Genomic DNA, 57,266 nt, shown 5'->3' on the forward strand with positions numbered 1-57,266 from the left:
CTTGGCAAGCAGTGTTCCAAGGCCCACGCCTAGAATGTCGGCTAGGAAATCTTCCCACTCTTGCGATCGGGTGGAGGTATACCCTTGCAGTATTTCAATAAGCCCACCGAGTGCAATCAGCACAAAGACCATCACCAACACCTGTCTTGGATAGGCGCGCAGCCCAACCAATGTAAGTACTAAAAAGGCGACGGTGTGAACAACTTTATCTGCCAGCGCAAAAAGCTGCGGTGAGGTTGATTGGGGTATGACAGCTCCCAAAGTGACGGCCAGGAAAAGTAACCAAAAGATGACTTTCGCAACGGGCTGGCTCAGAAGAGGCGCTTTCATCGATTAGCTTGCCAGTCGGCTTTGTTTTGACGCCAGACACGCACCTGAACATCGCTCAAGGAGCCGGGTAAATGAACGTATTCACTGGGCCGCGAGCCGAGGCGTGTGGCCAGCGTTTGCGAGGGGGTGTTGGCGTCCTCGATTAGGTGAGTCACCTCACTCCAGTCCAATTCATCAAAAGCAAAATCGATGCAGGCGGAGGCAGCTTCAAAGGCATAGCCCTGTCCCCAATAAGCCTTCCTTAACCCCCAGCCAACCTCCATGGTTGGCCAATGCAGTGGATGCCAAGGCCCAATTCGTCCAATCCACTCGCCGGATTCCTTTTCAATAACACCGAACATGGCGGCTTGGGTTAGCGACCAAAGACCAATCCATTGAGCCAGCGTTCGCCACGCATCAGCCTCCTGCTGATGTCCACCCAAGTGCCGCATCGTGTCCTCACACGTGAGGAAGTCGCGGACATGGGGCCAGTCATCCGCTTGAGTAGGTCGCAGAATAAGGCGTTGGGTTTCTAGCTGAATCACAGGAAGGTTAGACCCTAACTACAGTAGCTAGGACAATCGCAGGAGACCCACTTTTTTGTCAATTGTCGAAGTCTCAATCGGCCGTTATTTCTCGCATAGGCTACAAAGGTGTCATCTTTTACCGTCATAATCAGTCGGGAGATAGGTGGTCAATCGATGACCGCCTTGTGAGCAGAGGTGAGGGAAAAATGTCGGGTAGACAGGGACTAATTTGTATTCGATCCGCTGCTCTTATGATCGCCCGCTCAGTTGTCGCAGGTATCTGCATGTTGGCGTTAAAAGCCTGCGGCGGCGGTGGTGGTAGTTCCTCCGATTCAATCCCACCTAATACACCACCTTCCTTCGGCCAATCGCTTTACACACTCTCGGTTGTGGAAGGGGGCAGCGCTATCGGTGTTGTCGCAGCAACCGACGCTGAAGCTGACAATCTTGTTTACAGTGTGAGTGGAGAGGACGCTGAATCGCTTGTTATTTCTGGGACTGGCAGTCTGTCCTTTCAGACGCCAGCCGATTACGAGCGCCCCACTGACAGCGATGCGAATAATGAATACAGCGTCGTTGTGACTGCCTCTGATGGTGCGTTGAGTGCCACTGCGGACGTGATAATTACGGTCGAGAACGATCCGAGCGATGATGCCGCGGCGCCGCAAATATTATTTGGCTTCGAGGTGCTCATCGGCTCTGTAACAACTCCGGCCTATGACCGACCTTCGACGTGGGACGATGCCGATGGCGACTGCATTTCCGATCGTCATGAGATTCTCATCGCTCAGCATCGTGATGGGGACGGGGCTTATCCGCTCGTTATGTCCTCTGATGGCTGCTTTGTTCAAACGGGACGCTGGCTCGACCCATACGACAACATTTATTACTACGCTGCATCTGACGTGCAAATTGATCACGTTGTCGCACTATATGAGTCGTGGATCTCGGGGTTGGGCAATGTCGATGCGAGCGTGCAACGCCGTTACGCCAACACGGGCAGCGTGTCCGCAGGTGTGCTGCCTGAAACAAGCCATAACTTTCTTGCGGTTGGTGCGTCGTCTAATGGCGAGAAGGGCAGTAGCGACCCAACTGAGTGGATGCCGCGAAATGATGATTACCACTGTACATACTTGAAAAAATGGGTGCTCATTAAGTCGCTTAACGCACTCTTGCTCGACGACAGCGAGTTTGAATTCATTCGTGCACGTGAGCCCGGTTGCGGCAATGCATCACTGCCCGAACTCCCTGCAAATCCGTAAAGACTCGTCTGTGTTGAGAGTCGTTTATCGACTCATTAAGAACAAATGGGTTTGCACCTTGCTTCGCTATAAGAATGAAAAAAGGGGCGCTAAGGCCCCTTTGAAACACTTCTTCGCCTAGGCTACTGAGCCGCATCCCACGCCGCTTGTATTGCCGGTATCGCCTGCCCAATAAAGAAGCCGGGGGGGGCCCCTGAGTCGGCCGCATCGCCATACTCATCAATCGCCATGTAGCCGCCAATGCCGCGGTTAACGTCAATAAAGCTCACGGCACCAAAGGCCCCCGGATCGGTGAACACACCAGGTAGGTCTTCTCGGATCCACCAGCCCATGCCGTAGGGCGTAGCATTAGTGGTCACAACACCCCCGCGGTCAGTTTGCATACTGGCAATAGAGTCTTCGCTAAGCACTTGTGTATCGCCGCATAGACCACCGTTTAGGTGTACCTGAAGAAGCTTGGCGTAATCCGCCATGTTGGTAATCGCACCGCCTTCAACATTAGGGTTGCTCGTGCCTGCAAGCGTGTCGACAGACCCAGTAAAGGACGTGGGTGATTCCCATGGATTGCCAAAGGTGAAGACCTCCAGACCACAAGGCGTAACTAGATACTGATCTACCAACTGATTCCACGTCGCATTGGCCACCGTGCTTGCTGTAACGCCCGCGATTTGCCATTGGCTACCACCGTAGTCATAAACGCTCCCTGCTGGCTGTGTCGTAGGCAGTTCGTTTTGCACAAGGGTTTGGCCACAAGCCTCAAAGTTGAAGAAAGCCTGAGCACTGAATTGACAGAGATGATTGAAGTCTTCGATGGTGGGACCCGTCGACGATCCATAGCCCGCAAGGAGTCTAAGCCCGGGAATGCCTGACGTGTTGCTCACCATTTGCTCGACTGTCCGGTCAGCGTACGGCCCGTCATAGGCAAGATAGGTGCTGACAGGCTCACTCATTGAGAAGTCAACGTTAGCGTCTTCTTGCAGTGCCATCAGTGTCATCACCGCCGGGACTTTGCTGGTGGATGCCAAGAGAACCACCGTGTCGTCTGTGTGATCACCAAAGACTTCTTGGTGGATTATGCCGTCGGCGTCTACCAGCACATAACTAATCCCGTCGAAATCGGTTCGCTCATCGATGAAGGCTTGGAAGGAGGCATCGACCTCAGAAAAATCGGGTGCTGTTGGCGCTGGCGGCGACGGATCGACCACGACCGGTGCGGGCGTTGGACTGCTTCCACCGCCGCCTCCGCCACAGCTTACTAGGGCCGAAAAAGTTAAAGGTAGCAACCAAATAGAGATGCTACGGAGGTTAATGAATCCGCCGTTGCTCATATGAAATTCTCCGTTCTTGTTATCGTGCTTTATTGTTAACGTAACCGGGCAGAATTTGAAAGTTACTATTAGTCGGTTTATAAAATAAGTGTCGGAGGCAGCAGAGCGTGGCGATCACTATGAAGGGGTTTCTTTACTCGTTCGGGTTTACTTGGCTGATGAGTTTTTCAGGTCTCCTAGTGGCTCAGGCTGACACGACTAACGATAATAGGGTGCTCAATCAGGATTACGCACCGCTTGAGAAAAACCCGCCGGTTTACCCTTATGTGTCTCAGTTCAACGGTATTGAGGGTTACTGCATCGTCGAATATACAGTGACTCTCTCGGGCGCGGTGGAAGATGCCTTTCCAGCGGAATGCCAACCCATAGGATTATTTGAAGGTATCAGTGTTGAGGCTGCTAAGGCATTTATTTATCAGCCAAGAATTATCGATGGTGTTGCCACAGACGTGCCAGGCGTTCAAAACAAGTTTAGTTTTGCTTTGACAGGTGGCGGTAGTTCTCAGGGATGGGATGGTGAGCCAATTAAATGGAGCTTTATTAAAGAAACTGACACCCGCCGGATCAATAAAGCGCTAGAAAAGCAGGATTGGAAAAAGCTTAAAAAATACGCGCTGAAACGAGAGGGTGCTAACTATCGGATGCTTTACTTTGCCGGCTATGCTGAAATCATGATGGGCAATAAAGGCGCCGGCTATAAGTACATCGAGCAGTTCGTTTTTCATGAAGAAGAAGCGCTGCCTTTTGAGTTTGTTACCTTTAATGCCTTAAAGCTCCTGGTAACCCACTACTATCAGACCCAGCAATACGACGCCCTCATTGCTCTCGATAAGCACGCGGATATTTGGTGGTTTCGATTGCTCGATGAGACGACCACCAACCAAATGGCGCTTATGATCGCGGACGCCTATACCCGCGTTGGTGATAACGATGCGTCGGTCAAACGCTTGACTGAGATCGTGGATCGCGCCCAAACCGAAACGGCAAAGGAAGATCGATTTGTCGCGCTAGCACGCCGGGCGCTCGGGCAGTGAGACTCGATAACGAGTTTTGGAGAGGGGCACAATAACCCATGAGCCGTCTCTTTTCTTGCTTAATCCCCATGTGATGGGGGGCACTGGGTTTATTGACGTTGGGTTGCGTGGTGTTCGTCACTCTCCTCGCTGATCTGCTGCTACCGTTTTCTACCACCTCTGTCCTACCAAAATCGCATCAATGTATTGGCAGTCGGACTGCCGCTCGCTACTCTTAGGCTACAACTAACAACAATAGAGACCAACGCATGAACTTCGAGTTTTCTGAAGAACAGCAAATGCTGCGGGATCAGGCGCGCAACTACCTGTCCCAACATTGCCCTACAACACTGGTTCGCCGCGTGTTGAACAACCGCGAGACTCACGACGCCGACCTTTACAAAGGCATTGCAGAAATGGGCTGGACCGCAACCACGATTCCTGAGGAGTACGGTGGCCTGGGCATGTCGAGCTTGGAGCTCGTGGTCATTGCCGAGGAACTGGGTCGCGCTTGTGCACCGGTGCCTTTCAGTTCAACGGTCTACCTTGCTGCAGAGGCCATCATGGCGCTGGGTACGGAAGCGCAAAAAGAAGCGTGGCTACCCAAGTTTGCTGACGGTTCAGCCATTGGCTGTTTTGCTATGGGTGAGGCGGGAGGTGCCGTTACACCGGATCTAATGCGCACGACATTGTCTGACGGCGTAATCAACGGAACGAAGTTGCCCGTGGCCGACGGTGGCATCGCCGACGTTGCCATCGTTGTCTGCGCCGCCGACAAAGGTGATGGCGCAACGCTGGCATTGGTCGACTTAAGCCAGGACTGCATAGATAAAGACAATGTACAGATGATCGACTTCAGCCGCGGACACGCAGAACTCATATTCAACGGCGCTTGCGCTGAGGTGCTGGGTGAAGAAGGTGCAGGCTGGGCGGCGGTTGAATCACTCATGAACACAGCCGCCATTTTGTTTGCGTGGGAGCAGATCGGTATCGCCGATCGCGCACTAGAGCAGGCGCGTGAATACGCATTGGGTCGTTTCGCCTTTGGCCGCTCGATTGCGTCTTACCAGGCTATTAAGCACAAGTTGGCTAAGATGTACGTGAAAAACACCCTGGCGCGCAGCAACGCCTATTACGGTGCATGGGCATTGAATGCAGGCGCAAGTGACCTTGCGGTTGCGGCAGCGACAACACGTGTGGCGGCGATTCAAGCCTCGCTATTTGCAGCCGAAGAAAACATTCAGACCCACGGTGGTATGGGCTTTACCTGGGAATTTGATTGCCAGTTTTATTACCGACGCGCGAAACTTTTAAGCTTGGCAGTCGGTAGTGAGAAGCAGTGGCAAAGTCGCCTGGTCGATGGTCTGGCCGCTACGGCTTAAAGAATAAAACGAGACGAGAAGAAGAGAGACTAATCATGGATTTTAACGATACTCCCGAACAGGCAGCGTTTCGTGAAGCGGCAGCCGATTGGCTTGCGGCAAACGTTCCTTCTAAAGACGAAATCAAGGGCATGAACCGCCTGGAAGTGGCGAAGCTCTGGCAGAAGCGTAAGTACGATGCGGGCTGGGCCTGTATTGGCTGGGACCCGGCTTACGGTGGTCGCGGTGCGTCCGCCATTGAGCAAGTCATCTGGAAGCAGGAAGAGGCCAAGTACGACGTGCCCGCGGGCTTTTTTGTCATTGGTCAAGGCATGATGGCACCAACGCTCATGGCGTACGCGCAGCCGCAGCACCTCGAGCGCTACCTTCCAAAGCTTGCGAGCGGCGAAGAGATTTGGTGCCAGCTATTCTCGGAGCCCGCTGGTGGTTCTGACTTAGCGGCGCTGCGAACCAAAGCAGAGAAAGACGGCGATGAGTGGGTCATCAACGGCCAGAAAATCTGGACGTCGGGTGCGCACTATTCGGACTTTGGCTGCGTGGTTGTCCGAACCGACCCGAGTGTGCCGAAGCACAAAGGCTTGAGTTACTTCTTTATTGATATGAAGTCTCCAGGCATCGAGGTTAAACCCATCAAACAGCTCACGGGTGAGTCTGACTTTAATGAGGTTTACTTCACGGACGTGCGCGTCCCCGATTCGCAGCGCTTGGGTGAAGTCGGACAGGGTTGGCAGGTTTCGCTGACAACGCTGATGAACGAGCGCGCTGCAATTGGCGCCGGTAGTAGCGGCGTGAACGTCAAGCTGGCGATCCAATTGGCGAAGGAAGTCATGATCGACGGCAAGCCTGCAATCGAGGACAGTGCGGTTAAAGCGCGCCTTGCGAGTTTCTACGTCGAGGAGGCCGGGCTTAAATACACCAGCTACCGCACCCTCTCCGCGCTGTCGCGTGGCGACATTCCCGGGCCTGAGAACTCCATTGGTAAACTTGTGGGTGCTCCAAAAATGCAGCAGCTGGCGTCTTTTTGTATGGACCTTCTGGAGACATCCGGTGCTATTTGGGACACCAGCCGCTCGAAGCTTGCGGATAATATTATCGGGTCTTACATGGGTGCACCCGGTTTGCGTATTGCCGGCGGTACCGATGAGATTATGACGAATATCATCGCTGAGCGCGTTCTCGGGTTGCCACAAGAGCCTCGCATGGACAAAGGGATTCCGTTTACGGATGTTCCAACGGGTTAAGGCTGTTACCCCATAGAGAAAAATGAAAGGGCGCTTCGGCGCCCTTTTTCTTGGCTGCCACCAGTGACGCTTTCCTTAAACAGCCGCTTAAGAAGACGAGTGCATCACAAGCGGGTTAAGCTATGACCATGAAAACAAAAACAACGACGGCTCTTTCAAGCGAAGGCATTCAGCGGTACGTCAAATTACTCTTTCTCATGATGGCAGGCGGTGCAATCTACCCGCTGCTGTATTTACGGCAAAACTTCGAGCTGACGTTACTCGCGACCTTGGACATTAGCCTTGCACAACTCAACGTTGCGCACAGTGTGCTCGGTACGTCTTTTTTTCTCAGTTATGTTCCGAGCGGATGGTTGGCTGACCGATTTTCACCGCGGTCATTATTGACGTTTTCTGTTGCGATGACCGGCGTGATTGGTCTCTGGTACGGGTCACTCCCCGAGGCTACATGGATAACTGTGATATTTGGACTGTGGGGCATCACAACCGGGCTCACATTCTGGGCGGCACTTATAAAAGGCTGCTCTTTACTGGCTCCTCAGGATCAGCAAGCAAGATTTTTTGGTTTGTTGGAAGGTGGGCGTGGTTTGTTTGAGGCATTGCTTGCCACGATTGCTGTAGCCGGGTTTGCGTTTGCGGTCTCCTCCTTGGGTGCGGTCGATGAGACGGCAATGGTGCAAGTGATTTATTTTTATAGCGGTGTCTGCTTGGTCATCGGTGCGTTGCTCTGGTTTGTGTTGAAGGATACGGCATCGGACGCGGCGGGCGGCGAGGGATTGGGAGATCAGACCGCGAAGGCCACGCTGAGACAGACCTTAGACGATTTGATCGGACTTCTTTTAAATATCCGTGTGTGGCTAGTCGCCATCTGCATTCTTACGGGCTATCAGGTGTTCTGGGCAACCTACACGTACTCCGCATTTTTGCAGACGCAGTTCGGTCTTGACGCCATAGCGGTTGCGGCACTGACAACAGTTCGTCTGTGGATGCGACCGATAGGCGCTGTTCTCGCAGGGTTTATCGGTGATCGATTCCACCCAGTGAGGTCGCTCGGCATTGCTATTTTACTCGCGGGGTTCTCTCTGATCGCACTTTTGATTTTGCCCGCCGACTCGCCTTATACACTTCTGTATTTTGCGGTAGCGACATCCTCCGTCGTGATTTACGGTGTTCGTGGTATCTACTGGGCATCTTTCAACACCACGCGGGTAGAGCCGCGACGAGCGGGTTTAGCGATAGGGCTGGTTTCGATGATTGGTTACACCCCCGATATCTACATGCCGCTCATTAATACCTATCTGATTGACACTTACGGGAATGCGGTTGGTTATCAGCTGTATTTCGGTGGGGTTGGCCTCTCTGCCCTTTTGGGTGGGGCGGCTGCCTTTTATTTGTTGTCGTTGAGCAAATCAGACGTTTGATCATCTTTCACAGTACCGTCTGAATTCGCGACAAAACCTAGACAAATGCTCGGTGAGTGACGCTGTCGTCTAGTCTCAGGGCTAAGAAAATATAAATAAAAAGCAACGATTTCATTCTGGGGGAAGCATGCAACCTGGCGAAAAGACCAGGGCGCCGCTGCGTACAGGAGAGTCTGGTGAGGGGGTGGCTTCACGTCGACTTCGGTTGACGATGATCTTCCACCCCGATCGGGCACGCATTGGCGCTTCTCTAAATCTGGGGGTTATCGAACCCTCAGGTGCATTGCGTCTGGACGCAGCATTTATTGGGCGTGAAGCACCGCTATTCGAAGACGGCGTAGGACTCGGCGAGCCTCACGTCAGCCGGCGGGCGCTGAAGCTTAAGTACCATGCGCGTGGACTCGAGTTGCAATGCGTATCCGAGAGGTCCTACACCCACCTGGGTCCGCAAAAAACGTCCACAATGTCACTCACGTTTAAGGAGCTTCAACGGGGCCTTGCCCTTCGCTTTGGACACGGAGTTGTTTGTTGGCTTAGTCTTGGCGCTGACACGTCAGATCAATCCGCTAACGCCCACTCCACTTTCGTTGGCGCCTCCCCTCAGGCGGTGCACGTCAGGCGGTTAATCCATATCGCCGCAAACTCAGATCTCCCCGTGCTCCTTCGTGGCGAGTCGGGAGTGGGTAAGGAAGTGGTCGCCACCGCCATTCATACGGCAAGTGCTCGCTCAGCTAAATCGCTCGTTGTCCTGAACATGGCAGCACTGCCTGAAACGCTTGCGGAAGCTGAGTTATTTGGCAGTGCGCGGGGTGCTTTTACGGGCGCTGAAAAGCGAACAGGTTATTTTGCTCAAGCCAATAAAGGCACCTTATTTTTGGATGAGATTGGTGACCTACCTGTCTCGATACAACCTAAATTACTCAGAGCATTGCAAACGGGTGAGATTCAGGTGGTAGGTGGACGGCCCACGTCCGTCGATGCCCGCATCATCGCCGCCAGTGACGCTAATCTCGACGACACCCGCGGTTTTAAACATGCGTTATTACAGCGGCTTTCCGGGATTACGATTGAACTGCCTGCCTTGAGAGAGCGTCGGGAAGACGTGGGGATCCTACTGGCAACATCAGAGCAAACAAAGGGCCTCTTCCAAGACTTGAAGCGCTCTCCTCGTGAGACTGCAGCATGGGCCAACTTCCTTTATGACGCGCTTCACAGAGATTGGCCCGGTAATGTCCGTGAGCTTCTGCTCAGCGCACAGCGTTTTGCGCTATCGCTGCAGCACAACGCTGAAAGTCGCTTGGCGCCCCGTCATTTTGTCATTCACACTCGAAACAGGGATTCAACGCCCATGGACCCTGTCACCGACGCAGACATAACGACCGTGTACGAGCAGTCCGAGTTTGAAGTGGCTGAGACGGCACGCCGGTTAGGTCTGTCTCGCGCAGCCCTCTATCGACGCGTAGCGACCATACCTACCGTCCGCCTTGCCGCCGATTGCTCAGACACCGAAATTTTGACGGCCGTTGACGCTGTGGGTCGGAATCTTCAGGCATTGAGCCGAGAGCTCAGGATCTCCAAAGCGGCCATAGCCAGTCGACTTCGACTTATAGAGACGAGGCCAACATGAGACTTAAGTCATTTACGTCGCTCAAATTATTATCGAATGAGGCCGGTTCAGTGACTCGGCTGACACTGCTGGAGCGACTCGGTCTGGGTCCCCAAGCGGAGGTTTGGCTTGCCCGTGATCAACTACTTGGGCGTCTCGTTACCGTTAAGAAAGTCACGGCGTTTGAGGACGGTGAGGGCAATCAGGGGGACGAACGAATCAAAAGTTTACGGGCACGCGTTGAAGTTGATCACCCGGCGATCCCCACCTTATTCGGAGCGATTCCTCATGGCGACCAGTCTTGGTTGGTGAGCGAATACGTCGAAGGTATTGCCTTAAGTCAGCTAGTAGGTGAACTAAGCCCTGAAAGTATTTGCGCCATCGCGAAAGACTTACTGAGTGCCCTGCGGTGTCTGGAGTGCTTGAGTCTCGTCCACGGAGATCTATCGCCTAATAATGTGGTGATTGATTTAAACGGTCAGGTGCGACTGTTGGACTTCGAGTCTTGCAGCCGTGTTGGTGAAGCCCTCTCATCAAGCGCAACCATTGGCTTTAGTGCACCGGAGCGTCATGCAAAGAGAGCAGGGCTACCCACCGTTGATACCTGGTCAGTGGGCGCTATTCTCATTTGGTTGGTCACACAACGCACACCGGAAATTGTGGTGGACGATGCCAGACAACCCGTGTCAGTAAGCATTGGCACCGCGGCGCCTGCGGCAGACATACTCGGCGATGTGATCAATATTGCGGCTGCAGCAACGCGATTGGACCCAAGCTTAAGGCCTTGTGCGGCTGACTTAGAGGACCGGCTATCACGAAGTTATCGCTGGCTTGAGCCAGTCAATCGGTCAGTGCTATCGGCCCTCGTGAGCTCGAGATTAGCCTCGGACGGGGAGGAAGTTGCGGTCAGCTCTGAGCTCGACGTGGATAAGCCTGGCCGTACGAGGCGATTAAGAACCCTTTTGATCCTCCCTGCGCTGTGTTTGCTGTCCGCGCTTAGCTTGTTCAGTTTGAGTTGGGAGGAACGCGCGTACAGCTTACACGTCGATACAACACGCCTATCGCCGGCAACGCTACTGCCTGAGACCTTCAGCCCTCGATGGGTTGGGGCTGTTTTTTCTAAGGGGTTGCCCCCCCGGTGGACGTCAATAGAGAACGAGGGTGTCGCACCACAGGTTCCAAGCGACGGCGTGAGCGTGATAGCGGTTAATGTGAACTGCCAGCAAGGTGTCTGCGAATTGCTCACCGAGTACGCGAGAGGCAGTAAGCGTGCTTTGGGTCACACCGTTATTGTGGATACGAGTGACGAGCGAATTTGGAGAGCCGCCATTACGAATCTGGCTCAATCGATTGCAGCTGACTGAGCAGAGCGCGCAAGGTGGGTCGATCGTGGGTTGACTGAGTTAAGAGCCAGCCCAAAATGGAGTCTGCTTCTGTCCGTCTACCAGCAAGCACGTCGCTGAGCATTGACGAGGTGTTTTCCGCAGTGTCAGTCATTACGGCTCGAACCGTACTGTGAAGGCCAGATGCTAACTTGGTGTGGCCGAGCTCTTCGAGGATGGCCACCACCTCGGAAATGACCGAGTTGCTCTCTGCCTTAAACGCCTCGCTCAACAAGGCACCATTTTTGACCCGATGCACGGCGGTGAGGGGGTTGATACAGGCATTGATCGCAACCTTTTCAATGAGTCGCTCGTCGATATCGGTGCACCACTCAAGCGCCGGAACGCCGCGTTGCCAGGTCTCAAACCAGGTTGGGGCGGCGCTTCCAGTTGGATGGCCAATCAGCGTTTTTCCCGTGCCCGCAGCAATCCAGCGGTCTTTATCTCGATGACAGCCCGCGGTAGTTGAAGCAAGGAACAGTGGACACTCCGGCGCTACCGCACGGAGATCAGCAATGTGTTGCATCCCATTCATCATGGCCACGAGCGTCGTTTGGTGATTTATCCGATGACGCACCTTCTGCAACGCTAAACCAGCCGCCCAGCTTTTTGACGTGATCAGTAGATGCGAAATGTCACCCTCGTCCGCCACTGAGACGCAGTTAAACCTTATCGACTGGTCTGATTCAGGGGTCGTTAGTCGAATGGTTCGATTGGCCGAGGTGCGCGACCGAGCGAGGAGACGGACGGTTGCGCCACCGTGATGTAGGCGATGGGCAAACAGCCCGCCGATACTTCCGACACCTAAAATATGCCAGGTCTCACTCATGGGGTATCCAATTTTTAGCTAGGATCTCTTTGCTTTGCTCAATTTCAGCTCTTCCCAAAACGGCTAATGTCCACAAATGGTCCATAAGCCGCTCCACGCGGCAGGCAGCTTGCCACGTGGGTCGGTTAAACGAAACGCCTGCTGTCCTTTCAGCGAAGCGATCCCGCGCGGCGCTCTCCATATTTTGTGATGCAACGGCAATATCAAAATGGCGGCTACCACACGCCGCATACTCCCAATCGATGGCGAAATAGCGATTCTCCAAGCGTCCGATATTACTGGACGTGAGATCGTTGTGGCAAAAACACGGGGACTCGTTATCGAGTCGGCGTAAGTCCGCGCGGATAGCCTGGGCATTAAAGTCGATGGCGAGATGAGCGAGGCCTCTCGATCTGATGGCTGCGGTGTAGTGTTCTGCAGTTTGCTCTAAGGAGAGCCTCGGTGCTTCGAGCCCACTTTCATGGATGCGCATCAGCAGTTCGCTGTGCTCCTCCTCGTCGACGAGGTCAAAATGCAGTCTCGACGTGACGACAACGTCAGAGTTTTTGCTCGCCCAGGCGATCGGTGGCGCTAAGTCTAAGCGAGCTGCTTGTCGCCAAATTGCGAGCTCTCGATCCGGAGGGTTTAAGCTCATTGACCGCGCATTGTGGCGAGCGCGAAGAACGAAATTGGGGGCTCTTTGGAGCGAAAACACGGTGTTAGCAGAGCCTACCCCGAGGACTTCACCGACGTCAGGGCGCTCATTCTCTATGGGCGCCCCCTTACGCCAATTCGGCCAGGCATTAAGCGCCTCCCTAATTTGGGCTAAGGGTGGGCCATCGTGCGTCGCCACGATATGTATCCAATCACCGACAAAACGATGTAAAGCGCAAATAATCCAGAGGTTAAAGACAGGCCGCGATCCATGAAGAGCCAAACCGATACGGCGTTAATGACGATCCAATAAAGCCAGTTCTCAAGTATTTTCCGCGTCACCATCCACGTGCAAAGAATGGCTGAGACGGTCGTACCTGCGTCAATGAAGGGTCTTGCAGCATCCGTATAAGTTGTTAACAAAGCGCCTGACACCAGTGTGCAAAAACCGATAGTGACTAATGTCAGTAAGTGAAAACTCGCGGGTCGCGTCGAAACTGCCAAGGTCTCTGCGCTGTCGTTTTGACCCCAAAATACCCATCCGACGACAGCCATCACTGCATAGATGACTTGTAACCCAGCCTCCATGTACAGCTTTACGTCGGCGAAAATGACAAGATAGATAAGCGCACTCAAAAATGCGGCCACCCAACAGAACCGATTTTGTCGCATGGCGAGCAGTAAATAGGCGAGTGCTAAAACAACCGCTATGGTCTCCAGCTCGCCCATTAGGATTGAGGTGGCTCGATGTCGGTGTGATGCTCAGGAATAAACTTTGCGACTAAGACCTGACGACCAAATTGGGCATAACTGGCTTCGAGCGCGTCTCGGACGCAGTCGAAAACATCACGACTCTCGCCGGTGATTTGCGTGCTCATCGAATTCGTCGCCGCACTGCAGCGGTTAGCAGCAATAATATGCTCGATGAAGGCCCATACCGGACCCTCAATTTCGCCAGCGAGCGGATACAAGCTGAGCTCAGCGGTTACTCTCACAGTCTGTCTCCAAATTGATAACGCATCGTTGCGCCCACTGTACGCGGCTCACCAAATTGATAATAGGGCTCGAGGACGTACTCTTTTCTCGGGTCATTGCCAAACGTTCCGAATCCGCGGGTAACCGTTTTCTTATCTTGCAGATTTCGCCCCCAAACAGTGACCTCCCAAGCGCCGATTTGCCAAGCGATATTGGCATTGACCAGGCGAGCCGACGGCGACTGAATGTCGTGTCGATCGGAGAGAAAAAACGCATCCCGTCCCGTGACTTCTAGCGAGGCGGAAACGTTTTTAGCCATATCCCAAGTAGCGCTCAATCGATATTGATCAGCGGGTGCTTGCGGCTGATCTCGGCCTGACAGGTCAGTGCTGTCGATATTGACGTAGGTGTCAAACTGCGCATCGAGTCGGGCGATAAATGCTGAGACGCCCAGCGATGGTGCCACACGCCAGTCCAGTGTCGCTTCCAAACCGCGGTTCGTGCCACTTGCTGCATTATCTGTAAAGTCGGTAAAGGACGTGCTGCCGTCGCTGCGCGGTATGACGAGAGACCCTTTGACCTGCTGGTCACCCCTGTCCATATTGAATAGCGTGATGGATCCACTAACACGATTATCCGCGCTACTAAACCGGTACCCAAGCTCCGTATTGAGCAGGCGTTCCTCGTCAAAACGTGTGGCGTCGGCAAAAGCCGATACGTCAATCTCATCAACCAAGCTCAATAACGTCGAGGAGAGCGAGGGGTTAACACCCCCGGCACGAACGCCACGCGAGATCGTCGCAAACACCGACCCCGTTTCGGTTATCCGCCAGTTTACAGAGACGTTTCCTGTCCAATAATTGTCATTGAAGCTCTCTGTAACGCCGGCTGAGTCGCGATAGTTAACCTCGCGCTGCTCGAGTCTGGTTCCTAGCGTGAGCGTAATATCGTCGGTAAGTGAGTGAGATAACTGTCCGTAGAGTGCAAGCGTATCGGCCTTATTAAGGCTGCCAAATGCCGCGTCTAAGTAGGTGTAGTCGCGATTAAGAGACTCCTCGTCTTGCCGTGCGTAGACCCCGGCCACCCAGTCGGTCGCATCGCTATTGCTCGGGCTTAAACGCCATTCTAGCGTGCGACGCTTGAGGTCGCGGGCGTAAGAGTCAAAAGAGCTGTATTCCCAAAAGGGACGGATGCCCACATAACTCCAGTCCTCGTCGTAACTGTAAACTGTGTCCGCCGAGACATCGCTTACCTGAATCATCGACGTATAGTCCTCACCAAAACGATGCCAGCGGATGAGTGCAGACGTCATATCGAGGCTATCCTCGCCCGGCTGATCGCTCAGCGTTTCGCGTGTATTGTCGAGCGAGAAGGCGTCGTAACCATTTTGCACTTCGACCTTGTTTACCTTCATGTCCACACTATGTTGACCAGAAACATGACGCAGGGCGAAACGCGTTGTTTGCTCATCTCTGTTGTTGGTGTCATCGACCCCAAGGTACGTATTCTCGATCCAACCATCGGAGGCAAAGCGTTGATGAGCCAAGCGAGCGGAGAGGGTATTGGTAAGAGGCGCATTAGCGATGACTTCGAGCCGTCGCCCTGAGTAGTTCTCCATTCCCATTGCGACGCTGAGCTTTGCATCACTTGTGGGGGTCTGTGTTTCGGTGCTAATAAGCCCCGCCAATGCTCCCGCACCCATTATTGCGCCTTGGGGGCCTCTGAGTACGTCCACTTGCGAGGTATCGAAGGTGGTCAGTGCGCCGCCGAGACCGCTGATATCGACACCGTCTTGGAGCAAGATAACGGATGGGTTAATGGGCTCCACGAACTGGCTTCGTTCACCAATGCCTCGAATCTGGAAAAATCGCTGACGCGAAGCGCCGGCTGAGGCGGAGAGGTTTGGCACAAGGGTGAGCAGATCCTCAAAATGCGCAGCCCCTCGCGCACGGACATCGCTTTCGGTAACTGACGTGACACTGAGATGATTAATATCTGCTTTCATCAATGCCGCGGTGATAACGATCTCTTCAAGCTGTGCGGTACTGGCTTGGGACGCAACCGTCAGCTGGCCTAACAGGATCATCGCACTTGCGGTGAAACCTAGACGTTCTTTGGGTGGATAAGGGGGGGACATCATTGGCAAAGCGGTTTCCTCTACTCAGGTCGAACTTCGGTAATCGAAGCTCGATGGTCAAAGCGCTTGGGTCAGTGCACGACGAGAAACAACTGGAGGGCCCGTTGGGGCTTAGCGTCCTGTTCCTACGCCGGTACTAACCGGTTCAGGTTCAACGGGTTTGCTGTATCAGCATCTCAGGCAGTGCCACCCCGCAGGTGTGGGAAACCTTAACAGAAATGATCCGGGCAAGGGAGTGTGACGCTTCCTGGGTCCTCCTCTCTCCTACCTAGTGCAGAGATGTGGCGCACGCAATAAGAAAACGGCATTGCGTGGTCGGTGAGATGGTATTGAGGATCGCCCGCAGAAGCATCAACCGACATAGAGGCTCTGCAAAAACTGCGGCTTAGGAAAACCCATGCATTCGCTTTGACTTCCGATGGATTTGCTAGTGGAATGACCGGTAAAGCAGTCTTTATTTACGGTGTGTGCAAAAAGCAGCAGCGAGTAAGCAAAACCGTGTAGATTGGAGCACTAGAAACACCTTATTTAGCCGCATGGCACGAAAGCGGTGCCACAAGCAGAAACTGAATTTGTAGGTTGATCCCATGAGTAATGCCGACCAGGTTGCCGATTCCCAGTCACCGATATCCGTTGCGGAGTTCGCTCGTCGACAACTTGCCGTAGTTGAGCGACAGATGCTGTCGGCTACCGACCTCGCAGACCTTGTTGAGCTGTCAATAACGGGGATTCGACAACTTTCCGGTGGTTCTCAGGTCGAGCTCTGGTTGCACGACCCGGTGGGTGAGCTCGATCGACACTTAGATGCGATTGGTGTCCTATCCGGTGCGGTGCAATTGCTGGACGACAGCTATTCCTTCGTCTCGCTTTACAGCGAGGACCCTATGTGGAATAGAACGACCTCTGGCATGTTCAACGATACGGCGCTTTTCAAGTCGACTAGTACGATCGAACAGACACTGATGATTCCTGTATTGGACCATGAACTGCTTGTCGGTAGTGTGCACGTTGGTAATCCCCGTAGTGCCGTGATGATGGACGGCAGCCAGATGGCAATGCTGTCCGATTTCGTAGCAAAAATGCCACTCCTGATTAACCGATTGATAGAGATGAACCGCATTCGTGATTTTGTTCTTCTCGATCCCGCGAGCCACGTCGCCAACCGAGCTGGGTTACTGCGTGATCTTGAGCGTGAAATAAGTCGCGCCCGACGCAGCAATAAAGCGCCCTTGTTGGTGGCGCTCAAATTGGTGGGTTTAGAGAGTATGAGCAACCTCTCGCAGCGACACATTCAACACCGAATCTTGCGCTCGGTTGCGGCGAAAATTGCTGAAGGGTTGCGCGATACCGATTCGGTAGCGCGGATTTCCGAGGAGTGTTTTGGCGTTATGGTGGTGGATGCGCCACGTGAAGACGCAAGCAGTATTGTCGAGCGATGGGAAACTGAGCTTCAGGGGCAGCTTATCGATGACGGTGCTGGGGGCATGATTGAGCTCCGTACAGAAAGCAGTTTCCATCAGTGCGATTTGTCGACGCTTGAGGATAACGATGCCTCTCAGATAGCGCATTCGCTTATCAGTACCGTCGAACAATCCCTAGTACGTGACCCAAGTTAAGCGTCAGAACCGGTTTGGAGCGCGATAGCTGTCATTTTTTAGTCACCATTTTGTGCGCTAGCTCGGCTACACTGCGTGTTGCAGTTTAAAGGCACCAAACATGAACACCCCGACCGCTATTATGAACCAGCTGAACATCGATGCCCGCGTACGCAGCGCGTTGCGATGGCTGTCCGATTCAGAGCGGTTGCCTAAGTTACAGCGCGCTCTATTGCTTGTTCTGGTGCTCTGGGTAATTAACAGTGCCGCCAACGTCGTTATAGCCCTTATCCCGAGCGATCAGATGGCGCGACAAGAGCACGTATCAATTAACCCCGCACCCTCCACCTCAGGGGCATCTCTTAGTGCCGAGACAATCGATGTGTCGAGTATTCTCGGTGTGGACGTGTTTGGGCCGGTAGCGGTGAGTGAAGTTCAGGCGGCCATTGAGGAAGTGGCGTCGGTTAACCCCCGTGATGGCATCGAAGCAGGTGCTCAGGAGACGCGGTTGGCGCTGAAATTGACGGGCATTATTGCGTCCACATCAGACGGCCTTGGGAGTGCGATGATCGAAGCCAAAAAGCAGCAAGAGCTTTATGTCGTCGGTGATGCCTTGCCGGCCAATGGCAAAGTTACGCTCGCGAAAATTTTACCCAAGCAGGTGGTTATTGATAACAATGGCACCTACGAGCTGATAACGCTGTTTGGTGATGCCACTATCGCGGGCATTGTGGAGATGGCTGCAAAGCCTGCACAAACGCTTGCTGAGCCCGCCAATACAGAGACCACAGCGCCGTCTAGCGTCAACGTTAATCAACAGCGGCGTCTCGCCTCCCGCTACCGACAGCAGCTTTATAACGATCCCCAGTCTTTGTCGGGACTTTTGTCGATCAGCGCTGTACAGGGGCAGGGCGGTCTGAAGGGATACCGCGTTTCGCCCGGTCGGGATACTGCACAATTTACGGCACTCGGTTTTAAGTCGGGTGACATTGTCACCGCGGTAAACGGCTATGCGTTGAGTGACCCCACTAACACCGTGCGTCTCTATCAATTGATGCGAGACGCAACCGATGCGACATTTGAGATTGAAAGGGATGGCGCGCCTGTTTCTATCAGTGTCAGTCTGAGCACGATCCAGTAGGAGAATTTATTAACCATGCAGGCAAAGCTGGCTAAATTTAAAGCATTGATTCAATCGCTCGTCCTATTCATGGCGTTGTGCGTTCCGCATGCGGGTGCTCAGGATTTCACGGTCAATCTGAAAGACACGGATATTCAGGAATTCATCGAGTTTGTGGCTGACGTAACCGAAACGACGATCGTTGTTGACCCCTCTGTTAAAGGCAAGATTAAAGTTATATCAAGCAAGCCCGTATCTAAGGCAGAGTTGTACGATTTGTTTCTGTCCATTCTCGATGTGCACGGTTATACCGCAGTCAGGAGCGGCGCCGTGGTCCGCGTTATCCCCAACAAAAATGCTCGCTCTTCACCGGTGGATGTCATCTCGGGGACTTCGGACATCAACGCAGAATATGTCACTCAGGTAATACGTTTAGATAATGTCTCTGCGGCAAAGCTCATTCCGGTGCTCCGTCCATTAGTGCCCCAGCAAGCTCATATGGCGGCCTACGCACCGAGTAACGCGATCATCATTTCCGATATTCGCGCCAACATTGATCGAATGGAAAAAATCATTGCCAGCATGGATCAGTCTGCTGTTAAAGAAACGGAGATCATCAAGCTAAAGTATGGCGTCTCTACTGACGTGGTTGAAATGCTCAAGACGCTAGAAAAGTCGCGCGCAGGTGAAGGTGCGGACGCGAGTAAGGAGGCGACGCTTGTTGCCGATAAGCGAACCAACAGTGTCGTCGTGACTGCGGATGAGTTGAGTATCGAACGTATCAAGAGTCTGATCGACTACCTCGATATACCGCTTGAGCAAAGCGGTAATGTTCGGGTGATGTACCTTGAGTATGCCGACGCGACGGAGGTTGCCGAGGTCTTGACGCGGGTAATGCAAAATCTATCTCGACTCGATGATGAGGCGAGCGGCCGGAGTCGCGCCGCGAACGCCGCTAAATCAACGATCGAAGCCGATGCAGGGACAAACAGTCTCATCATCACGGCCGATACAGACGAGATGGCAGCGCTAGAGTCTGTTATCGCGCGCCTGGATATTCGCCGCGCTCAAGTGCTGGTAGAGGCCATTATCGTTGAGATGGAAATTGTCGAAGGGCGTGAGCTGGGCTTGCAGTGGCTGTTTGCCAACGACTCGGGACTTTATGGGAGCAACATCAGTAGTAGTAGCGCGCAACAGGCGCGAAACGCCACCATTGCACAGGCTATTATTCCCCAGGACTCCGAGTCTACGGACATTGGTATTCGCGATCTCGCAGGCGCCCTATCTCAAGTCCCCGGAACCACCTTCGGTTGGGGCGTAGTCGATGAAGGTCTGACAATGACCACCATCTTAAATGCGCTTGAGTCACAGGGTAACGCCAATATCTTATCAACGCCCAGCCTCCTGACCCTAGACAATGAGGAGGCCTTCATTACCGTGGGACAGCAGGTGCCTTTTGTTACCGGAAGCTATACCAATACGGGCGCAGCCAATGGCGTGGCAAACCCCTTCCAAACCATTCAGCGTGAAAATGTCGGCGTGACGCTCCAAGTGACCCCTCAGATAAATGAAGGTGACTCGGTGGTAATGGATATTGTGCAAGAGGTCTCTAGTATCTCTCAGCAAGTTCTCTCTGCCTCAGACGTCATCACGAATGAGCGCAAGATCGAGACAAAAGTGCTGGCTAAAGACGGCGATATTGTCGTGCTCGGCGGTTTGGTTAAAGACGACGTTCAGGACTCTCAACAAGGTGTCCCTTTGTTGTCGGATATCCCCGTTTTGGGGCGTCTTTTCCGAAGCGATGTGGTGTCAGTCACCAAGTCAAACTTACTCGTATTTATTCGTTCTACGATTATTCGCGACGACGCTGACCTTGCGGGTGCGACAGCTGAAAAGTATCGCTACATTCGTGATCAGCAGCGGGAGCGGCGCGCTCAAGGCTTACGGTTCCTTGATGACAGCGTGATGCCTGTCCTGCCCTCTTGGGAAGACCGTGTTAGGTCTTTACCTGAGGCCAATGAGGAGTCGATCGAGCAGTGAATACGGCCACTGACAAACTCGATGATGTCGCAGCAATTCCGCTTGAAACGACGGTTGAGCTGTCCGGTGAATCGGTCCGTGGGTTGTTGCCGTTCGGGTTCTCTAAGGCCCATCAAGTGGTGTTGGAACGTGGCGACGACGGTTTGGTGCTCAGTCATGTCGGACGGTTACAGACCGATACCTTGCTCGAAGTGCGAAGAGTAGCGGGTGAGAAGTTTCTACTGGAGAAAGTGGATGAAGCTACGTTTCAGCTACGTTTAAGTGGTGCGTACCAGCGAAGCCAAAACCAGGCGGCGCAAGTGGCTGAAGATTTATCGTCCGATGTTGATTTAGCGAAACTGGTCGATGAGATACCGGATTTAGGCGACCTCGCTGACGCGGAGGATGACGCGCCGATCATTCGGCTGATCAACGCTATTTTGTCTCAGGCGGTGAAAGAGCAAGCTTCAGACATTCACATTGAAACCTTTGAAGATCGATTATCGATTCGCTATCGAATCGATGGTGTGTTGGCGGAGGTACTATCACCCAAGCGAATGCTGGCACCTCTTTTAGTGTCGCGGCTGAAGGTGATGGCTAAGCTCGATATTGCGGAAAAGCGTATCCCACAGGATGGCCGTATTTCAGTGCGGATTGCAGGGCACGCGATCGATATTCGTATGTCGACAATGCCCTCGGCACACGGCGAGCGCGTGGTGTTGCGATTGTTGGATAAGCAGGCGGGACAACTTGAGCTTGGCCAGTTAAAGATGAATCAGCAGGTCGGCGAGGGATACCGGTCTTCACTGGCGCGTCCACACGGCATTATTTTGGTGACGGGGCCAACAGGCTCGGGTAAAACAACGACGCTGTACGCTGGTCTCTCGAGCATCAACCAAACTTCACGCAATATTTTGACCATCGAGGACCCTGTGGAGTACATGCTGCCAGGTGTCGGTCAAACGCAGGTCAATACAAAGGTGGATATGACCTTTGCGCGTGGCTTGAGAGCGATTCTTCGTCAGGATCCCGATGTGGTTATGGTGGGCGAAATTCGCGACCTTGAGACGGCGGAAATCGCGGTTCAAGCCTCGCTTACAGGGCACCTAGTGCTATCCACACTTCACACGAATACGGCCATTGGTGCTGTCACGCGCCTACAAGATATGGGTGTTGAGCCTTTTTTGCTGTCATCGAGTCTGGTGGCAGTCATGGCACAGCGCCTGGTTCGTCTGCTATGCACGGATTGTTGTGAGTCAGCGGACGCGACACCGGCCGAGCGTGAATTGCTGGGCCTGGAGGGTGATGCGCCCGTTCAGCTCCATCATGCAAAGGGTTGTCCAAAGTGCAACATGACGGGATATCGAGGTCGCACCGGTATCTACGAGCTAATTGAGGTCGATGAGACCCTTCGTACTGCCATTCATGAGGGTGTTGGTGAGCAGGCGATGCTTGAAATCGCCCGCATGAACTACCCGGGTATTCAGGCAGATGGCAAGCGCCGAATTCTGGCCGGTGAGACGACGCTGGAAGAGGTGTTGCGCGTTACCTCGGTGAAATAGTATGGCGGCCTTTAAATACAGAGCCCTCGACGCCTCAGGCAAAATTGTTAAAGGTGTTCTAGAAGGTGATTCTGAGCGGCAAATTCGTGTCCAATTACGTGCAAAGAATCTTCGTCCGCTCGAAGTCGGTCCTGCGAGCCGGAGAATTGCTGCCGGTGCAAGCGGCTCGTCAGGCGTGCGCCGCGGCTTATTTGCCCCGAGACTGAGCGGAAGCGATTTAGCGCTCATTACCCGGCAGTTGGCGACGCTTGTCGCGTCTGCCTTGCCGCTGGATGAGTGTTTGCAGGCCGCAGCGGAGCAAACAAGAAAGGCGTCAACGAAAGCCCTACTTCTGCAAGTGCGATCCAAGGTGGCAGAGGGACACACCCTTGCGCACGCAATGAATCAATTTCCGCAGACCTTTGGTGATATGTATCGCGCAATGGTGAACGCGGGTGAGCAGGCCGGCCAATTGGGCCCTGTTCTAGATCAGCTTGCCGATTACACAGAGAGCCGGCAGCACACCTCGCAAAAGCTTCAAATGGCGTTGATTTACCCCTTCGTATTGATCGGTGTAGCGATCGCGGTGGTAACCGCCTTGATGGTATTCGTGGTTCCTGAGATGGTGGGGATCTTCGCTCAGACCAAAACCGACTTGCCTCCACTTACGGTGGCACTGATTGCGACGAGTGATTTTTTAACCAACCATGGCTGGTTGCTCGCCGTTGCTCTGGTTGGGGCGGTCATAGCCGTTCAGCAGCTGCTCAAACGACCCGTTTATAAGCGTATGTCAGATGGGGTGCTTTTGCGTATTCCCGGAATTAGGCGCGTCATCATTGGCATGGATACAGCGCGTTTTTCCTCGACACTCAGCATTCTCATGGCCTCGGGTGTGCCGCTACTCGATGCGCTTAAGATTGCCGGAGCGGTCATGAATAACCTGGTACTGCGCACCTCGAGCCAACAGGTAGCAAGCAAGGTTCAGGAAGGGTCTAGTCTTAATCGCGCTTTATCGCAGGAAGATTTTTTCCCGCCGATGATGGTGCATATGGTCGCGTCGGGCGAGACCAGCGGCGAACTTGAGACAATGCTTGAACGATCCGCGACGAACCAAGAGCGCGAGCTCGAGGCAACACTTGGCACCATTATGGGGCTGTTTGAACCCATTATGGTGGTGGTGATGGGCGGCTTGGTACTAACAATAGTGATGGCGATTTTGTTGCCAATATTCGATTTGAACACGATGGTGAGGTAGTGAAGTGAAGAAGCAAAACGGTTTTAGTTTGATAGAAATCTTAGTGGTTCTAGTCATCATGGGGTTGCTCATTAGTGTCGTAGCGCCAACTGTCCTCAACAGCGCAGACGATGCCAGAGTGCAGAAAGTACAAGCGGACTTTAAATCGATAGAGACCGCATTGAAGATTTACCGGCTCGATAATTATGTGTACCCCAGTACGGAACAGGGGCTCGTTGCACTGGTTGAGCCGTCAACGCTGGAACCTGAGCCACGTAACTTCAAGCGAGGCGGCTATCTCCCAGAGGTGCCAATGGATCCATGGGGTCGCGAGTACCTCTACCTCTCACCGGGTGAATACGGCGAGGTGGATATTTACTCTCTTGGTGCAGACGGTTTGCCAGGAGGGGAAGACCAAAGTGCCGATATTGGCAACTGGGGTGAAGGCGACGACGCCTAATTTAACCATTACACGGTTCTACCTGGGAGCCTAACGCGTGAGTAAGGGACAGCGAGGATTCAGCCTCATTGAAATGTTGGCGGTTGTCTTCGTCGTCGTGCTGTTGACCTCGCTTGTGAGCCTGAATGTCGGTTCGGGTGGTGCCGATATCAGTCGTGAGAATAAGGTTCGCGATGTGGCTGCCATGCTGAGTTATGCACTGACAGAGGCCGAACTGAGCGGCACAGATCACGGGCTTTTTATCCACCGACTTGCCGAGGGTGAAACAGCCTATCAAGGGCTTTGGTTACGGCGTTACGATCAGGGCTGGGCACCGCCGATTTCGCGTAACGATGCCTTTGATGATCTCCAGTTTGAGCCCGGTATCGACTTAGAGTTGCGACTCGATGAGCAGCCGCTCGTTGACTTTGAGGTGCTCGGGGAAGAGGTCAACCCTCCGCCACAGATTATTCTCTTTGCGGGAGGCGAGGTGACCCCGGGCGAGCTAACGTGGATTGACGATCGCACGGGCGACTTGCTCTATACACTCCGCTGGGACCTATTTGGACGCATGGAATTCATGCCGAAGGGTTTAGAGCCCGATGATGCTCTACAGGAGACCTCATTTGATTAACCGCCGATCGATTCAGCAAGGCTTTACGCTGGTGGAGGTGATGGTCGCGCTCACTGTCGTTGCGGTGACGCTCCCCGCGCTACTCTTCTTACTCTCTCAACAAGTCGATGGCACCGCTTACTTGCGTGACCGGTCGGTTGCCCAGTGGGTGGCGGCAGATCGCGTAGCGGAAGTCCGTCTGACTGTTGCAAAGCAGCGCAGAGCGACTACCGGGGTGATCGCTGGCGAGTCTGAGCGTGCCGGGCGCACTTGGTATTGGCGCAGTGAAATTCAAGAGACACCGGTTCAGGGTTTCATGCGTCTGACTGTAACGGTGACGTCAGAGGAGTCTGAGGAAGACTCGGCGCTCTATACCCTCGACGCGTTTCTCAATGCGGAGGTGATTAATGCTTCCGGCTAACCTTGGACAGTCACACCAGGGGTTTACCCTCGTCGAGGTCTTGGTTGCAATGGCAATCACGGCCTTCGTGTCGTTACTCTCTTACCAGACACTGTCGACGGCCATCACAGGCATTGAATCGGCAAGAGAAGCCTCCGAGCGACTTCACGAAATCAATCGGGCTTTCACGGTCATGTCACGCGATATCCGCCAACTGACAAATCGTCCGGTTATTGATGAATTTGGTCAGCTCGCTTCAGCCGTATCCGGCGGACCATTGGCTCGCGACCCGCTTAGGCTCACTCGTTCAGGTTGGCACAACAGCACAGGCGCGCCCCGCAGCACACTCCAGCGTGTCGCTTACCGTCTCGAAGAAGGGCAGTTACTGCGACTGACTTACCCTGTTTTGGATAGAACAACGGCTATTGAGCCGCGAGAGACTGTCTTGCTGGAGAATGTCGATACCTTAGAGTTCCGGTTTTTACCCACGGTGAAGGACCTTGAAGTCGACCGCAATCAAGTGATTGATCGGCGCTCGTGGCAAGAAAATTGGCTAGCTGAGGTCGGTTTTACGAACCAGTTAATTGCACCGCCGGCGGCAATTGAACTGCGCATTACGCTGTTTGATTGGGGAGAGTTGGAGCGACTTTATGTCTTGCCTGCCTTCCAATAAGCGACATTTGGGTAACGACGCGCAAACGGGCGCGGCCTTGGTTATTGCCCTCTTAGTTTTCGCACTATCGGCTGCGCTGATGGTAGGCGTGCAGAGAGACTTCTCACTGCAATTGCAGCGCAGTACCAATACATTTTTTGCCGAGCAGGGCTGGTCTTTCTTGTTGGGCGCTGAGTCGCTCGCCGAATTGGCGCTGAGGCTCGATGCAGATGAAGATGGTCTCAGTGACGCGCCTGTTGATTCTCTTTTAGAAATTTGGGCACAACCGCAGGCGCCCTTTCCGTTAGATGGGATCGGCTTTTTAAGTGGTGATATCTCCGACCTCCAGGGACGGTTTAATCTCAATGGTTTGGTAGAGATTCCGCGTCAACCTGGTAGTCGAAACCCTGATGAGCAAGAACAAGACACAGCCCAAGTCGTTGATGGATCGAGTGATGAATCGAAGCGATTCAATGCGCAGCAGCGTGTTTTTCTGCGCTTATTGCTCTCCATTGAAGAGGCTGAACTGAACCGTGGTGAGGCTATTCGTATCGTGGAGCGGGTCTCTGATTTTATCGACGCAGATAGAAACCCGCGGTTGGACGGAGCGGAGTCGGAGGTTTACTTGACGTCGGCGTTTCCCTATCGGCCACCAAACAGACCGCTCGCGAGTGTGAGTGAGTTGAGGGCGGTCGATGGCATCACCCCAGAGCTTTACAGGCTCCTCGCGCCCTACCTCACGGTGTGGCCTGTTGAGGGAAGTAAGGTCAATATACTGACCGCCTCCCCACAATTACTCGGTGCTTTGAGCGGTGATGATGCGTTTGAACCGTTGGCGCCACAGGAGGTCGCGCGCGTCATCGAGTTGCGAGCCGAGGGAATGATCACGGACGTCGATACTTATCTCTCAGATGCGCTGTTTACGAATGCTACGACGACCGAATTACGCAACTTGATTGATGTTAAATCAGACTGGTTCTTGCTGGATGCGCGTGTCGAAATCGCAGGCAGAGAGCGGCGGCTCTCAAGTGTTTTGAATAGGCAGGGACGCGCTGTTTCTGTTATTCATCGCACTGAGGGCGAACTTTGATGCCGTATCAGATGGGAGTCTTGAATCGCGTTATCGCAACAGCGCTAACATCAAGACGATTAGATCGCTTACACTACGGGCGTTGTTGGCCCGGGGGCGGGCGACGATACTTAGAGGTCTCGTAAGTCGATGCATACCGAAAACCCTAGCGTTGTGATCTGGCAGGACGGAGCCCCCGTGCTATGGCGTGCCGGGTCGCTCGAAGCGGAACCGGTTTCTGACGAAACCCTCTTTCCTTCGGGTGTCATAATTGGCCTACCAAGCGATGATGTCAGGACAACGTTGCTTGAGGTCTCGGCCGATGAGCAAAAACACTTAGCATCCTCTTTGCCTTACATGATGGAAGAGCAGGTGGCGAATGATGTCGATGAGCTGCATTTCGTCTCCATGGCCGTTACCGACGAGCACCATTTGGTTGCCTTTACCCGCCAGGATCAGATGAGGGCATGGATTGATGCACTGCCGGGTTCTGACGAGCTCAAAACATTCAGTCCCGAGGCATTGTGCCTCCCCCTAAAGGACAATGAATGTTGTGTTGTCGTAAGCGGCGACAGTGCGGTGCTTCGATGGAGCGACGCTGAAGGTGCAAGGGTTGATCTGAGTTTGCTATCAGTGGTTCTGGATTCGCTCTCGAGCTTACCTGAGACAATCATCATTTACGGTACGGACCGCGATGCAGTGCTCGCCCAACTGAATGACGAACAAGCCTCACGCGTGGATTGGCGACAGGGAGGCTGGGGTGCGCTTTTGATGCTGTCGCAATCTAAACCCACCATCAATCTTCGTCAGGGGTCCTTCGCGCCGCGTCTTCCACTCGTAAGATGGTGGGGCATCTGGAAGACCATTGCGATTGCCGCAGCGCTCGCTGTTACGGTGCAATTTGTCGCCGATCTTGCTCAGTATCAAACGCAAAAGGCGTATAACCTCGAGCTGCGATCAGCAATCCAAGACACCTATCGTAAAGCCAATCCACGGGGTGCAGTAGTCGATGTCGAGAAGCAATTGGACCGGCAGATCGCTGAATACGCAGGCGGTGAGGGTATTGCGGCGTTCACACCAAAGTTGGTGGACGTTGTCACGGCGACACTGGCGCACGAGGGCCGTGTTACGTCAGTGAATTACAGCTCCGGCCAGTTACGACTTAATTTAACGGCCAATAATTTTGCCGCTGTTGAGCGAATCCGGCAGCAGCTAGAGCAAGCCGGATTGACCGCGACCTTGGAAACCTCAAACGCTCGGGGTGACGAGGTGCGGGCACGCTTGCGTGTGGAGGTGTCGTGATGCGAGAGTGGTTTAACGCACAAACACCCAGAGACCAAATTGCATTGATCGCTTTGGCGGCTGCCGTTGTCATCTATAGCGTCGTCGCATTTGCTTTGGTGCCCGCTAGTGAGGCGCGCAGCCAAATGATGGCAAATAACAAAGCGGCGACGGCACAGCTTGCACGTGTTGAGGCGAAGGTAAGTCAACTAGTGGATCTTCGCGCTAACGGAGAGTCCGGTCAGAATCAGAATTTGTCATCTACGCTGAGTGCGGCCGCTCAAAATGCCGGGCTTACGGTAAAGAGACTGCAGCCGAACAGCCGAGGCGAGGTGCAGGTAAGGTTTGAAAGTGTTGAATTCGATGCGCTTTTACAGTGGCTGCAAACGATCGAGGGTAATGAGGGGCTACGAATTATAGATGCCTCGGTGAGTGATGCTGGCCGCTCCGGCGGTGTGAATGCGACCCTCAGGGTTCGGGAACAGTAGTGAGTAATCGGCGGTTCTTCATCGCGCTGAGTACTGCCTTGTTTGCGGTTTTACTGCTTGCTCGGCTTCCCGCGTCCATCGCTACTCAGTTACTGCCGCCCTCTATCAGTGTGTCGACTTCTTCAGGCACCATTTGGGAAGGAAGCGCTGCGCATGTTCAGGTAAACCTGAACGGGAAATGGTTTGCCTTGGGGCGCGTTGATTGGGAGCTTCACCCCCTTGGCATCCTCGTCGGTGACGCGGTAACCATTCGTTCAAAATGGGGCAGCCAGCACATTGATGTGTCGGCAGGGGTTACTTTGAGTGGCGAGGTTCGTGTCTCTAATGCCACTATCCACACTGATATCGGCTGGGTAAAAACGCTACTGCCCTTATTTATTGCCGGAGATCTAAACGCAGATATTGATGAGTTGCGTGTTACAGCCTCCGGACTTCCCGCTGTCCTTACGGGTCGTATTGTCTGGGAAAATGCCGCTTGGCAGGCCGTTGGTGGCGACGTGTCACTGGGTACCTATGTCGTTGAAATCGCGACGGATGAATCGGGTATTTCGGGCCGCATCATGACCCTGAAAGGGGCACTTGAGTTAACCGGTGAGTTCGGACTCAAGGGCGACGCGTACTCCGTTGCGGCCGATCTTTCTGGGGCGGCTGCTCGAAACGAAGCGTTCCAACAGGCCATTGCCTTATTGGCGGTCCCGACAGAAAGTGGCTACCGCATCGATTTAAGCGGTACACTCTAAGCGAGTTGGGCTCTGGGGCCTGCCTACTAATAAAAAACAAAGTGAGATGCCTATGAAGTTCTGGCAGAGGCTTGTTGGCCTTCTCATAGCGGGAGGTGTTATGTCGACAGCAGCGAATGAATCCCCTGCGGTGATGGATGGATTCCCTCCGTCAGCAGAGTCGCAGGTAACGAAAAAAAATCAGCGCGATTGGCCCTACAGTCAATGGGCCTTTCAAAACTTTGGCGCCCCAAATAACACCGTGATGGTCCCCCGCGCTGGTGAGATCCACCACTTTCCTCGTGATGAGGGCCGCTTGAATGACTTTGTTATTGGCGGATCGTCACTGGCAGAGGTTTTTGAGGCTAATGCGGCAGACGCTTTAGTGGTTATTCAGGGCGATACGCTTGTGCATGAGTCCTACTGGAACCAGATGGATGCGCACCGGCAGCATATCTGGTACTCCATGACTAAATCTCTCGTGAGTAGCATTGCTGGGGTGTTAGTTGAAAGTGGGCAGCTCGCTGTGTCGAAAACCCCCTCAGATTATATTCCAGAGCTTAAAGGCAGCGCCTTTGATCGCGTGACGATTCAGCACGTGCTTGACCACGCGAGCGGCCTTGCGTTCGAGGAGAATTATGTCGATCCGAAGAGCGACTTCTTTTTGTATTACGCCCCCGCATTGAATCTTGGCTATTTGCCTGGTGCGGCTGACCTTCAGCCTGGTGAATCAGATATTTATGGCGTCTATGACTTCCTTGCGCGCTTTGTCCAGCCTGATCCCGATACGCCTCCAGGCTTCCGGTTTGACTACAACTCGGCAAACGCAGATGTCCTTGGTTGGTTGGTCTCGCGTCTCATGAACAAGCCGCTTAACGAGGTTATCCGAGACGAGGTGTGGTCTAAACTAGGTACTGAGCACGACGCCTTTATTGCGGTCGATCGGGCCTACGTCCCCGTTGCAACAGGTGGATTTAATGCAACAGCAAGGGACTCGGCGCGTTTTGGCGTAATGATTCGAGACAAGGGAGTGTTCCGTGGCGAACGCGTTTTGCCCGCTTCTTGGCTCGAGCACATGGTTGACGTCAAGAAAAGCGATACCCAGGCCATGGCTCGTAATCCGAATTACTCGCAGGCTGACTGGATTGCTTACCAGGACATGTGGTGGATCCTCGACGCGCAAGCGGAGGAGTTTTGTGCTGTTGGTATCCACGGGCAAGTGATTTACGTCAATCGAAAGACCGATACAGTGATGGTGTGGTTTTCGAGTCAACGTGACGCGGCATCGACGCTTGCCCCTGAATTTCCCATTAAACTTGACGCGGCGCGACGTGCTGCAATCTATCTAGCGGAGTAAGAAAAATGGCTGCAGGAACTCCCGTATGGTCTAGCCGATTCGCCTTCATCATGGCGAGTGTTGGCTTCGCTGTTGGCCTTGGCAATATTTGGCGCTTTCCCTACGTTACCGGTGAGAACGGTGGTGGGGCATTTGTTCTGGTTTACTTGTTGTTCGTTCTCGCAATCGGCGTGCCTTGTGTCATGGCTGAGCTCATGGTCGGCCGACGCGGGCAATCCAGTCCTTCGCAGTCCATGGCTAAAGTCGCCGAGGAGAGCGGGCTCAGTCGTTTTTGGGGCGGTGTCGGAGGGCTGGGTGTGTTTACCGCCTATACGATCTCGATTACTTACGCAGTTGTTGTTGGTTGGGTGCTTTGGTATTTGATTCAAGCCGTTATGACAGGCTTTGCTGGCTACGATGCGGCAGCAGCGACGAGTTCGTTTAATAGCCTGCTCGCCGATGGCTCCACCATGCTGGTCATGACGATTCTGGGCAACCTGATTGTCGGTAGCATCATCTATGCAGGCGTGACCGGTGGTATTGAGCGCGCTGTGACTTTCATGATGCCGCTGCTTTTCGCGCTTCTAATAGGCCTTGGTATTTACAATATGTTTGCGGGCGGTTTTGGCGAAACCGTACGTTGGTTGTTCACGCCAGATTTTAGCAAGATCGATGGCTCCGTATTGTTGGCGGCCCTTGGGCAAGCGTTTTTCTCTATCGGTGTCGGAATGGGGGGAATGATGGCGTACGGCTCTTATTTGCCCGCTAATTTCTCGATTACCCGCGGCGCCATGGTCATCGTTCTCGCTGATACCTTGGTGGCTTTGCTCGCAGGCTTTGTCGTGTTCCCCATGGTGTTCAATTACGGACTCGATATGGGAGGGGGTGCTGGGCTCATTTTCCAGACCTTACCGGTGGCCTTCGCTCAGATGCCTGGCGGGCACATCTTCGCTGTGCTGTTCTTTGTCATGCTCTCGGTGGCGGGTGTCACCTCAATGGTGGGTTTGCTCGAGGCAGTAACGAGCTGGACCGATCAAAGAACCACACTGGGACGTGAGATGAGTGCTGTGGTGGTTGTCGGGTCGGTCACGTTCTGCAGTATTGCTTCGGTCTTTTCCTACAATGTCTGGCAGGACTACACCCTCTTTGGCATGAACTTTAACGCGGCTTCCGAGGGGCTGTATGACAAGATCACGCTGCCGCTGGGCGGACTGCTCATTGCATTGTTTGTAGGTTGGTTTATGAAGCGTGAGTTTGCGTTTTCTGAGTTGGCGACAAGTGAGCAAACCTTTGGGGTTTGGCAGTTACTACTGAAGTTTGTCGTCGTACCTGCGATTGCAATCATTCTCATCACAGGATTGATTTAATAGATGTTAGCAACAGTTACAGATTGGTTATGGTCATACGTGCTCATTGTGGCGTTACTCGCAGTGGGTATTCGCTTAAGTGTTACGGCGCGTTTCGTGCAGATTCGCCTGTTCAAGGAAATGTTCAGGGACCTGCTAGGTGGGTTTTCAGCGACCGATAAGGGGCTTTCGAGCTTTCAGTCATTGGTGGTGAGCGTTGCCGGCCGGGTGGGTGGCGGTAACATCGCCGGTGTCGCCGTCGCAATTACACTGGGTGGCCCAGGCGCCTTGTTCTGGATGTGGTTGATCGCGCTGATCGGCATGGCAACGAGTTTGTTTGAGTGCGCGCTTGCTCAGCTTTACAAGCAGAGCGATGGTTCTGAAACCTATCGCGGTGGTCCAGCTTATTTCATGCACTTCGGTCTTGGCTGGCGCGTTATGCCTGTCATTTACTCAGGTCTATTACTGATTACCGTTGGCTTTGGCTTTGGCTTTAATGCCGTTCAAACGTACTCGGTCACGAACTCTATTGAGTCGGCGTTTGCCATCCCTACCTGGCAAAGTGGCATTGTTCTGACCGCGGTAATGGCCATTATTTTGTTCGGCGGTATTCGTCGTCTGGCGGCCGTCTCGCAGGTCATTGTGCCTATTATGGTTGCTGGCTACTTTGCGCTCGCCGTAGGCATTTTGGTTGCCAATATTAGCGAGGTGCCCGGGGCACTGGCGCTTATCTTCAAGTCAGCCTTCGGTCTTGAGCAAATGGTTGGCGGTGGCGTTGCCGCTGCGATTATGCAGGGCGCAAGACGCGGACTCTTTTCGAATGAAGCAGGTCTCGGCACCATTCCTAATGTGGCCGCAACAGCCGATGTCCAACATCCGATATCACAAGGTCTGGTGCAAAGTTTGAGCGTCTTTATCGATACCATTGTGCTGTGCACCTGTACTGCGCTCATCATCTTACTGTCCTCCGCGTACCAACCTGATGCAATCAATCCACAGGGCGTTGTACTGACCCAATTGGCGGTCGCTGAACAACTCGGTGGGTGGGGGGAGTCACTGGTGAGTGTCTTCTTGGTACTCTTCGCTACCACGACCATTGCCTACAACTGCTATTTGGGCGAGAACAGTATTGCCTACTTTTCAAATCGACCCGCTTGGGCAATACCCGCTTTCAGAATTTCAGTCTTGGTGATGATTGCATGGGCTTCGGTGCAAGACTTGGGCACTGTGTTTAGCTCCTCCGACCTCACTATGGCACTGTTGGCGATAACAAACTTACTGGCGTTGTGGTACCTGGCCCCTGTTGGTATGAAGCTTCTTCGGGACTACGAGTCACAGCTTCGCAGCGGCGTATCGCCGGTGTTCAAGCGTGAGACGATGCCGGATGAGAACATTGACAAGGGCAGTTGGTCTTGAGCGCTGTTGACCTGACAGTCTCAGCTTTAGCCTCGAGATCACCGGATGCTTCGCGGATCAAGAGCCCTGGTCTAGAAGCTAATAATATGCGCCGCAATGATCACTCACGAACGAATGGGGGATGTGTGCGTTGAGTGCGTTACCAAAGCACATTGTTATTACGGGGCCTACAGCGGGCATAGGGCGCGCGGCCGCATTGAGTCTTGCGGAGCAGGGTTCACAGCTCACGCTTTTATGCCGAAATCTCGATAAAGGCGCAGACGTCTCTGAGGCCATTGTGAATGCAGGAGGTCTTGCGCCTCATCTTGTTCAAATGGATATGGCCAGTCTTGACAGTGTTCGTCGTGCGGCAACCTCAGTTCTGGAACTTGGGCTTCCCATTGATGTGCTGCTAAACAATGCAGGCCTAATAAACTCTCACCGCAGGGAGACATCGGATGGTTTTGAGGAGACGCTTGCGGTCAATCATTTCGCCCCTTTTCTCCTCACGGGCATGTTGTTGCCCGCTATTCTCAAGGCCGCGCCAGGTGCGCGGATCGTCAATGTGGCCTCAGGCGCACACAGTTTTGTGAAAAACATGGGGTTTGACGACATTCAGCTTGAGCACAGCTATAAGACATTCGAGGCCTATGGTCGATCCAAATTGGCCAATATATTGTTTACGCGAACACTGTCGCAGCGGCTTGCTGGGAAAGGCGTCACAGTGAACTGCCTGCACCCGGGTGCAGTCGCAACCGACATAGGTAAACAGCACGGCGAACTCATTGCAAAAGTCATTCCCATTCTGTTGAAACCGTTTTTCCGAGGCCCTCAAAAAGGCGCAGAAACATCAATTTATCTATGTGCTGACGAAAGGGTGGCAGGTCAAACCGGCGGTTATTGGTATAACTGCAAGCTGACGAAAGTGAAGCCCTGGGCGGAAGACGATGTCGAGGCGCGCAGGCTTTGGGATTACACGCAGGACACGATTGGCTTTGAGTACCCCTCTTTTTAGACGTCGCCCACTTGGCGACATCTAGTGTCGTAGGCCCAATAGAGGCCGGGCTCGTGGTTTACGAAATGTAATGCGACTGGGCCCCTAACTACTGTCTTTTAGTCAGCTCATTGCGTTTCGGTTAGCTCAACGTTAAAGCGTAAGGTCTTGTTATCTCTGAGGGTCTCGATGGTCACAATGTCGCCGACTCGATGCTTTTCCATTGCAGACAGGAAGTCTTCGTTGGTCTTGATGTCTTGTCCGTCAACCGACGTGATAATGTCTCCCAGTACGATGTCATTTCGGCCTACCCTACGCGCGCCAATCATCCCCGCATCATCCGCTGGGAAGCCTCGATAGGTCCGCACAATGGGTACGCCATCGATTCGGTTGCGCTTAATCCATTGATCAGAAGCGCGTTCGATACCGAGCACAGGCCGAAGAATTTTCCCGTAGGCAATCAGTTGAGGAACGACCTCTTTCACCGTGCTGACTGGGATCGCGAATCCAATGCCTGCGCTGGCACCGCTAGGCGAGTAGATGGCGGTGTTTACGCCGACTAGCTGGCCAAGGGAGTTGAGCAGAGGGCCACCCGAATTACCGGGATTAATAGCTGCATCGGTCTGAATTACTCCGCGGATTTTGCGGCCACTGGGGGACTGAATCTCCCTGCCGAGCGCACTCACCACACCAACTGTCAGTGTGGTGTCGAGTCCAAAAGGGTTACCAATGGCAAGTACTTTGCGTCCAACCGATAACTCAGATGAATCGCCCAGCGGTAACTCAATGAGACCCTCTGGCGGATCAATCAGACGGAGCACGGCGAGATCGCGCTCGGGCGCCAGTCCAACCACGGTCGCGTCGAACTCGCGTTGATCGCTGAGCGTGACCGTTAACTTATTGGCCCGTGCGACAACATGATAGTTCGTTACGATGAGTCCCGAGTTATCCCAGACAAAGCCAGATCCCGCACCTTGAGGGATTTCCATCACATTGAGGCTGAACATCTGGCGACGTAATGCAGTGGATGTCACGTATACGACCGAAGGGCTCGCGTTACTGAAGACCTCGGTGGTGTTTGCTTCGTCATTCGTTGAGAAACTTAGGTAGTCCACGGCTGCAGCTGCCGTGGGTGCCATTGTTAGCGCGGGCATTACGAGCGCAAAAACAGGGGTGAGAAGCAGGGCAAATCCGGCGATGAGGTTTGAGATCAGGCGCTTGAAAAAAGACGCCAATAACGGACGTTTCATCGGTTTTGCAAGGCCTCTATCCGCTTGTCCAGCGGTGGGTGAGATGAGAACAGTTGGCGGATATTTGAGCTTTTACCGGAGCGTATTCCAAACGCGGTAAGTTCACCGGGCAAGTCCGACGGCGAATCCATCTCTGCTTGTAGCCGCCGCAATGCCGCCGTCATATGGTGCTTACCGGCCAGGTCCGCGCCCGCTGCGTCTGCGCGGTATTCACGGTAACGCGAGAACCACATGACGATCATGCTAGCGAGTATGCTCAATAAAATTTCAGCCACAATAGTACCGACCCAGTAACCAATGCCCAGGCCCCGCTCATTCTTAAAGACGACTCGATCAATGGTGTGACCGATGATGCGTGCGAAGAACATAACGAAGGTATTCACTACGCCTTGTACGAGGGTCAACGTCACCATGTCGCCATTGGCTACGTGACCAATCTCATGGGCCATCACGGCCCGAACCTCTTCGGGCTTGAATCGCTGGAGCATGCCTGAGCTGACCGCGACCAGCGCATTGTTTCGATTCCACCCGGTGGCGAAGGCGTTGGGTGCCTCGGACGGGAATATGCCTACCTCTGGCATGCCAATGCCCGCTTGATCGGCAAGTTGACGCACCGTGTTTACGAGCCATTCCTCATCCCGGTTACTGGGCGTCTCAATAATGCGGGTGCGCGTCCCGCGCTTGGCCATCCATTTCGAAATGAAAAGCGAAAACAGTGAGCCACCCATGCCGAACAAACCACAGAAAACGAGCAATGCATTGAAATCAAGCCCCACACCATTGGCCTCAAGGAAGCTTTCAAAGCCGAGCAGGCGCCAGACGACACCCACAACAATCACGACCGCCATGTTGGTTAACAGAAAGAGTAAAATGCGCATGCGTTATCTCCGCAAAAACAATGATGTCAGGTATACGTAGTGACGTTAGACCGGGTTTTCAACCGGGGGTTCCGAATTTCGCGAACGTCATGCAGGGTTTTTATGGCCTAGGAGCTACTTTCGGTACCGTCTTCTTCGCTGCTTTCTTCGCTGCTTTCTTCGCTGCTTTCTTCGCTGCTTTCTTCGCTGCTTTCTTCGCTGCTTTCTTCGCTGCTTTCTTCGCTGCTTTCTTCGCTGCTTTCTTCGCTGTTTTCTTCGCTCTCGTCGAGGCCGGGCAACGCAATTTGACTGATGGTCAATTTAGGGAGTTTCCCTTTATTGAGTGTCATCTCGAGGATGTCCGCACGAAGTCCAAAATCTTTAGAGCTCAGTTCGAAGACGGTATTACTCGCTTCATCACGGTGTTTATAGAGTGCCACGCGTGAGCGATCAGCGCCGTCGACCCATTCCTTACTGCGTCCCCAGTAATGGCCGTCTTGATTTTTAAGGATGAAGCTGCGGTCCACGGTAAGGTGTTTCCTCATTAATTCTTGTTGAGCAAGATATCTTTTGCTTGATTGATTTTTGCGGCAAGAAAATCATTGCCGCCACGATCTGGGTGTAACTTTTGAATCAAACTCCGGTGCGCCGCAACCACCTCGTCCTCCGTCGAACCCTCATCAAGACCTAATATGGCAAGGGCTTCTGCTCGTGCGCTCTGGTCAGATGCTGCCCGATTAGCGCTTCGCTGCTGCTCTGAATTTTGATCAGCTTGCTGACGCCGCTGGTCAATGTAGGCCTCTAGCAGTTCAGCGGACTCTTCATCTTCGGTCTGGTAATGCGCTAACAGATCTTCCAATTGCGTTATTGAGAGCTCGGATAACAGCCAGCCTTTGTGCGGCCCCTCGATTATTTCCCCGTCGATATAACCTGAACCGTGATCAAGCGTTGCCGACAGATGATTCGTTTGAATCGATGACTGACCCGACTGTGCGTTCTGCGCGCGTAGTTTGTTTAGAAAGGGCAGTGCGCGAATTACCCAGGGAAGGATTTGACGGAGAAACACAAAGGCACCTGTGATCGCCGCACCGACCCAATGCATACGCCCGGTAAGGGTGAGCACAACCACGAGGGCAATCATAAGCCCCAGCAAGAACTTGATATAGCCAGATCGCTGCTTGTGCGGTGGCATATTGCGAACACGCCACAGGTAGTAAATAGCGATGGCCGCGGCGGCAATGGCTAGTAGCGCTCTGATCACATTGAGATCCTCTTTGGGTAGCTCATATTTCGATTTGGGGTTTTAGGTTTGGGCTTAGTGTAGGACGTTGTCGTCTCACACGTCTGTTCGCCACGACCGAAGTTTATCACTTTCTTTGAGCCCGAGACCTTCGATTACTCAACGACCGGTTTTGGAGCTTGTGAGCTGCGCATTTTGACCTGGAAGCGGTTGTTGATGGCGGTTTTGGTCTTTAAAGGAGGGTTTACCGCACCGCGCGTGAAGGCTAGGCAGGCGCTCGTTAAGGGAGAGCTACGAGCCCCTGTGCCGCAAGTTCGGGGAGGTAATGCTTGCGCTGTTGTAATTCCAGAATGGCCGACTGAATGTCACGCTCATTTTTGGTAACCGCAATATCTGTCGCGATGTCGAGTAACTTGCGACTAGATAACCGACTCGCAGCCGTCTTTTTGTTCAAACTTTCAGGTAGCGTGATTGTAATAGGCATATCGTGCCTCCTTCTCCCTCGACCCATCACGGTTTTTGGTCGATGCAATATTTGTCTATGTTGAAAACGTTAGACCCTCTTTGTTACAAAAGTTCAGCGGTATACTTTCAGTGGGATGAATTTTTTGTGTCTGGGGACTTCTAATGGATGTCATGGATATTCGACGTAAACACGCTCTACCTTCAGCAGACGAGGCGATCCCCGGACGCTCCGAGCGCATGGAGGTAACGCACGCCCACACGGTTTTAGGCACACCGCTGGAAGGGCCCTTTGACGCATCTTTGGAAATGGCGATGTTTGGGCTCGGTTGCTTTTGGGGTGCGGAGCGCTTGTTTTGGAAGGTGCCCGGGGTGTATACGACCGCAGTTGGGTATGCGGCGGGGCACACTCCTAACCCGACTTACCGCGAGGTTTGTTCAGGGCAGACGGGGCACAATGAGGTCGTACTCGTGGTTTTTGACCCAGCTAAAGTGAGCTACGGGGCGTTGTTAAGCGTTTTCTGGGAGAGTCATGACCCTACGCAGGGTATGCGCCAGGGAAACGACTGGGGGACGCAATACCGTTCAGGTATTTACACTTATTCCGAAGCTCAATCTGCTGCTGCATTGGCGAGTCTCAAGACCTATAACGAGCGCTTAGTGGCCGCAGGGTATAACGCGATCACAACGGAAGTTCTCAGTGCCACCGAGTTTTATTACGCGGAGGCGTATCACCAGCAGTACTTGGATAAGAATCCCGCGGGCTATTGTGGTATCGGCGGTACTGGCGTGGCCTGTGGAATTGGGACGGGCGTCAGCGCTTAAGAAAGCTCGCGTGAGAGCGCTGCACAGACTGCCGTATCGACACTGAGAATCCGAGCGCCCAATGACACCTTCTGAGCCCCTACCGCTTCAGCAAGATTCACTTCGAAGTCAATAAAACCACCTTCAGGGCCTATGAGTAAGGTCGTTGGCCGTTGAGTATCAGCCTCAAAGGGCGCGCTGTTTCCCGGATGCGCAATGAGCAAGGTTGTTTCTGCGCTGATGGCGGGTAATACATCTTCCATGAAGGGCTTGAAGCGCTTGTGTTGGATCACACGGGGTAAGACGGTGTCGCCAGAGCGTTCAAGGCCCTGAGTAAGTGCCATCTCCACTTTATCTTCGTTGAGATGGGGGGTTTGCCAATAGCTTTTTTCAACACGATACGAATGAATCAAATGAAGCTCGGCCACCCCAAATTCTGCCACGCTTCGAAATACTCGCCGCAGCATTTTGGGTCGAGGTAGGGCGAGTACCAGCTGCGTGGGATGACGGTGCAAAGGCGCATCAGATAGCGCCACCTCGAGCTCAACACCCTCGCCACTAACTTGAGTAACCGTGCCCAGGCCACGATCACCATTAATGAGGCCCACTCTCAATGTTTGATTTGCAACGACTTTCAGCACCGTAATTAGGTGTCGCGCCCGATGGTCAGTCAATTTGACTGTGTTGGCGTTAATCCAATCGTTTTCTCGAAGGAGAACTATATTCATCGTGGTCTTGGCTTAGTCGGTCCACAGATCATAATCGTCTGCCTTGGTCACCCGTCTACGTATCACATCTCCCGGCGCCAACCCGTCGGTGTTTTTTAGGTATACCACCCCATCTATTTCGGGTGCGTCGCCTTTGGTTCGCCCCACGGCCGCCTCACCGGATACCTCGTCGACGATGACATCCACCTCGGAGCCAACTTTACGCTGGAGGCGTTGAGCACTGATTTCTTGCTGCACAGCCATAAAACGGTGCCAGCGTTCCTCTTTAATGTCCTCGGGGACCGGGTTGTCGAGCTCGTTTGCCGAGGCACCTTCGACTGCTGAGTACTTGAAACACCCGACACGATCGAGTGACGCGTCACGCATAAAGTCGAGTAACTCATTGAATTCACCCTCGGTTTCACCGGGAAAGCCAACGATAAAGGTTGAGCGCAATGTGATGTCTGGACAGATCTCTCGCCAAGAACGAATACGATCGAGGGTTTTTTCAGATGCAGCCGGTCGCTTCATTCGCTTTAGGACACTTGGACTGCCGTGTTGCAACGGTATGTCGAGATAGGGGAGCACTTTCCCCTCCGCCATAAGCGGGATGATTTTGTCGACGTGCGGATAAGGGTAGACGTAGTGCATTCGCACCCAGATACCCAATTCGCCGAGTGCAGAAGCGAGATGATACAGATCACTTTTGAGCGGGCGTCCACCCCAGAAGTCCGTTTTGTATTTAATATCGACCCCATAAGCGCTGGTGTCTTGAGAGATGACGAGCAACTCTTTAACACCTGAGCGAGCGAGCTGTTCGGCTTCACGCATCACATCGCCAATGGGTCGGCTGACAAGGTCGCCTCGAAGACTTGGGATAATGCAAAATCGACAGCGATGATTGCATCCCTCCGAGATCTTCAGATAGGCATAGTGCTTTGGCGTAAGCTTTACACCCTGTGCCGGAATAAGATCGATCTTCGGGTCGGGTACGTGAGCGTTGGGGAGGACGCGACGAACCTCAGATAGGACTTCCTCGTAGGCAGCAGGTCCGGTGATTCCCAGTACTTTGGGATGGCGCTGTAAAACGAGATCGGCCTGTTCACCCCCTCCCATACAGCCCGTTACCAGAACTCGACCGTTTTCCTCAAGCGCCTCACCGATGGCAGCTAGCGACTCTTCCTTCGCGCTGTCGATGAAGCCGCAGGTGTTCACAATGACAACACCGGCATCATCGTAAGAAGGCGACACCTCGTATCCATCGAATCTTAGTTGTGTGAGGATGCGCTCCGAATCCACGAGGGCTTTTGGGCACCCAAGTGACACGAAACCTACTTTTTGCGCTTGAGGCATGTCGCTCTATTCCGTCCGTTGAAGCCGCTAGTGTCTCACAGGGTGAACTTGCGTTCGCTACCGTAGGTGCGAACCGGTAATTCTGCACGCAATCGCTTCAGCAACTCTTCAGCCTCGTCCTTGTTGAGGAACTCACCAATCGTGGTGCGGCTCTCCTTGTTATGAAGCCACAAGGCTGGACCTTCCCACTGATTTTTCGCATCGATAACGTTAAGTGCCGTATCGTCCCGCCGCCATAGCCAGGTACGTTTTGGAACAAAGTAGCCTTTCTCAATTTTGATAGTGGCGGCGTGGACAGTAACAACCTGCCTGTACTCAAGCTTCCAATTCACATAGTAAAGCGCAGCGCCCAAACCTATCAGCTCTGCACCGGCGAAGGGCAGAATTGGCCAGGCACCTAATAGCGTAAAAGCAATGGCTGCGCCCAGAGAAGGAATCGAAACGGCGATCAGAGCGTAAAGGTTGGTTCGCCAGGTGGCGCTCTTGTTGGGCTTGACGATGATTAAGCGGTGGTCATCTTCAATGAGTTCAGTAATCAACGAATTGCCTCGATGTGAGCCGACAGAACACTAAAGTGCAAACGGTATCGGTGTGAAGGCAGAAATCCAATGCCCTGTAGACGGTGCGCACAACTTTAATCGGGTTGCATGGAGTAACAGCCGCTCAGACGCTTCGAGGGCTTTGGGGTGAGCGTACATATCGCAACCAATAATTGGGTGGCCCAGCGCCTGCATGTGTATCCGAAGCTGGTGAGATCGACCGGTAACAGGTTTGAGCTTTACAAGGGTCCGCATCTTTCGGCGCTCAATGACCTCAAAATAGGTGAGGGAGTGCTTGCCGCGTTCGTGGCAAATCATCTGCTTGGGCCGGTTAGGCCAGTCGGTTGCGATAGGCAGTTCGACAGCGCCCGCATCTTGGTCGAGCTCGCCCCACAAAACCGCCGTGTATTCTTTTTCAATTTGGCGGCGTTGAAATTGCCGGGCGAGTTCCGACAGGCTCGCTTTGTGCTTGGGCACAACCATAATACCTGACGTATCCAAGTCGAGCCGATGCACCGCATTCACATCGGGATAACGCGGTTGCAGACGCCGAATCAAGCTGTCGTGATTGAGTGGATGCCGACCGGGCACGCTCAACAAGTGATGGGGTTTATCGACAATAAGAAGGTCTGTGTCCTCGTAGACAATTCGGGTGGTAGCTTGACTGTGCGGGACAAGATAAGGCGGGAGCTCATCAAATTCTGGAGCCCCTGGCGTGCCGGGGGCCGCTTCAGTCACTGCCAGCTCTGAGCGCAAGCGCCTTCTTATAGTGCGCCACGCTCGCCGCAAAACCGTAGCGCAGAGCATCCACTGTCAGCGCGTGACCAATGGACACCTCTAGGAGATGTGGGATTTTGAAGTCTGGAAGGTTCATGAGGTTGAGGTCATGCCCCGCATTTACGCCCAAACCTGCCTCGTCAGCCGCAATGGCTGTATCGACAAAGGCTGCTAAGGTGCTTGTGAAGTCCCCGTGGGCATGGGCCACTGCGTAAGCTTCGGTGTATAGCTCAACACGATCTGCCCCAATGGCCGCTGCCATGGCCATCTGCTCTGGGTCGGGATCCATGAACACGCTGACGCGACAGCCCCAAGATTTGAGTTGCGTGATGATGGGTAAGAGGCGTTCGCTATCTTGTCGCAAGTCGAATCCGTGGTCCGATGTTAGCTGTTCGTCGCCGTCCGGAACCAAGGTGACTTGCGCCGGGCGCGTAGCCTCGACAAGCGACATAAAGCCCGGGTAGTCGCCGACAGCCGACCTGTCACTCGCCGCCGCTGGCGCGAAAGGGTTGCCTTCAATGTTGAATTCAACCTTCAGCGCGGCTGCTAAGTCATGGCAATCTGACGCACGAATATGGCGTTGATCTGGCCTTGGGTGGACGGTAATACCCTCTGCACCCGCTGCTACGGCTATCGACGCAAATTCAAGCGGCGAGGGCGAGGTGGTGTCGCGTGAGTTTCGAACGAGTGCGACCTTGTTTAGGTTTACGCTAAGAATCGTCATGGGGATATGCGCGTGACACGAAGCAAGACGATCGGATCAAGCGGCACATCTTGCAGGGGCATCTTTCCCTTGTCGGTTGAACCAACAGCGCTCCCCGTAGGGGTCGATGCCATAAAGTCGACGACTCTCATGCCGCTTATCACTTCGCCAAAGACGGTGTAGCCAGGCTTGAAGGGCGTCCAGTCTAGTCGGGGATTGTTACGCTGATTAATGAAAAACTGACTTCCAGCAGAGTCGGGATCGCTGGTCCGTGCCATGGCTAGTGTGCCGCGGTCATTGTGAAGACGGTTCTTCGACTCATTGACGACCGTTCTGCCCGACTCCCTCTGTTTTAAATCGACATCGAAACCACCGCCTTGGACCATAAAATTGTCGATTACACGGTGAAAGATTGTGTTTTTGTAAAAACCCTCGTCGACGTGAGCGAGAAAATTTTCAACTGTCTTGGGTGATTTGTCGGCGTAGAGCAATACGGTGACGTCCCCGACATTGGTTTCTAACTTGACGATAGGGTTCTCGGCCTGAGCAGCGCTGCCGCCAATCAGTAACGCTGCAGAGAAGAGACTTAACAGGGTTTGTTTGAGATGGCGCACATGGAGCTCCTTGGGGTCTAAAATCAAACGCAATGTCGATTGGTGATATCAAATGTTTTCGGTAGCGGCGCCTATCGCCAGCCATCGTTGCGTCGGCGTTTGACGGTCAAACGCGGAATGACAAGCGCGAGGAAGATGCCGGCTAAAACAGCAAGAACGCCCTCAAGACGCTGATTACTGGCCACGCGGCCCTCTAATCGAGTGTTTTCGAGTTTGAGCAGGTCATTTCGCGCATTAACGTCCTCAAGTTTTGAGGTGAGTTCGCCGGTTAGCTTGTCCAATTGAATAGCGTTGGCAGAAATACGTTTGATCTCGGCGAGTTCTTGCTGTGTCGCCTCTAGGCCTCGCGTCGCAGTCCCGCGGTCCTCATTGGCGGATGACAATTCCTCAACAGATGCGTCCAATTGCGCCTGCAGTTGGGCGACCTTTGTCAGCGCGTTTTTTAGTTGCGTCTCAAGGCTATTTAGCTGTTTGGCACGTGGGATAGCTGTTTGCAGGTATTGCGCTCTTAAGTAACCTCGCGTTCCGCCCTTCGTCTCGACTTCTGCCCAGACACCGCCCTCAGCGGTGCCAAAATAGGTGACTTCAGTTCCCGACGGCAGGCCTTTATTCACAATACGGTAATCGCCACCTGGTCCGGTTCTAATGGGTGTGTAAATGAGGTCGGTGATGTAGCGTGATTCTCCAAGCTCACTGTCGCTTTCGCCGGTTTGTGTGGTGCTGAAGTCGCCGTCCTGCGAGGTGTCTTGCGTGAGCTGGGTATTATTGCCTTGCTGCGCTGATGCGGTCATCGCCAGGAATCCGAGTACGATCGTCGCTGTCCATCTCATAAGGTTGGTCATTAGAAGTTGCCCCCTGGCACTCGGCTAAAAAGTCTTGGTTGTTTCGGTTTCACGGCGCCCACGCTCATCGTTTTTTCCAGAGGCGTCGTCTGCCGAGGTTTCAGTTGTAACGTCTGCCTCTAACTCTTTGAGGTACGGGTGCATGATCAAGCCGATTAGCACCGCCCAGAGAATGGTGAACAAAAAGGCGGACCAAAGTTTAAAGGAAACCCAGGTATCCATTGAATAGTTATAAGCGACAAAGAGGTTCACGGCCCCAACCATGAAGAAGTGCATTGTGGATACGAGGGTGACCTTATTCCAAGCATGCGCGGGCATGTGAATCTCGTTGGGTAGAAGTTCTTGAAAGAAGCACCGTTTACGAACCACGTGCCATACGACGTAAACTAAGGCGAGGGCCCAGTTAAAAACAGTAGGTTTCCAAAGAATGAATAGGGGATCTCTTAAGGCAACGGTGGCGCCGCCAAAAAGTGTCACGGCTGCAGCAACACCCAATAAGCGTTTTTCGACGCTACCCCATACGACTTTGATAATGATCAACTGAAGCAGTGTCGCAATGATGAGCGCAAGCGTGGCCGAGTAAATACCATCGACGGTATGGGCGTACCCGCCGAGCGTCAGCGTCGTTCCCGACAGCTGGTATACACCAAAGAATATGACTAAAGGGAAGAATTCTAAGAGTTGCTTCATGTAGGCTCTGTTACTATGTGGCGCTGAGTTCTCAAACGGGTTTTGCTTCTGAGGTTAAGTCGTCAGTTTAAGTGCCCGCCACGAAGGTTAAAAGTTAAGTAATTGTGATTGTCGATTTCCACACACATTCTCTGGCATCTGATGGCGCATTGCTTCCGGCTGAATTGCTCGAACAAGCCAAGTCAGCCGGTGTTACGTGTTTCGCTATCACTGACCACGATACCTTATCGGGCTATCAATCGGTAAAAGATACGGGTACAGCGCAGGAAGTAGGGCTGATCTCGGGCGTCGAATTGTCGTGTCGTTGGGCAAGCACCACGATTCACGTTGTTGGGCTCGCCTTCGATGACTCGTCTTTGGCCATTACATCGATGGTCAAGTCGCTGTCCGAGGCGCGTATCGAGCGTGCAAAAACGATTGCACATCGGCTAGAAAAGGCGGGTTTTGCAGGGGCGTTGAAGGGTGCGCAGGAAACCGCAGGCGAGAGTCAGATTGGACGCCCCCACTTTGCACAGTGGATGGTCGAAATGGGACACGTTACGTCCCTGACTCAGGCATTCGATAAATACCTTGGCGCGGGCAAAATCGGCGACGTAAAAACGTTTTGGCCCTCCATGGCTGAAGTGGTTGGTGCGATCGCGAAAGCTGGGGGCGTGACTGTCTTGGCACACCCTTTAAAATACAAGCTGACGGGTATGAAGCTTCGTGCGCTGTTGACCGATTTTAAGGCAGCAGGGGGCGAGAGTTTGGAGATCTTGAATGGTCGTCAGCCTGAAGCCGATATGAAACGTCTGAGCCAAATGGCAGATTCTTTAGGCTTTCTTGTATCCGCTGGATCTGATTTTCATCGGAGCTTCGAGTACGGACCGACCTTGGGCGTCGATACGGATAGGCTCGCAGAAGGAAACTACGTGTGGGATGCGTTGTGTCAGCGTGCTCAGGAAGGCAATGCAGCAGAGATAAAGCCGCAGTAGGGATCCGCTATGAGTCAGTTTTTTACCGTTCACCCCGAAACACCTCAGACTCGTTTGATTAATCAAGCGGTCGATATTCTCTCGGAGGGTGGTGTCATCGCCTACCCTACGGATTCTGCTTATGCATTGGGTTGCCGGCTCGATAACAAAGCGGGCGCTGAGCGCATCCGTCAAATCCGCAAGCTAGCTGAGGACCACAATTTCACGCTGATGTGTCAGGATTTATCTGAGCTCTCTCGCTATGCCCGCGTCGATAATGCCGCTTACCGGTTGATAAAGCATTCAACTCCTGGCCCCTACACCTTCATTTTTGAGGCGAGTAAAGAGGTGCCTAGGCGCCTTATGAGTCCGAAACGTAAAACAATTGGTCTGCGGGTGCCCGACAATACCATTGCGCAGTCGCTACTCAGCCGGTTGGGTGAGCCTCTGATGTCGGTCACCTTATTACTGCCCGGTGATGACTATCCGCTTAGTGACCCGTACGATATACGCACGACGCTTGAACGAGACGTCGACCTTGTTATTGATGGTGGCTATTGTGGTTTGGAACCCACCACTGTGATTGACATGAGTGGTGAGGAAACTGAATTGCTTCGCCAGGGATTGGGTGCGTCGGACGCATTCGTATAACGCATAGGAAAAGATGTGAACGATACGACAGATACATCAGTTCCCGCTTCAGGTGACACCGGCAGCATCGCTTCTGGCGAAACGCAGCCGATCGCACCACCGGTGGCGAGTGCGTCCAATCCCGATCAAGAGGCGGGGCCGACGGCGTCCCTACGAGCCTCAACCGCGGTAGAAAAACGTATGGGGCAGCCACAGCAAGGAGAGATGCCCTTTGCAGTGGTATTAGGCGAGGCGCTTACCGAGCTTCCGAAGGACCTTTACATTCCACCGCGGGCACTCGAGGTTTTCTTGGAGGCCTTCGAGGGGCCGCTTGACCTGTTGCTCTATCTTATACGCAGACAAAATCTCGATATTTTGGATATCGACGTGGCGGTTATCACCGAGCAGTACATGAAGTATGTCGAGCTGATGGACGCTGTTCAGTTCGAGTTGGCCGCTGAATATTTGCTGATGGCAGCAATGCTGGCCGAAATAAAGTCACGAATGCTCTTGCCGCGGTCGACAGAGGCGGATGAAGAGGAAGAGGATCCGCGTGCGACGCTCGTGCGACGACTACAGGAGTATGAGCGATTCAAAAAGGCAGCAGAGGACATTGCCGAGCTGCCTCGGGTGGAGCGAGATACCTGGATTGGTTCGGCAGAGCCTCCGCCGATGGAGCGAACCAAGCCGCTACCTCAAGTTAATTTACAGGACCTTGTGATTGCATTTTCGGAGGTCCTTAAACGTGCCGATTTATACGAAAGTCACCAAATTAAACGGGAGTCGCTGTCGACGCGTGAGCGAATGGCAGATGTTCTTCAAACGCTCCAAGCTGAGGAATTTTGCTCTTTTGAGTCGCTGTTTAAGGTCGAAGAGGGGCGGCTCGGCGTTGTGGTAACGTTTTTGGCTATTTTAGAGTTGATAAAAGAGTCTTTGGTGGACATTGTGCAGTCCGGCGAATTTGCCCCTATACACATCAAAGCGCGAAGCGAGTAACCATCACTATGGGCGATCATGATTTAGTCGAAATACTCGAGGGCGCCTTATTGGCGGCCGGAGAGCCGCTATCTAAGAGGCAGTTAGCACAGCTTTTTGACGAGCTGGAGCGTCCATCAACCGCTGATATATCGTCTGCGCTGGACACAATTGCTGGACGCTGTGAGGGACGAGGGTTTGAGTTGGCCGAGGTGGCAAGTGGTTTTCGCTTCCAGGTCCGACAGCACTTGTCGCCTTGGGTCAGCAAACTGTGGGTTGAGCGTCCCGTGCGTTACTCGCGAGCTCTTCTGGAGACGTTGTCACTGATTGCCTATCGTCAGCCCATCACACGGGGTGAAATTGAGGACATTCGGGGTGTGGCTGTCTCAAGTAATATCATGAAGAGCTTGCTTGAAAGAGATTGGGTCAAGGTCGTTGGGCATCGTGACGTTCCGGGAAAGCCCGCTATGTATGCGACCACGAGAGAATTTCTGGACTACTTCAACCTTAAAACGCTCGACCAGCTACCGCCCTTGGCCGACGTTAAGGATCTCGAGACGATGACAAGCGCATTGCCGCTCGAAGAGTTCCACGATGCGAGAGCCGACGAGACTGGTTCGGAGATAGCCGAGGATCTGGACTCAGAGGGGCAAGATTCAGAAAGCCAAGCTCTCGATAACCAAGCTCTCGATAACCAAGGTATTGCTGTTGAGCCATCACCGGAAGAAAGCGTTGCAGGAGTTGAGTCTGAATGAGCGGTCCAGATAGCAATACCGAGACGCTCGTCGTGGACAATGGGTCGGAGAAGCCTGACGGTGAAAAGCTTCAGAAGGTCCTTGCGCGCATGGGATATGGCTCTCGTAGGAAGCTCGAGGAGAGCATTACCGCGGGCGAGGTGATGGTTAACGGCAAGAAAGCCAAGTTGGGTGATCGTGTCGTCGCAAGCGACAAAATTAAGTTTAAAGGTAAGCCTGTTTCTAATGACGAGGTGATCGACAATCGTATCTTGCTTTATCACAAGCCTGTCGGTGAGGTTTGCTCTCGAAAGGATCCCGAGGGACGGGCTACGGTATTTGACGGTCTTCCGCGATTAAAGAGCGGGCGTTGGGTTTCCGTTGGCCGACTCGATTTCAACACCTCAGGCCTGTTACTGCTAACCACTGATGGTGACTTAGCTAATGCGTTGATGCACCCCTCAAGTCGGGTGGAGCGCGAGTACTTATGTCGCGTAATGGGGCGCGTCGATAAGACAATGCTGGAGCGTCTCAAATCAGGTGTTGAGTTGGACGATGGCCCTGCGCGCTTCACCGACATACAGGAAGGCGGGGGTGACGACGACAGCATTAATCAGTTTTTCTATGTGGTGCTGGCTGAAGGTCGAAACAGAGAGGTAAGGCGGCTTTGGGAATCTCAAGGTGCAACCGTGTCGCGTTTGAAACGGGTGCGCTATGGCGATGTTTTTATCCCGTCCAAACTCAAGAAGGGTCAGTGGATGGAGTTGAAGCAGCGTGATGCCGACGTTGTGTATACCATGGCACAGATGGAGCCCAGACCGGTTCACAAGCCCTCAAAGAAGGCCGCTGAAAAGCGTGAGCGGCAGTCTCGAAAAAGCGGCAAGCACATCAATAAACGACACGACTAGTGAGCACCGCGAAAGGCCTGCTTGCGTGAGTCTTCAGCGATTATTAAGGGCTCAGTTTGTGGGTCGCTATCAGCCTACTCAGAGCATACCCGCAATCATTTGGGTTATTGGGCGCTGAGTGCTTCGCCGTTCAGGTGTTTGCTGCCATCGCTCATCAAGAATACCCACTCGCGGATAATCTCTTCAGGTGATGGATTTGTCGTAGGGGGTTCAGCGGGGTAGGCCGATCGTCGCATCGAAGTATTTACGGCGCCGGGGTTTAAGCTGTTGACACGAATGTTGCTTGTCGCACCGAGCTCATCTGCGAGCACTTGCATAAGTCCCTCGGTCGCAAACTTTGATACCGCATAGCTCCCCCAGTAGGCGCGACCCTTTCGACCCACACCCGAGCTCGTAAAAACCACGGACGCCGAGGGTGATTGGTCAAGGAGCGGCAGCAGTGTTTGCGTCAGCATGAAACCCGCATTGACGTTGACTTGCATGACATCATGCCAGCTCGTGGCGCGTGTCTGGGCGATGGGTTTTCGATCGCCAAGCAGGCTCGCGTTGTGGAGCAGTCCGTCAAGCTTTGGGATGGCCTCACCCAAAGAGCCAGCTAACGTGACGTAGTCATCATGGGTGGCTTTGGCTAAATCCATAGCGAGGATAGCGGGCTCTTTGCCACCTGCGACCACGATCTCATCATAGAGTGCCTCCAAGCGCGCTTCATTGCGACTCAGCAACAAGACCTCAGCACCGCAGCGAGCGAACGCTAGACTCGCTGCTCTGCCGATGCCCTCTGCGGCGCCTGTGACCAAAATCGTCTTGTCTGCGAGTTCATCCGGGCGTGCTGCCCAGGAGTTGGGTGCTACTGGCATGGTAGTTGGGTCCTTATCCACTTACAGAGTGCCGCGGGCGTCTCAACGCACAGGTCAGCACCCCATTCTTCAGGGTGGTCATGGTCTTCGATGTAGCCGTACTTGACGGCCACCGTGTAGCAGCCAGCCGCATTGCCTGCCTGGATATCGCGAATGTGATCGCCCACGTACACCATCTGCTCTGGTGAGACTTGCAGTTGCTTGGCCGCAAGCAAAATAGCTTCGGGGTCGGGCTTCGCCTTCGCCACATCGCAGGGCGTCACGAGGCTTTGTGCGGGCGGGTCAAAAGGCATCGCATCCATGAGGGGCTCAGCAAAGCGTCTGAACTTGTTGGTTACCACGCCCCATGCACCACCGCCTTTAATCACCTCGGCGACTGTGTCTACCAAACCTTCGTAAGGTGTTGCGCTGGTGCCAAGGATCTCCTCGTACCAGTCTAAATACTGCTGTCGATAGGGCTCCCAGCGAGGGTCGTCTTCCCTGATTCCTGTGGCCTCTGTCACAAGGCGACCTGAGCCGTGTGAAATCAGCTTGCGTGCATCGTCAAAGGGCGTCTCGCTATTGCCTAGCTCGACAGACATGCGGTGATAAACCGCAATGAGTTCACTAGCGGTGTCGATGAGTGTGCCGTCGAGATCAAAAACAAAGGCACGAAACGACATCGTGCTCATGCAGGCTTGCTCGCCCTGATCATGTAATTGACTGACACATCGCCCTCTACCAATCGATAGTGCTTTGTGAGCGGGTTGTAGGTAAGGCCAATCATGGCTTCGACCTGCAGTCCCGCCGCCCTTGCCCAGCGACTCAGTTCAGAGGGTTTTATTAGCTTGTCATACTCATGGGTGCCTTTGGGCAACATATTGAGAACGTACTCTGCACCTACAATCGCAAACAACCAGGCTTTCGGATTACGGTTGATGGTGGAAAAGTAAAGATCGGAGCCGGGCCTTGCCATGTCGGCGCAAGCCTGTACCACCTTAGATGGGTCTGGCACGTGCTCTAGCATTTCGAGGCAAGTCACGACGTCGTAGGCCTCGGGTCTCTCCTCGGCAAGTGTCTCGGCCGTCGTTTGTCGATATTCGACATCAAGCTCTGATTCAAGCAAATGAATTTTGGCGACTGATAAGGGGGCTTCCCCCATATCAATTCCCGTGACGGTTGCGCCGCGATGCGCCATCGCCTCGCTCAGCAGTCCGCCACCGCAACCGACATCGATGAGCTTTTTCCCCTTCACTTCGCTGTAGCGGTCTATCCACCCTGCGCGCAATGGATTGATGTCGTGTAAAGGCTTGAACTCGCTATTTTCATCCCACCATCGTGAGGCAAGTGCTTCAAACTTCGCTATTTCGTCAGGGTCTACGTTGGTGTGTGTCATCGAGTACTCGGTTATGGCGTCGTTAATGTTGCGGGCTGTATACGGTGTAACTAGCCCGAGAGTTTAGCGCGCCAAGCCCGCGCTTTGTCATTTAAGGTGTCGTTGTCTAGGGTTTGCAGTTGTCTGTTCTTCAGGACATTTTTCCCTGCAATCCAGCTCCAAGTGACCTCGGTGCCTGAGTTGGCATAAACGATGTTTGAGTCCAGAGAGTGGCTGGGGGCCATGGACAAGCCGGTCGTATCGAGCGCGATGATGTCGGCTGATTTCCCCGCTTCTAGACTCCCAGTAACGGTGTCCAGGCCCATGGCGCGAGCGCCATCAAGCGTTGCAGCCTTGATGCTGTCGATGGCGGAAAGCGCGGTTGGGTCGCCGCTCTCCAACTTCGCCAGTAGCGAGGCGCTCTGCATTTCAGCAAGACCATTCAGTTTGTTATTACTAGCAGCCCCGTCAGTGCCCAGCGCCACATTGACGCCCGCCGCTCTGAGTTTGGTAACTGGGCAAGCGCCTGAGGCGAGCTTCATGTTGGACCTTGGGCAATGCACGACATGCGCCCCATGTTGCACCAGCGTATCAATGTCTTGATTGCCAAGATCTGTCATATGAACGCACTGGGTTCTCGGGCCCAAGAGCCCAATGCGTGCAAGTAGATCAATCGGTCTCTCGCCCGTTGCATCAACATGAGCCAACACCTCTGCTTGGGTCTCGTGAAGGTGGATTTGGACGGCAGCGTCGAGTTCATTGGCGAGCATGGCGGTTGTGCTGAGTAACGACTCGTCAACGGTGTAGGTGGAGTGGGGTCCCAAACCGACATCGACTAGTTCGTCGTTTCGGAAGTGATCGCGCAGACCCAGCCCCTTGTCGAGATACTCACGCGCATCACTCGCCCATGAGGTTGGAACATTCATGATGGGAAATACAATTTGCGTGCGCATACCCGCGCTGCTGAGTGTCTGGGCGGCCACATCGGGAAAGAAGTACATGTCACTGGTAGTCGTAATGCCGCTCAGGATCATCTCGGCCGCTGCGATCTCTGTCCCGTCACGCACAAAATCGGGCGCTACCCATTTACCTTCCGTTGGCCAGATCTTGTCATTTAGCCAACGCGCAAGCGGCATGTCATCGGCATAGCCCCGCAGCAAGGTCATCGCCGCATGGCCGTGTGCATTCACCAAGCCGGGCATCAGTGTGTGGCCCGGCAAGTCGATGTGCTCGACGTCTTCGATCTGCCGCGCGTCCTCGGTGAGCACAAGGCCTTCGATCAGGCCATTTCTGACAATAAGGCTCTTCCCCGTCACGATCTTTTCAGGACCTGCGATGGGAATAATTGCATCTGCGTGTAAAGCAAAGTTTGGCAATGTCATAGATCAAATGTTCCCAATTCAAGAGGGCCTTAGACGTAGCCTCAACCGTCTGAATTTGATAGTATTTACAGCTTATCAATTGCAGAGTTTAGGCGGCACGCCCGTCGACAAAAAAAGATCATCGGATGTCAGATCAGCAGCAAGACTTAGCGCAAGAAGTACACCCTATCAATATCGAGGACGAGCTCAAGCAATCCTACATGGATTATGCGATGAGCGTCATCGTCGGACGTGCATTGCCCGATGTTCGGGACGGGCTAAAGCCCGTGCACCGGCGCGTGCTCTTTGCCATGAACGAGCTCAACAACGACTGGAACAAAGCCTATAAGAAATCGGCACGTGTCGTGGGTGACGTTATCGGTAAATATCACCCTCATGGTGACTCCGCGGTCTACGACACCATCGTGCGTATGGCGCAGACGTTTTCGTTGCGCTACCCACTGGTAGACGGGCAAGGCAATTTCGGCTCGATAGATGGCGATTCGGCGGCGGCGATGCGTTACACCGAAATTCGCATGACCAAGCTGGCGCACTCGCTACTGGCCGACCTCGAGAAGGAAACGGTTGATTTTGCGGAAAACTACGACGGGACCGAACATATCCCCGTGGTTCTCCCCACGCGAGCCCCCAACCTGCTCATTAACGGGTCGGCAGGTATTGCTGTGGGAATGGCGACCAACATTCCACCGCATAACATGCGAGAAGTGGTTGCAGGGTGTCTGGCGCTCCTTGAGAACCCAGAGCTCACCATTGATGACCTCATTCGTTACATTCCCGGCCCTGATTTTCCAACGGGCGCCATCATCACCGGACGCGCCGGCATTATTCAGGCCTACCGAACGGGGCGGGGTCGAATTTACGTCAGAGCTAAAGCGGAAGTCATCACCGATGAGTCAAAAGGCAAAGACACAATTATCATCCATGAGATTCCTTATCAGTTAAACAAGGCGCGCTTATTGGAGCGTATTGCCGAGCTGGTGAAAGAGAAAAAGATCGAGGGAATTACCGAGCTTCGCGATGAGTCCGACAAGGACGGCTTGCGCGTGGTGATTGAGCTTCGTCGTGGCGAGGTCGGTGATGTTGTGCTCAATAACTTGTACGCGCAGACACAGCTTCAGTCGGTGGTGGGCATCAATATGGTCGCCTTGGTTGACGGCCAGCCGAAGGTGCTTAACCTCAAAGAAATCATTGAGGCCTTTATACGCCACCGCCGAGAGGTCGTAACGCGCCGGACACTGTTCCTGTTGCGAAAAGCGCGCGAGCGGGGTCATGTCTTAGAAGGTTTGGCGGTTGCGCTAGCCAATATCGACGAGATTATCGAGCTTATTAAAACGTCCCCTACGGCGGCGGATGCACGTGAGCGCCTCGTGGCGGCTGCGTGGGCGCCAGGTGATGTCAGCGCGATGCTCGAGCGCGCGGGCGAGTCTGCTTGTCGCCCAGAGGACCTTGACGGCGACTTTGGTCTAATTGACGGCAAGTATCATCTTTCTCCGGCACAGGCTCAGGCAATCTTAGATTTACGCCTCAACCGTCTTACCGGTCTTGAGCACGAGAAGCTGCTTCAGGAATACGCCGATAAGGTCGCTGAGATCGCCGATTTACTTGAGATATTGGGCGATCCAGATCGACTGCGCTCGGTCATTCGCGAGGAGCTCGAGGAAATCGTTACGGATTTTGGTGATGAACGTCTCACGGAAATTACCGATTCAGCGCACGACTTAACGGTTGAAGACCTCATTACAGAGGAAGATCGGGTCGTCACGATTTCGCATTTGGGTTACGCGAAAACGCAGTCATTGACCGACTATCAAGCACAGCGACGCGGCGGTACCGGACGAAGCGCGACGGCGGTGAAAGATGAGGACTTTGTTGAGCATTTATTGATCGCAAGCACGCACGCGACCGTCTTATGTTTCTCCAATCTGGGTAAAGTCTACTGGCTGAAGGTATTCCATATTCCGCTGGCGAGTCGTAACTCGCGAGGACGGCCAATGGTTAATTTGCTCGCCTTGGATGAAGACGAGCGTATTACATCCATCCTGCCGATCGATGGTTACAGTGAAGATCAGTTTGTCTTTATGGCTACGGCAAACGGTACGGTTAAAAAGACGGCTGCCACGCAGTTTGCACGTCAGCGCAGTGTCGGCTTGAGGGCCATTGAGCTCGATGAGGATGATGTACTCATCGGTACGGCAATTACTGAGGGCAATAGCGACATTATGCTGTTCTCAAGTGAGGGCAAAGCGACGCGATTTAACGAGAGCCAAGTCCGTGCGATGGGAAGAACAGCTCGCGGGGTGCGAGGCATCAATCTGGCGAAAGGCCATAAGCTGATTTCGCTCATCGTCCCCCAAGAGGGTGGCCGCATATTGACGGTGACCGAGAACGGATACGGTAAGCGCACAGAAAACGCGGAATTCCCAGCGAAAGGGCGGGGCGGTAAGGGTGTCATCGCTATGTCGACGTCAGAGCGAAATGGATCGCTCGTTGGTGCCGTTCAGGTTTGGGATGCCGACGAAATGATGTTGATCTCTAACCAGGGCACGGCGGTTCGAACGCGAGTCGATGAGGTCAGTTTGCTAGGCCGAAATACGCAGGGTGTGCGGGTCATTCGCACACGTGATGGAGAAGCGTTGGTCAGTGTAAGTCGTATCGTCGAAGACGATGATGCGGCAGAGCCTGCCCAGCCAGTAGTGGCTGAGGGCGCTGCGGACGACGATAACACCGAGTCCCAAGAGTGATGCGAGCACATAACTTCTGTGCGGGGCCGGCAGCGCTTCCCGCCGCGGTGTTGGAGCGTGCTCAGGCTGAACTCCTTAATTGGCAAGGTGCGGGTGCCTCCGTAATGGAGTTAAGCCACCGTAGTCCGGAGTTTGTGGGTATTGCTGAGCGCGCAGAGGCGTCACTCCGAAGGCTTCTTGGTATTGGCGACGATTACGCGGTGCTCTTTCAGCAGGGGGGTGCGTCGCAGCAATTTGCATCAGTTCCATTGAATCTGAGCCGTGCTGACGACACTGTCGATCAAGTCGTAACCGGGCAGTGGTCGAAAAAAGCCTTGGCGGAAGGAAAGCGATTGGCGAACGTAAATGTCGCGTCGAGCTCTGAGTCTTCAAACTTTACAACCATTGCGCCTCAGTCGGACTGGTCTACAACGCCGGATGCTGCCTACCTGCACTACTGCCCAAATGAGACAATTGGCGGTCTGGAGTTTGCCTTTGTACCCAAAAGCGACGTGCCGCTCATCGCTGACATGTCTTCGACGATTCTCTCTCGACCGATTGACGTTGATCAATTCGGCGTCATCTATGCCGGCGCGCAGAAGAATATAGGTCCTGCGGGGCTCTGTATCGTTATCGTGAGGCGGGATTTGCTGGGCCGCGCGCGCGAGAACATTCCGGCCATGCTCAATTGGAAAATAGCGGCAGAAAATGACTCGATGTACAACACACCGCCGACCTTCGGGATTTATCTCGCGGGATTGGTGTTTGAGTGGCTTGAGTCGTTGGGTGGTTTAGATGCCATGTATGCGATAAATAAGCGTAAGGCTCAGACGCTATACAAGGTCATCGACGACAGCGAGTTCTATGCAAATCCCGTGGATCCTCAATGTAGGTCATTGATGAACGTGCCGTTCACCTTGGCTGATGCAACATTAGACAAAGTGTTTCTTGAGCAGGCTGAAGAGGCTCAGTTGTTGAACCTCAAAGGTCATCGCTCCGTAGGTGGTATGAGAGCCAGTATTTACAATGCGGTTGAGCAAGCCTCCGTTGATGCTTTGTGCGAATTCATGCATCGTTTCGAAAAAGACAATGGATAGAGACCCTCGTCATGGCCTCTGATGATCAGTTAGCAGTAATCCGAGCGGATATCGATTCAATAGATCGGCAGCTCCTTGAGTTGATCAATGCGAGAGCTGCCTGCGCACGCCGTGTAGCTGAGATTAAGCTCGCTGCAAGCCAAGGTGGTGATGCGCTGTTCTACCGGCCGGAGCGAGAGGCGCAGATTTTAAGAGCGATTCAGGAAAATAATCCCGGCCCGCTCCCCGCTGATCAGGCAGCGCGGATTCTTCGTGAAATTATGTCGAGCTGCTTGGCCTTAGAGCGCCCCCTTACCGTGGGGTTTCTGGGCCCCGTAGGAACCTATTCGCAGGCGGCGGCGCTTAAACATTTTGGGCAGTCAGCCATTTTAGAGCCCCAATCGACCATTCGAGATGTATTTAGACTGGTAGAGGATCGTGCTTGCGACATGGCGGTTGTCCCCGTTGAGAACTCAACTGAAGGTATGGTGGGCCAGACGCTCGATTGCTTCCTTGAGTCACCGTTGCAGATCATCGGTGAGGTGGAATTGCC

At 53.6% G+C, this 57,266-nt stretch carries 58 protein-coding genes and 1 riboswitch (2 of these 59 running past the window's edge); of the genes, 33 read left to right on the top strand and 25 right to left on the bottom strand.

Annotated features, from left to right (window positions below):
* Together E0F26_RS06055 and E0F26_RS06060 are read right to left on the bottom strand one after the other, a co-directional pair.
* On the bottom strand, positions 1–330 hold the 5' portion of the coding sequence (locus E0F26_RS06055) for a VanZ family protein (protein ID WP_279243145.1). 24 nt of this gene lie to the left of the window's left edge; the window shows 330 of its 354 coding nt (coding positions 1–330); its start codon is at positions 328–330; its stop codon lies off the left edge, out of view.
* A complete protein-coding gene (locus E0F26_RS06060; protein ID WP_279243146.1) occupies positions 327–854 on the bottom strand; it encodes a GNAT family N-acetyltransferase in 528 nt (175 codons plus the stop codon). Before E0F26_RS06060 ends, E0F26_RS06055 begins: the two co-directional genes overlap by 4 nt.
* A gap of 188 nt (positions 855–1,042) precedes the next feature.
* Here E0F26_RS06060 and E0F26_RS06065 point away from each other — a divergent pair, with 188 nt between their 5' ends.
* Complete coding sequence (locus E0F26_RS06065) at positions 1,043–2,098, top strand: hypothetical protein (RefSeq protein WP_279243147.1); 1,056 nt, start codon at positions 1,043–1,045, stop codon at positions 2,096–2,098.
* A gap of 122 nt (positions 2,099–2,220) precedes the next feature.
* On the opposite strand, the gene E0F26_RS06070 is transcribed toward E0F26_RS06065, so the two are convergent.
* Positions 2,221–3,426, bottom strand: coding sequence for a serine hydrolase domain-containing protein (locus E0F26_RS06070; RefSeq protein ID WP_279243148.1), 1,206 nt, complete (start codon positions 3,424–3,426; stop codon positions 2,221–2,223).
* A 119-nt stretch (positions 3,427–3,545) separates the two neighbouring features.
* On the opposite strand from E0F26_RS06070, the gene E0F26_RS06075 reads away from it, so the two are divergent.
* From E0F26_RS06075 to E0F26_RS06100, 6 genes are all read left to right on the top strand, one after another.
* Positions 3,546–4,460: an energy transducer TonB gene (locus E0F26_RS06075; RefSeq protein WP_279243149.1), complete on the top strand. Its 915-nt coding sequence runs from the start codon at positions 3,546–3,548 to the stop codon at positions 4,458–4,460.
* Between the two features lie 248 nt (positions 4,461–4,708).
* A complete protein-coding gene (locus E0F26_RS06080) occupies positions 4,709–5,821 on the top strand; it encodes an acyl-CoA dehydrogenase family protein (protein ID WP_279243150.1) in 1,113 nt (370 codons plus the stop codon).
* Between the two features lie 35 nt (positions 5,822–5,856).
* The gene (locus E0F26_RS06085; protein WP_279243151.1) at positions 5,857–7,062 is read left to right on the top strand and encodes an acyl-CoA dehydrogenase family protein; all 1,206 of its coding nucleotides are present in this window, start codon (positions 5,857–5,859) and stop codon (positions 7,060–7,062) included.
* Between the two features lie 128 nt (positions 7,063–7,190).
* Positions 7,191–8,483 carry an MFS transporter gene (locus E0F26_RS06090; protein WP_279243152.1) on the top strand — a complete coding sequence of 431 codons (1,293 nt, stop codon included), beginning with the start codon at positions 7,191–7,193 and terminating at the stop codon, positions 8,481–8,483.
* Between the two features lie 127 nt (positions 8,484–8,610).
* Positions 8,611–10,110 (top strand): sigma 54-interacting transcriptional regulator, encoded by a 1,500-nt coding sequence (locus tag E0F26_RS06095; RefSeq protein WP_279243153.1) that lies wholly within the window; start codon positions 8,611–8,613, stop codon positions 10,108–10,110.
* Positions 10,107–11,453, top strand: coding sequence for a protein kinase domain-containing protein (locus E0F26_RS06100; RefSeq protein ID WP_279243154.1), 1,347 nt, complete (start codon positions 10,107–10,109; stop codon positions 11,451–11,453). The genes E0F26_RS06095 and E0F26_RS06100 overlap by 4 nt, the downstream gene beginning before the upstream one ends.
* On the opposite strand, the gene E0F26_RS06105 is transcribed toward E0F26_RS06100, so the two are convergent.
* From E0F26_RS06105 to E0F26_RS06125, 5 genes are all read right to left on the bottom strand, one after another.
* Entirely contained in the window at positions 11,419–12,300 is an 882-nt protein-coding gene (locus tag E0F26_RS06105; RefSeq protein WP_279243155.1) for a ketopantoate reductase family protein, read from the bottom strand. The two genes, E0F26_RS06100 and E0F26_RS06105, sit on opposite strands and share 35 nt — an antisense overlap.
* Entirely contained in the window at positions 12,293–12,934 is a 642-nt protein-coding gene (locus E0F26_RS06110; RefSeq protein WP_279243156.1) for a phosphotransferase, read from the bottom strand. Before E0F26_RS06110 ends, E0F26_RS06105 begins: the two co-directional genes overlap by 8 nt.
* 170 nt (positions 12,935–13,104) lie before the next feature.
* Complete coding sequence (pnuC, locus tag E0F26_RS06115; protein WP_279243157.1) at positions 13,105–13,662, bottom strand: nicotinamide riboside transporter PnuC; 558 nt, start codon at positions 13,660–13,662, stop codon at positions 13,105–13,107.
* Positions 13,662–13,928, bottom strand: coding sequence for a hypothetical protein (locus tag E0F26_RS06120; protein ID WP_279243158.1), 267 nt, complete (start codon positions 13,926–13,928; stop codon positions 13,662–13,664). The genes pnuC and E0F26_RS06120 overlap by 1 nt, the downstream gene beginning before the upstream one ends.
* Positions 13,925–16,048: a TonB-dependent receptor gene (locus E0F26_RS06125; RefSeq protein ID WP_279243199.1), complete on the bottom strand. Its 2,124-nt coding sequence runs from the start codon at positions 16,046–16,048 to the stop codon at positions 13,925–13,927. Before E0F26_RS06125 ends, E0F26_RS06120 begins: the two co-directional genes overlap by 4 nt.
* Positions 16,049–16,150: 102 nt before the next feature.
* A riboswitch (TPP riboswitch) is annotated at positions 16,151–16,249 on the bottom strand.
* 383 nt (positions 16,250–16,632) lie between these two features.
* Here E0F26_RS06125 and E0F26_RS06130 point away from each other — a divergent pair.
* The 17 genes from E0F26_RS06130 (at position 16,633) to E0F26_RS06210 (ending at position 34,307) form a co-directional block, all read left to right on the top strand.
* Complete coding sequence (locus E0F26_RS06130; RefSeq protein ID WP_279243159.1) at positions 16,633–17,661, top strand: GGDEF domain-containing protein; 1,029 nt, start codon at positions 16,633–16,635, stop codon at positions 17,659–17,661.
* 100 nt (positions 17,662–17,761) lie between these two features.
* Entirely contained in the window at positions 17,762–18,781 is a 1,020-nt protein-coding gene (gene gspC, locus E0F26_RS06135; protein WP_279243160.1) for a type II secretion system protein GspC, read from the top strand.
* A 15-nt stretch (positions 18,782–18,796) separates the two neighbouring features.
* The gene (gene gspD, locus E0F26_RS06140; RefSeq protein WP_279243161.1) at positions 18,797–20,800 is read left to right on the top strand and encodes a type II secretion system secretin GspD; all 2,004 of its coding nucleotides are present in this window, start codon (positions 18,797–18,799) and stop codon (positions 20,798–20,800) included.
* Complete coding sequence (gene gspE, locus E0F26_RS06145; RefSeq protein WP_420887696.1) at positions 20,797–22,341, top strand: type II secretion system ATPase GspE; 1,545 nt, start codon at positions 20,797–20,799, stop codon at positions 22,339–22,341. Before gspD ends, gspE begins: the two co-directional genes overlap by 4 nt.
* Position 22,342: 1 nt before the next feature.
* Complete coding sequence (gene gspF, locus E0F26_RS06150) at positions 22,343–23,575, top strand: type II secretion system inner membrane protein GspF (RefSeq protein ID WP_279243162.1); 1,233 nt, start codon at positions 22,343–22,345, stop codon at positions 23,573–23,575.
* Positions 23,576–23,579: 4 nt separating this feature from the next.
* Complete coding sequence (gspG, locus tag E0F26_RS06155; protein ID WP_279243163.1) at positions 23,580–24,014, top strand: type II secretion system major pseudopilin GspG; 435 nt, start codon at positions 23,580–23,582, stop codon at positions 24,012–24,014.
* A gap of 37 nt (positions 24,015–24,051) precedes the next feature.
* The gene (locus E0F26_RS06160) at positions 24,052–24,627 is read left to right on the top strand and encodes a prepilin-type N-terminal cleavage/methylation domain-containing protein (protein WP_279243164.1); all 576 of its coding nucleotides are present in this window, start codon (positions 24,052–24,054) and stop codon (positions 24,625–24,627) included.
* On the top strand, positions 24,620–25,027 hold the full coding sequence (gene gspI, locus E0F26_RS06165; protein ID WP_279243165.1) for a type II secretion system minor pseudopilin GspI: 408 nt from the start codon (positions 24,620–24,622) through the stop codon (positions 25,025–25,027). Before E0F26_RS06160 ends, gspI begins: the two co-directional genes overlap by 8 nt.
* The gene (gene gspJ / locus E0F26_RS06170; RefSeq protein WP_279243166.1) at positions 25,014–25,679 is read left to right on the top strand and encodes a type II secretion system minor pseudopilin GspJ; all 666 of its coding nucleotides are present in this window, start codon (positions 25,014–25,016) and stop codon (positions 25,677–25,679) included. Before gspI ends, gspJ begins: the two co-directional genes overlap by 14 nt.
* On the top strand, positions 25,657–26,748 hold the full coding sequence (gene gspK / locus E0F26_RS06175; protein ID WP_279243167.1) for a type II secretion system minor pseudopilin GspK: 1,092 nt from the start codon (positions 25,657–25,659) through the stop codon (positions 26,746–26,748). Before gspJ ends, gspK begins: the two co-directional genes overlap by 23 nt.
* Before the next feature lie 129 nt (positions 26,749–26,877).
* Positions 26,878–28,029 (top strand): type II secretion system protein GspL, encoded by a 1,152-nt coding sequence (gspL, locus tag E0F26_RS06180; protein WP_279243168.1) that lies wholly within the window; start codon positions 26,878–26,880, stop codon positions 28,027–28,029.
* The gene (gene gspM, locus E0F26_RS06185) at positions 28,029–28,496 is read left to right on the top strand and encodes a type II secretion system protein GspM (protein WP_279243169.1); all 468 of its coding nucleotides are present in this window, start codon (positions 28,029–28,031) and stop codon (positions 28,494–28,496) included. Before gspL ends, gspM begins: the two co-directional genes overlap by 1 nt.
* Positions 28,496–29,236, top strand: a complete 741-nt coding sequence (gene gspN, locus E0F26_RS06190) for a type II secretion system protein N (protein ID WP_279243170.1) — start codon at positions 28,496–28,498, stop codon at positions 29,234–29,236. The genes gspM and gspN overlap by 1 nt, the downstream gene beginning before the upstream one ends.
* Before the next feature lie 52 nt (positions 29,237–29,288).
* Positions 29,289–30,572, top strand: a complete 1,284-nt coding sequence (locus tag E0F26_RS06195; RefSeq protein ID WP_279243171.1) for a serine hydrolase domain-containing protein — start codon at positions 29,289–29,291, stop codon at positions 30,570–30,572.
* Between the two features lie 5 nt (positions 30,573–30,577).
* Positions 30,578–31,918: a sodium-dependent transporter gene (locus tag E0F26_RS06200; protein ID WP_279243172.1), complete on the top strand. Its 1,341-nt coding sequence runs from the start codon at positions 30,578–30,580 to the stop codon at positions 31,916–31,918.
* Positions 31,919–31,921: 3 nt separating this feature from the next.
* A complete protein-coding gene (locus E0F26_RS06205; protein WP_279243173.1) occupies positions 31,922–33,313 on the top strand; it encodes an alanine/glycine:cation symporter family protein in 1,392 nt (463 codons plus the stop codon).
* Positions 33,314–33,434: 121 nt separating this feature from the next.
* Positions 33,435–34,307, top strand: a complete 873-nt coding sequence (locus E0F26_RS06210; RefSeq protein WP_420887697.1) for an SDR family oxidoreductase — start codon at positions 33,435–33,437, stop codon at positions 34,305–34,307.
* A gap of 107 nt (positions 34,308–34,414) precedes the next feature.
* Here the strand turns inward: E0F26_RS06210 and E0F26_RS06215 are convergent, their stop codons facing one another.
* The 5 genes from E0F26_RS06215 to E0F26_RS06235 form a co-directional block, all read right to left on the bottom strand.
* Complete coding sequence (locus E0F26_RS06215) at positions 34,415–35,536, bottom strand: S1C family serine protease (protein ID WP_420887698.1); 1,122 nt, start codon at positions 35,534–35,536, stop codon at positions 34,415–34,417.
* Positions 35,533–36,414 (bottom strand): protease HtpX, encoded by an 882-nt coding sequence (gene htpX, locus E0F26_RS06220; protein ID WP_279243175.1) that lies wholly within the window; start codon positions 36,412–36,414, stop codon positions 35,533–35,535. Before htpX ends, E0F26_RS06215 begins: the two co-directional genes overlap by 4 nt.
* A 107-nt stretch (positions 36,415–36,521) precedes the next feature.
* Positions 36,522–36,920, bottom strand: a complete 399-nt coding sequence (locus E0F26_RS06225; RefSeq protein WP_279243176.1) for a heat-shock protein HtpX — start codon at positions 36,918–36,920, stop codon at positions 36,522–36,524.
* A 17-nt stretch (positions 36,921–36,937) separates the two neighbouring features.
* Positions 36,938–37,654, bottom strand: coding sequence for a J domain-containing protein (locus E0F26_RS06230; protein ID WP_279243177.1), 717 nt, complete (start codon positions 37,652–37,654; stop codon positions 36,938–36,940).
* Between the two features lie 259 nt (positions 37,655–37,913).
* Positions 37,914–38,117: a hypothetical protein gene (locus E0F26_RS06235; RefSeq protein ID WP_279243178.1), complete on the bottom strand. Its 204-nt coding sequence runs from the start codon at positions 38,115–38,117 to the stop codon at positions 37,914–37,916.
* A gap of 143 nt (positions 38,118–38,260) precedes the next feature.
* Here E0F26_RS06235 and msrA point away from each other — a divergent pair, with 143 nt between their 5' ends.
* Positions 38,261–38,920, top strand: a complete 660-nt coding sequence (msrA, locus tag E0F26_RS06240) for a peptide-methionine (S)-S-oxide reductase MsrA (RefSeq protein WP_279243179.1) — start codon at positions 38,261–38,263, stop codon at positions 38,918–38,920.
* Here the strand turns inward: msrA and E0F26_RS06245 are convergent.
* The 8 genes from E0F26_RS06245 to E0F26_RS06280 form a co-directional block, all read right to left on the bottom strand.
* A complete protein-coding gene (locus E0F26_RS06245; protein WP_279243180.1) occupies positions 38,917–39,627 on the bottom strand; it encodes a 16S rRNA (uracil(1498)-N(3))-methyltransferase in 711 nt (236 codons plus the stop codon). The genes msrA and E0F26_RS06245 overlap by 4 nt on opposite strands.
* A gap of 12 nt (positions 39,628–39,639) precedes the next feature.
* Positions 39,640–40,959 (bottom strand): 30S ribosomal protein S12 methylthiotransferase RimO, encoded by a 1,320-nt coding sequence (gene rimO, locus E0F26_RS06250; protein ID WP_279243181.1) that lies wholly within the window; start codon positions 40,957–40,959, stop codon positions 39,640–39,642.
* 35 nt (positions 40,960–40,994) lie between these two features.
* Positions 40,995–41,498, bottom strand: coding sequence for a DUF2244 domain-containing protein (locus E0F26_RS06255; RefSeq protein WP_279240810.1), 504 nt, complete (start codon positions 41,496–41,498; stop codon positions 40,995–40,997).
* 30 nt (positions 41,499–41,528) lie between these two features.
* Positions 41,529–42,236, bottom strand: a complete 708-nt coding sequence (locus E0F26_RS06260) for an RluA family pseudouridine synthase (protein ID WP_279240811.1) — start codon at positions 42,234–42,236, stop codon at positions 41,529–41,531.
* Positions 42,229–42,999 (bottom strand): pyridoxine 5'-phosphate synthase, encoded by a 771-nt coding sequence (locus tag E0F26_RS06265; protein ID WP_279240812.1) that lies wholly within the window; start codon positions 42,997–42,999, stop codon positions 42,229–42,231. Before E0F26_RS06265 ends, E0F26_RS06260 begins: the two co-directional genes overlap by 8 nt.
* Positions 42,996–43,592 carry a peptidylprolyl isomerase gene (locus E0F26_RS06270; protein WP_279240813.1) on the bottom strand — a complete coding sequence of 199 codons (597 nt, stop codon included), beginning with the start codon at positions 43,590–43,592 and terminating at the stop codon, positions 42,996–42,998. Before E0F26_RS06270 ends, E0F26_RS06265 begins: the two co-directional genes overlap by 4 nt.
* A 71-nt stretch (positions 43,593–43,663) precedes the next feature.
* Entirely contained in the window at positions 43,664–44,434 is a 771-nt protein-coding gene (locus tag E0F26_RS06275) for a TIGR04211 family SH3 domain-containing protein (RefSeq protein WP_279240814.1), read from the bottom strand.
* Between the two features lie 24 nt (positions 44,435–44,458).
* Positions 44,459–45,124, bottom strand: a complete 666-nt coding sequence (locus E0F26_RS06280; RefSeq protein WP_279240815.1) for an inner membrane-spanning protein YciB — start codon at positions 45,122–45,124, stop codon at positions 44,459–44,461.
* A gap of 104 nt (positions 45,125–45,228) precedes the next feature.
* On the opposite strand from E0F26_RS06280, the gene E0F26_RS06285 reads away from it, so the two are divergent.
* The 5 genes from E0F26_RS06285 to rluB all read left to right on the top strand — a co-directional run bounded on the left by E0F26_RS06285 (position 45,229) and on the right by rluB (position 49,324).
* Entirely contained in the window at positions 45,229–46,098 is an 870-nt protein-coding gene (locus E0F26_RS06285) for a PHP domain-containing protein (RefSeq protein ID WP_279240816.1), read from the top strand.
* Positions 46,099–46,107: 9 nt separating this feature from the next.
* Positions 46,108–46,728, top strand: a complete 621-nt coding sequence (locus tag E0F26_RS06290) for an L-threonylcarbamoyladenylate synthase (protein WP_279240817.1) — start codon at positions 46,108–46,110, stop codon at positions 46,726–46,728.
* A gap of 180 nt (positions 46,729–46,908) precedes the next feature.
* A complete protein-coding gene (locus E0F26_RS06295; protein WP_420887703.1) occupies positions 46,909–47,703 on the top strand; it encodes a segregation and condensation protein A in 795 nt (264 codons plus the stop codon).
* A gap of 8 nt (positions 47,704–47,711) precedes the next feature.
* Positions 47,712–48,437 carry an SMC-Scp complex subunit ScpB gene (gene scpB, locus E0F26_RS06300; RefSeq protein ID WP_279240819.1) on the top strand — a complete coding sequence of 242 codons (726 nt, stop codon included), beginning with the start codon at positions 47,712–47,714 and terminating at the stop codon, positions 48,435–48,437.
* Positions 48,434–49,324 carry a 23S rRNA pseudouridine(2605) synthase RluB gene (gene rluB, locus E0F26_RS06305; protein ID WP_279240820.1) on the top strand — a complete coding sequence of 297 codons (891 nt, stop codon included), beginning with the start codon at positions 48,434–48,436 and terminating at the stop codon, positions 49,322–49,324. The genes scpB and rluB overlap by 4 nt, the downstream gene beginning before the upstream one ends.
* A gap of 104 nt (positions 49,325–49,428) precedes the next feature.
* On the opposite strand, the gene E0F26_RS06310 is transcribed toward rluB, so the two are convergent.
* From E0F26_RS06310 to E0F26_RS06325, 4 genes are read right to left on the bottom strand one after another with little or no spacing between them, the layout of a single operon-like run.
* Positions 49,429–50,181, bottom strand: coding sequence for a YciK family oxidoreductase (locus tag E0F26_RS06310; protein ID WP_279240821.1), 753 nt, complete (start codon positions 50,179–50,181; stop codon positions 49,429–49,431).
* Positions 50,172–50,852 (bottom strand): HAD family hydrolase, encoded by a 681-nt coding sequence (locus E0F26_RS06315; protein ID WP_279240822.1) that lies wholly within the window; start codon positions 50,850–50,852, stop codon positions 50,172–50,174. The genes E0F26_RS06310 and E0F26_RS06315 overlap by 10 nt, the downstream gene beginning before the upstream one ends.
* A complete protein-coding gene (ubiG, locus tag E0F26_RS06320; protein WP_279240823.1) occupies positions 50,849–51,556 on the bottom strand; it encodes a bifunctional 2-polyprenyl-6-hydroxyphenol methylase/3-demethylubiquinol 3-O-methyltransferase UbiG in 708 nt (235 codons plus the stop codon). Before ubiG ends, E0F26_RS06315 begins: the two co-directional genes overlap by 4 nt.
* A 50-nt stretch (positions 51,557–51,606) precedes the next feature.
* Complete coding sequence (locus E0F26_RS06325; protein ID WP_279240824.1) at positions 51,607–52,917, bottom strand: TRZ/ATZ family hydrolase; 1,311 nt, start codon at positions 52,915–52,917, stop codon at positions 51,607–51,609.
* Positions 52,918–53,042: 125 nt separating this feature from the next.
* On the opposite strand from E0F26_RS06325, the gene gyrA reads away from it, so the two are divergent.
* The 3 genes in view from gyrA to pheA are tightly spaced (at most 11 nt apart) and all read left to right on the top strand, a layout consistent with a single transcriptional unit that may run on beyond the window.
* Positions 53,043–55,658, top strand: a complete 2,616-nt coding sequence (gene gyrA, locus E0F26_RS06330) for a DNA gyrase subunit A (RefSeq protein WP_279240825.1) — start codon at positions 53,043–53,045, stop codon at positions 55,656–55,658.
* A complete protein-coding gene (gene serC / locus E0F26_RS06335; RefSeq protein ID WP_279240826.1) occupies positions 55,655–56,734 on the top strand; it encodes a 3-phosphoserine/phosphohydroxythreonine transaminase in 1,080 nt (359 codons plus the stop codon). Before gyrA ends, serC begins: the two co-directional genes overlap by 4 nt.
* Positions 56,735–56,745: 11 nt before the next feature.
* Positions 56,746–57,266: the beginning of a prephenate dehydratase gene (gene pheA, locus E0F26_RS06340; protein WP_279240827.1), read on the top strand. It continues 574 nt past the right edge of the window; only the first 521 of its 1,095 coding nucleotides appear in the window; its start codon is at positions 56,746–56,748; the stop codon falls past the right edge of the window.

The sequence above is a fragment of the Candidatus Paraluminiphilus aquimaris genome, assembly GCF_026230195.1.
GTDB classification, from domain to species: Bacteria; Pseudomonadota; Gammaproteobacteria; order Pseudomonadales; family Halieaceae; genus Luminiphilus; species Luminiphilus aquimaris.

Excerpts from the sequence above, each read along its gene's own strand:
- E0F26_RS06065 (WP_279243147.1), top strand. The coding sequence starts at position 1,043 with ATGTCGGGTAGACAGGGACTAATTTGTATTCGATCCGCTGCTCTTATG.
- E0F26_RS06070 (WP_279243148.1), bottom strand. The coding sequence starts at position 3,426 with ATGAGCAACGGCGGATTCATTAACCTCCGTAGCATCTCTATTTGGTTG.
- E0F26_RS06075 (WP_279243149.1), top strand. The coding sequence starts at position 3,546 with ATGAAGGGGTTTCTTTACTCGTTCGGGTTTACTTGGCTGATGAGTTTT.
- E0F26_RS06080 (WP_279243150.1), top strand. The coding sequence starts at position 4,709 with ATGAACTTCGAGTTTTCTGAAGAACAGCAAATGCTGCGGGATCAGGCG.
- E0F26_RS06085 (WP_279243151.1), top strand. The coding sequence starts at position 5,857 with ATGGATTTTAACGATACTCCCGAACAGGCAGCGTTTCGTGAAGCGGCA.
- E0F26_RS06090 (WP_279243152.1), top strand. The coding sequence starts at position 7,191 with ATGAAAACAAAAACAACGACGGCTCTTTCAAGCGAAGGCATTCAGCGG.
- E0F26_RS06095 (WP_279243153.1), top strand. The coding sequence starts at position 8,611 with ATGCAACCTGGCGAAAAGACCAGGGCGCCGCTGCGTACAGGAGAGTCT.
- E0F26_RS06100 (WP_279243154.1), top strand. The coding sequence starts at position 10,107 with ATGAGACTTAAGTCATTTACGTCGCTCAAATTATTATCGAATGAGGCC.
- E0F26_RS06105 (WP_279243155.1), bottom strand. The coding sequence starts at position 12,300 with ATGAGTGAGACCTGGCATATTTTAGGTGTCGGAAGTATCGGCGGGCTG.
- E0F26_RS06110 (WP_279243156.1), bottom strand. The coding sequence starts at position 12,934 with ATGAGCTTAAACCCTCCGGATCGAGAGCTCGCAATTTGGCGACAAGCA.
- pnuC (WP_279243157.1), bottom strand. The coding sequence starts at position 13,662 with ATGGGCGAGCTGGAGACCATAGCGGTTGTTTTAGCACTCGCCTATTTA.
- E0F26_RS06125 (WP_279243199.1), bottom strand. The coding sequence starts at position 16,048 with ATGATGTCCCCCCCTTATCCACCCAAAGAACGTCTAGGTTTCACCGCA.
- E0F26_RS06130 (WP_279243159.1), top strand. The coding sequence starts at position 16,633 with ATGAGTAATGCCGACCAGGTTGCCGATTCCCAGTCACCGATATCCGTT.
- gspC (WP_279243160.1), top strand. The coding sequence starts at position 17,762 with ATGAACACCCCGACCGCTATTATGAACCAGCTGAACATCGATGCCCGC.
- gspD (WP_279243161.1), top strand. The coding sequence starts at position 18,797 with ATGCAGGCAAAGCTGGCTAAATTTAAAGCATTGATTCAATCGCTCGTC.
- gspF (WP_279243162.1), top strand. The coding sequence starts at position 22,343 with ATGGCGGCCTTTAAATACAGAGCCCTCGACGCCTCAGGCAAAATTGTT.
- gspJ (WP_279243166.1), top strand. The coding sequence starts at position 25,014 with ATGCTTCCGGCTAACCTTGGACAGTCACACCAGGGGTTTACCCTCGTC.
- gspK (WP_279243167.1), top strand. The coding sequence starts at position 25,657 with ATGTCTTGCCTGCCTTCCAATAAGCGACATTTGGGTAACGACGCGCAA.
- gspL (WP_279243168.1), top strand. The coding sequence starts at position 26,878 with ATGCATACCGAAAACCCTAGCGTTGTGATCTGGCAGGACGGAGCCCCC.
- gspM (WP_279243169.1), top strand. The coding sequence starts at position 28,029 with ATGCGAGAGTGGTTTAACGCACAAACACCCAGAGACCAAATTGCATTG.
- E0F26_RS06195 (WP_279243171.1), top strand. The coding sequence starts at position 29,289 with ATGAAGTTCTGGCAGAGGCTTGTTGGCCTTCTCATAGCGGGAGGTGTT.
- E0F26_RS06200 (WP_279243172.1), top strand. The coding sequence starts at position 30,578 with ATGGCTGCAGGAACTCCCGTATGGTCTAGCCGATTCGCCTTCATCATG.
- E0F26_RS06205 (WP_279243173.1), top strand. The coding sequence starts at position 31,922 with ATGTTAGCAACAGTTACAGATTGGTTATGGTCATACGTGCTCATTGTG.
- E0F26_RS06210 (WP_420887697.1), top strand. The coding sequence starts at position 33,435 with ATGTGTGCGTTGAGTGCGTTACCAAAGCACATTGTTATTACGGGGCCT.
- E0F26_RS06215 (WP_420887698.1), bottom strand. The coding sequence starts at position 35,536 with ATGAAACGTCCGTTATTGGCGTCTTTTTTCAAGCGCCTGATCTCAAAC.
- htpX (WP_279243175.1), bottom strand. The coding sequence starts at position 36,414 with ATGCGCATTTTACTCTTTCTGTTAACCAACATGGCGGTCGTGATTGTT.
- E0F26_RS06235 (WP_279243178.1), bottom strand. The coding sequence starts at position 38,117 with ATGCCTATTACAATCACGCTACCTGAAAGTTTGAACAAAAAGACGGCT.
- msrA (WP_279243179.1), top strand. The coding sequence starts at position 38,261 with ATGGATGTCATGGATATTCGACGTAAACACGCTCTACCTTCAGCAGAC.
- E0F26_RS06245 (WP_279243180.1), bottom strand. The coding sequence starts at position 39,627 with ATGAATATAGTTCTCCTTCGAGAAAACGATTGGATTAACGCCAACACA.
- rimO (WP_279243181.1), bottom strand. The coding sequence starts at position 40,959 with ATGCCTCAAGCGCAAAAAGTAGGTTTCGTGTCACTTGGGTGCCCAAAA.
- E0F26_RS06265 (WP_279240812.1), bottom strand. The coding sequence starts at position 42,999 with ATGACGATTCTTAGCGTAAACCTAAACAAGGTCGCACTCGTTCGAAAC.
- E0F26_RS06275 (WP_279240814.1), bottom strand. The coding sequence starts at position 44,434 with ATGACCAACCTTATGAGATGGACAGCGACGATCGTACTCGGATTCCTG.
- E0F26_RS06280 (WP_279240815.1), bottom strand. The coding sequence starts at position 45,124 with ATGAAGCAACTCTTAGAATTCTTCCCTTTAGTCATATTCTTTGGTGTA.
- E0F26_RS06290 (WP_279240817.1), top strand. The coding sequence starts at position 46,108 with ATGAGTCAGTTTTTTACCGTTCACCCCGAAACACCTCAGACTCGTTTG.
- E0F26_RS06295 (WP_420887703.1), top strand. The coding sequence starts at position 46,909 with ATGGGGCAGCCACAGCAAGGAGAGATGCCCTTTGCAGTGGTATTAGGC.
- scpB (WP_279240819.1), top strand. The coding sequence starts at position 47,712 with ATGGGCGATCATGATTTAGTCGAAATACTCGAGGGCGCCTTATTGGCG.
- rluB (WP_279240820.1), top strand. The coding sequence starts at position 48,434 with ATGAGCGGTCCAGATAGCAATACCGAGACGCTCGTCGTGGACAATGGG.
- E0F26_RS06310 (WP_279240821.1), bottom strand. The coding sequence starts at position 50,181 with ATGCCAGTAGCACCCAACTCCTGGGCAGCACGCCCGGATGAACTCGCA.
- E0F26_RS06315 (WP_279240822.1), bottom strand. The coding sequence starts at position 50,852 with ATGAGCACGATGTCGTTTCGTGCCTTTGTTTTTGATCTCGACGGCACA.
- ubiG (WP_279240823.1), bottom strand. The coding sequence starts at position 51,556 with ATGACACACACCAACGTAGACCCTGACGAAATAGCGAAGTTTGAAGCA.
- E0F26_RS06325 (WP_279240824.1), bottom strand. The coding sequence starts at position 52,917 with ATGACATTGCCAAACTTTGCTTTACACGCAGATGCAATTATTCCCATC.
- gyrA (WP_279240825.1), top strand. The coding sequence starts at position 53,043 with ATGTCAGATCAGCAGCAAGACTTAGCGCAAGAAGTACACCCTATCAAT.